The 54,509-nt window shown below is 67.8% G+C and carries 57 protein-coding genes and 1 riboswitch (2 of these 58 only partly in view); of the genes, 32 read left to right on the top strand and 25 right to left on the bottom strand.

Annotated elements, in window-relative coordinates; translation table 11 throughout:
- Nucleotides 1-306, top strand: partial view of an SDR family NAD(P)-dependent oxidoreductase gene (locus tag NUW50_RS00815; protein ID WP_258287152.1) — the 3' end only. 477 nt of this gene lie to the left of the window's left edge; 306 of the gene's 783 nt are visible here — the last part of the coding sequence; its start codon lies off the left edge, out of view; it ends in the stop codon at nucleotides 304-306.
- A 9-nt stretch (nucleotides 307-315) separates the two neighbouring features.
- Here NUW50_RS00815 and NUW50_RS00810 read toward each other — a convergent pair whose 3' ends face one another.
- The gene (locus NUW50_RS00810) at nucleotides 316-726 is read right to left on the bottom strand and encodes a hypothetical protein (RefSeq protein WP_258287151.1); all 411 of its coding nucleotides are present in this window, start codon (nucleotides 724-726) and stop codon (nucleotides 316-318) included.
- Nucleotides 727-1,012: 286 nt separating this feature from the next.
- Here NUW50_RS00810 and rpsA point away from each other — a divergent pair, with 286 nt between their 5' ends.
- The 5 genes from rpsA to NUW50_RS00785 all read left to right on the top strand — a co-directional run bounded on the left by rpsA (nucleotide 1,013) and on the right by NUW50_RS00785 (nucleotide 4,831).
- Complete coding sequence (gene rpsA, locus NUW50_RS00805) at nucleotides 1,013-2,698, top strand: 30S ribosomal protein S1 (RefSeq protein WP_258287150.1); 1,686 nt, start codon at nucleotides 1,013-1,015, stop codon at nucleotides 2,696-2,698.
- Nucleotides 2,699-3,033: 335 nt separating this feature from the next.
- The gene (gene ihfB, locus NUW50_RS00800) at nucleotides 3,034-3,315 is read left to right on the top strand and encodes an integration host factor subunit beta (protein ID WP_258287149.1); all 282 of its coding nucleotides are present in this window, start codon (nucleotides 3,034-3,036) and stop codon (nucleotides 3,313-3,315) included.
- 12 nt (nucleotides 3,316-3,327) lie between these two features.
- Nucleotides 3,328-3,684 carry a LapA family protein gene (locus tag NUW50_RS00795; protein WP_258287148.1) on the top strand — a complete coding sequence of 119 codons (357 nt, stop codon included), beginning with the start codon at nucleotides 3,328-3,330 and terminating at the stop codon, nucleotides 3,682-3,684.
- Nucleotides 3,685-3,749: 65 nt separating this feature from the next.
- The gene (locus tag NUW50_RS00790; protein ID WP_258287147.1) at nucleotides 3,750-4,385 is read left to right on the top strand and encodes a phosphoribosylanthranilate isomerase; all 636 of its coding nucleotides are present in this window, start codon (nucleotides 3,750-3,752) and stop codon (nucleotides 4,383-4,385) included.
- The gene (locus tag NUW50_RS00785) at nucleotides 4,382-4,831 is read left to right on the top strand and encodes a GNAT family N-acetyltransferase (RefSeq protein WP_258287146.1); all 450 of its coding nucleotides are present in this window, start codon (nucleotides 4,382-4,384) and stop codon (nucleotides 4,829-4,831) included. The genes NUW50_RS00790 and NUW50_RS00785 overlap by 4 nt, the downstream gene beginning before the upstream one ends.
- A 53-nt stretch (nucleotides 4,832-4,884) precedes the next feature.
- Here the strand turns inward: NUW50_RS00785 and trmB are convergent, their stop codons facing one another.
- The 9 genes from trmB to miaB all read right to left on the bottom strand — a co-directional run bounded on the left by trmB (nucleotide 4,885) and on the right by miaB (nucleotide 13,543).
- A complete protein-coding gene (gene trmB / locus NUW50_RS00780; RefSeq protein ID WP_258287145.1) occupies nucleotides 4,885-5,577 on the bottom strand; it encodes a tRNA (guanine(46)-N(7))-methyltransferase TrmB in 693 nt (230 codons plus the stop codon).
- An 89-nt stretch (nucleotides 5,578-5,666) separates the two neighbouring features.
- The gene (metK, locus tag NUW50_RS00775) at nucleotides 5,667-6,848 is read right to left on the bottom strand and encodes a methionine adenosyltransferase (protein WP_258287144.1); all 1,182 of its coding nucleotides are present in this window, start codon (nucleotides 6,846-6,848) and stop codon (nucleotides 5,667-5,669) included.
- 4 nt (nucleotides 6,849-6,852) lie between these two features.
- Nucleotides 6,853-6,900: riboswitch (SAM-SAH riboswitch) on the bottom strand.
- A gap of 31 nt (nucleotides 6,901-6,931) precedes the next feature.
- Nucleotides 6,932-8,452, bottom strand: coding sequence for an apolipoprotein N-acyltransferase (gene lnt / locus NUW50_RS00770; RefSeq protein WP_258287143.1), 1,521 nt, complete (start codon nucleotides 8,450-8,452; stop codon nucleotides 6,932-6,934).
- A gap of 45 nt (nucleotides 8,453-8,497) precedes the next feature.
- Complete coding sequence (locus NUW50_RS00765) at nucleotides 8,498-9,385, bottom strand: hemolysin family protein (RefSeq protein ID WP_258287142.1); 888 nt, start codon at nucleotides 9,383-9,385, stop codon at nucleotides 8,498-8,500.
- A gap of 40 nt (nucleotides 9,386-9,425) precedes the next feature.
- Nucleotides 9,426-9,926: an rRNA maturation RNase YbeY gene (ybeY, locus tag NUW50_RS00760; protein WP_258287141.1), complete on the bottom strand. Its 501-nt coding sequence runs from the start codon at nucleotides 9,924-9,926 to the stop codon at nucleotides 9,426-9,428.
- A 5-nt stretch (nucleotides 9,927-9,931) separates the two neighbouring features.
- The gene (locus NUW50_RS00755; RefSeq protein WP_258287140.1) at nucleotides 9,932-10,924 is read right to left on the bottom strand and encodes a PhoH family protein; all 993 of its coding nucleotides are present in this window, start codon (nucleotides 10,922-10,924) and stop codon (nucleotides 9,932-9,934) included.
- A 173-nt stretch (nucleotides 10,925-11,097) separates the two neighbouring features.
- A complete protein-coding gene (locus tag NUW50_RS00750) occupies nucleotides 11,098-11,397 on the bottom strand; it encodes a hypothetical protein (protein ID WP_258287139.1) in 300 nt (99 codons plus the stop codon).
- 12 nt (nucleotides 11,398-11,409) lie between these two features.
- Entirely contained in the window at nucleotides 11,410-11,979 is a 570-nt protein-coding gene (locus NUW50_RS00745) for an OmpA family protein (protein ID WP_258287138.1), read from the bottom strand.
- Nucleotides 11,980-12,220: 241 nt separating this feature from the next.
- Nucleotides 12,221-13,543: a tRNA (N6-isopentenyl adenosine(37)-C2)-methylthiotransferase MiaB gene (miaB, locus tag NUW50_RS00740; RefSeq protein ID WP_258287137.1), complete on the bottom strand. Its 1,323-nt coding sequence runs from the start codon at nucleotides 13,541-13,543 to the stop codon at nucleotides 12,221-12,223.
- Nucleotides 13,544-13,771: 228 nt separating this feature from the next.
- On the opposite strand from miaB, the gene NUW50_RS00735 reads away from it, so the two are divergent.
- Nucleotides 13,772-14,641 (top strand): glycosyltransferase family 2 protein, encoded by an 870-nt coding sequence (locus tag NUW50_RS00735; protein ID WP_258287136.1) that lies wholly within the window; start codon nucleotides 13,772-13,774, stop codon nucleotides 14,639-14,641.
- Here the strand turns inward: NUW50_RS00735 and NUW50_RS00730 are convergent.
- From NUW50_RS00730 to irrA, 3 genes are all read right to left on the bottom strand, one after another.
- Complete coding sequence (locus tag NUW50_RS00730; RefSeq protein ID WP_338001337.1) at nucleotides 14,556-15,068, bottom strand: PACE efflux transporter; 513 nt, start codon at nucleotides 15,066-15,068, stop codon at nucleotides 14,556-14,558. The genes NUW50_RS00735 and NUW50_RS00730 overlap by 86 nt on opposite strands.
- A gap of 116 nt (nucleotides 15,069-15,184) precedes the next feature.
- A complete protein-coding gene (locus NUW50_RS00725) occupies nucleotides 15,185-15,985 on the bottom strand; it encodes a hypothetical protein (RefSeq protein ID WP_258287135.1) in 801 nt (266 codons plus the stop codon).
- Nucleotides 15,986-16,033: 48 nt separating this feature from the next.
- Entirely contained in the window at nucleotides 16,034-16,486 is a 453-nt protein-coding gene (gene irrA, locus NUW50_RS00720; RefSeq protein ID WP_258287134.1) for an iron response transcriptional regulator IrrA, read from the bottom strand.
- A 203-nt stretch (nucleotides 16,487-16,689) separates the two neighbouring features.
- Here irrA and fabA point away from each other — a divergent pair, with 203 nt between their 5' ends.
- The 3 genes from fabA to NUW50_RS00705 are packed head-to-tail and all read left to right on the top strand — an operon-like array spanning nucleotide 16,690 to nucleotide 19,253.
- Nucleotides 16,690-17,199, top strand: a complete 510-nt coding sequence (fabA, locus tag NUW50_RS00715; protein ID WP_258287133.1) for a bifunctional 3-hydroxydecanoyl-ACP dehydratase/trans-2-decenoyl-ACP isomerase — start codon at nucleotides 16,690-16,692, stop codon at nucleotides 17,197-17,199.
- 26 nt (nucleotides 17,200-17,225) lie between these two features.
- Nucleotides 17,226-18,455, top strand: coding sequence for a beta-ketoacyl-ACP synthase I (gene fabB / locus NUW50_RS00710; protein WP_258287132.1), 1,230 nt, complete (start codon nucleotides 17,226-17,228; stop codon nucleotides 18,453-18,455).
- 6 nt (nucleotides 18,456-18,461) lie between these two features.
- Nucleotides 18,462-19,253, top strand: a complete 792-nt coding sequence (locus NUW50_RS00705) for an enoyl-ACP reductase FabI (protein ID WP_258287131.1) — start codon at nucleotides 18,462-18,464, stop codon at nucleotides 19,251-19,253.
- Here the strand turns inward: NUW50_RS00705 and NUW50_RS00700 are convergent.
- Nucleotides 19,192-19,752, bottom strand: coding sequence for a hypothetical protein (locus NUW50_RS00700; RefSeq protein ID WP_258287130.1), 561 nt, complete (start codon nucleotides 19,750-19,752; stop codon nucleotides 19,192-19,194). The two genes, NUW50_RS00705 and NUW50_RS00700, sit on opposite strands and share 62 nt — an antisense overlap.
- A gap of 198 nt (nucleotides 19,753-19,950) precedes the next feature.
- Between NUW50_RS00700 and NUW50_RS00695 the strand changes: the two genes are divergently transcribed.
- From NUW50_RS00695 to NUW50_RS00630, 14 genes are all read left to right on the top strand, one after another.
- Nucleotides 19,951-20,724 (top strand): hypothetical protein, encoded by a 774-nt coding sequence (locus tag NUW50_RS00695; protein ID WP_258287129.1) that lies wholly within the window; start codon nucleotides 19,951-19,953, stop codon nucleotides 20,722-20,724.
- A 117-nt stretch (nucleotides 20,725-20,841) separates the two neighbouring features.
- Nucleotides 20,842-21,528, top strand: coding sequence for a haloacid dehalogenase type II (locus NUW50_RS00690; RefSeq protein ID WP_258287128.1), 687 nt, complete (start codon nucleotides 20,842-20,844; stop codon nucleotides 21,526-21,528).
- The gene (locus tag NUW50_RS00685; protein WP_258287127.1) at nucleotides 21,525-22,352 is read left to right on the top strand and encodes an alpha/beta fold hydrolase; all 828 of its coding nucleotides are present in this window, start codon (nucleotides 21,525-21,527) and stop codon (nucleotides 22,350-22,352) included. Before NUW50_RS00690 ends, NUW50_RS00685 begins: the two co-directional genes overlap by 4 nt.
- Entirely contained in the window at nucleotides 22,349-23,329 is a 981-nt protein-coding gene (locus NUW50_RS00680) for a threonine ammonia-lyase (protein ID WP_258287126.1), read from the top strand. The genes NUW50_RS00685 and NUW50_RS00680 overlap by 4 nt, the downstream gene beginning before the upstream one ends.
- 423 nt (nucleotides 23,330-23,752) lie before the next feature.
- Nucleotides 23,753-24,919: a 4-hydroxybenzoate 3-monooxygenase gene (gene pobA, locus NUW50_RS00675; RefSeq protein WP_258287125.1), complete on the top strand. Its 1,167-nt coding sequence runs from the start codon at nucleotides 23,753-23,755 to the stop codon at nucleotides 24,917-24,919.
- Between the two features lie 10 nt (nucleotides 24,920-24,929).
- Nucleotides 24,930-25,718 carry a 3-oxoadipate enol-lactonase gene (pcaD, locus tag NUW50_RS00670; protein ID WP_258287124.1) on the top strand — a complete coding sequence of 263 codons (789 nt, stop codon included), beginning with the start codon at nucleotides 24,930-24,932 and terminating at the stop codon, nucleotides 25,716-25,718.
- A complete protein-coding gene (pcaC, locus tag NUW50_RS00665) occupies nucleotides 25,711-26,103 on the top strand; it encodes a 4-carboxymuconolactone decarboxylase (RefSeq protein ID WP_258287123.1) in 393 nt (130 codons plus the stop codon). Before pcaD ends, pcaC begins: the two co-directional genes overlap by 8 nt.
- Nucleotides 26,100-26,816, top strand: coding sequence for a protocatechuate 3,4-dioxygenase subunit beta (pcaH, locus tag NUW50_RS00660; RefSeq protein ID WP_258287122.1), 717 nt, complete (start codon nucleotides 26,100-26,102; stop codon nucleotides 26,814-26,816). The genes pcaC and pcaH overlap by 4 nt, the downstream gene beginning before the upstream one ends.
- 1 nt (nucleotide 26,817) lies before the next feature.
- Nucleotides 26,818-27,417 (top strand): protocatechuate 3,4-dioxygenase subunit alpha, encoded by a 600-nt coding sequence (gene pcaG, locus NUW50_RS00655; protein ID WP_258287121.1) that lies wholly within the window; start codon nucleotides 26,818-26,820, stop codon nucleotides 27,415-27,417.
- On the top strand, nucleotides 27,417-28,130 hold the full coding sequence (locus tag NUW50_RS00650; protein ID WP_258287120.1) for an alpha/beta fold hydrolase: 714 nt from the start codon (nucleotides 27,417-27,419) through the stop codon (nucleotides 28,128-28,130). Before pcaG ends, NUW50_RS00650 begins: the two co-directional genes overlap by 1 nt.
- A complete protein-coding gene (locus NUW50_RS00645; RefSeq protein WP_258287119.1) occupies nucleotides 28,127-28,990 on the top strand; it encodes a 3-keto-5-aminohexanoate cleavage protein in 864 nt (287 codons plus the stop codon). The genes NUW50_RS00650 and NUW50_RS00645 overlap by 4 nt, the downstream gene beginning before the upstream one ends.
- 62 nt (nucleotides 28,991-29,052) lie before the next feature.
- Nucleotides 29,053-30,369, top strand: a complete 1,317-nt coding sequence (locus NUW50_RS00640; RefSeq protein WP_258287118.1) for a class-II fumarase/aspartase family protein — start codon at nucleotides 29,053-29,055, stop codon at nucleotides 30,367-30,369.
- 76 nt (nucleotides 30,370-30,445) lie between these two features.
- Nucleotides 30,446-31,681, top strand: a complete 1,236-nt coding sequence (locus tag NUW50_RS00635; RefSeq protein ID WP_258287117.1) for a TCR/Tet family MFS transporter — start codon at nucleotides 30,446-30,448, stop codon at nucleotides 31,679-31,681.
- A gap of 67 nt (nucleotides 31,682-31,748) precedes the next feature.
- A complete protein-coding gene (locus tag NUW50_RS00630) occupies nucleotides 31,749-32,051 on the top strand; it encodes a hypothetical protein (RefSeq protein ID WP_258287116.1) in 303 nt (100 codons plus the stop codon).
- A 117-nt stretch (nucleotides 32,052-32,168) separates the two neighbouring features.
- Here the strand turns inward: NUW50_RS00630 and NUW50_RS00625 are convergent, their stop codons facing one another.
- Genes NUW50_RS00625 through NUW50_RS00610 form a run of 4 tightly spaced genes read right to left on the bottom strand, consistent with a single transcriptional unit; the run spans nucleotide 32,169 to nucleotide 38,897 of the window.
- Nucleotides 32,169-34,247 (bottom strand): hypothetical protein, encoded by a 2,079-nt coding sequence (locus NUW50_RS00625; protein WP_258287115.1) that lies wholly within the window; start codon nucleotides 34,245-34,247, stop codon nucleotides 32,169-32,171.
- Nucleotides 34,244-37,018 carry a DUF4159 domain-containing protein gene (locus tag NUW50_RS00620; protein WP_258287114.1) on the bottom strand — a complete coding sequence of 925 codons (2,775 nt, stop codon included), beginning with the start codon at nucleotides 37,016-37,018 and terminating at the stop codon, nucleotides 34,244-34,246. The genes NUW50_RS00625 and NUW50_RS00620 overlap by 4 nt, the downstream gene beginning before the upstream one ends.
- Nucleotides 37,018-37,893, bottom strand: a complete 876-nt coding sequence (locus NUW50_RS00615) for a DUF58 domain-containing protein (RefSeq protein WP_258287113.1) — start codon at nucleotides 37,891-37,893, stop codon at nucleotides 37,018-37,020. Before NUW50_RS00615 ends, NUW50_RS00620 begins: the two co-directional genes overlap by 1 nt.
- Nucleotides 37,890-38,897 carry an AAA family ATPase gene (locus NUW50_RS00610; protein WP_258287112.1) on the bottom strand — a complete coding sequence of 336 codons (1,008 nt, stop codon included), beginning with the start codon at nucleotides 38,895-38,897 and terminating at the stop codon, nucleotides 37,890-37,892. The genes NUW50_RS00615 and NUW50_RS00610 overlap by 4 nt, the downstream gene beginning before the upstream one ends.
- A 60-nt stretch (nucleotides 38,898-38,957) precedes the next feature.
- On the opposite strand from NUW50_RS00610, the gene NUW50_RS00605 reads away from it, so the two are divergent.
- The 4 genes from NUW50_RS00605 to NUW50_RS00590 all read left to right on the top strand — a co-directional run bounded on the left by NUW50_RS00605 (nucleotide 38,958) and on the right by NUW50_RS00590 (nucleotide 42,192).
- Nucleotides 38,958-39,560 (top strand): DUF1285 domain-containing protein, encoded by a 603-nt coding sequence (locus NUW50_RS00605; RefSeq protein ID WP_258287111.1) that lies wholly within the window; start codon nucleotides 38,958-38,960, stop codon nucleotides 39,558-39,560.
- Entirely contained in the window at nucleotides 39,557-40,252 is a 696-nt protein-coding gene (locus NUW50_RS00600; RefSeq protein ID WP_258287110.1) for an SDR family NAD(P)-dependent oxidoreductase, read from the top strand. Before NUW50_RS00605 ends, NUW50_RS00600 begins: the two co-directional genes overlap by 4 nt.
- Nucleotides 40,253-41,014 (top strand): hydroxypyruvate isomerase family protein, encoded by a 762-nt coding sequence (locus NUW50_RS00595; protein WP_258287109.1) that lies wholly within the window; start codon nucleotides 40,253-40,255, stop codon nucleotides 41,012-41,014.
- Between the two features lie 104 nt (nucleotides 41,015-41,118).
- Entirely contained in the window at nucleotides 41,119-42,192 is a 1,074-nt protein-coding gene (locus tag NUW50_RS00590) for a YHYH protein (RefSeq protein ID WP_258287108.1), read from the top strand.
- A 67-nt stretch (nucleotides 42,193-42,259) separates the two neighbouring features.
- Here the strand turns inward: NUW50_RS00590 and NUW50_RS00585 are convergent, their stop codons facing one another.
- The gene (locus NUW50_RS00585; protein ID WP_258287107.1) at nucleotides 42,260-43,738 is read right to left on the bottom strand and encodes an NAD-dependent succinate-semialdehyde dehydrogenase; all 1,479 of its coding nucleotides are present in this window, start codon (nucleotides 43,736-43,738) and stop codon (nucleotides 42,260-42,262) included.
- 88 nt (nucleotides 43,739-43,826) lie between these two features.
- Between NUW50_RS00585 and NUW50_RS00580 the strand changes: the two genes are divergently transcribed.
- Nucleotides 43,827-44,624 carry an alpha/beta hydrolase gene (locus NUW50_RS00580; protein ID WP_258287106.1) on the top strand — a complete coding sequence of 266 codons (798 nt, stop codon included), beginning with the start codon at nucleotides 43,827-43,829 and terminating at the stop codon, nucleotides 44,622-44,624.
- Nucleotides 44,625-44,641: 17 nt separating this feature from the next.
- Here NUW50_RS00580 and NUW50_RS00575 read toward each other — a convergent pair whose 3' ends face one another.
- Complete coding sequence (locus tag NUW50_RS00575; RefSeq protein WP_258287105.1) at nucleotides 44,642-44,878, bottom strand: hypothetical protein; 237 nt, start codon at nucleotides 44,876-44,878, stop codon at nucleotides 44,642-44,644.
- 148 nt (nucleotides 44,879-45,026) lie between these two features.
- Between NUW50_RS00575 and NUW50_RS00570 the strand changes: the two genes are divergently transcribed.
- Nucleotides 45,027-46,475 carry a TrkH family potassium uptake protein gene (locus NUW50_RS00570; RefSeq protein WP_258287104.1) on the top strand — a complete coding sequence of 483 codons (1,449 nt, stop codon included), beginning with the start codon at nucleotides 45,027-45,029 and terminating at the stop codon, nucleotides 46,473-46,475.
- Nucleotides 46,476-46,676: 201 nt separating this feature from the next.
- Here the strand turns inward: NUW50_RS00570 and NUW50_RS00565 are convergent, their stop codons facing one another.
- The 5 genes from NUW50_RS00565 to NUW50_RS00545 all read right to left on the bottom strand — a co-directional run bounded on the left by NUW50_RS00565 (nucleotide 46,677) and on the right by NUW50_RS00545 (nucleotide 52,429).
- Entirely contained in the window at nucleotides 46,677-46,808 is a 132-nt protein-coding gene (locus NUW50_RS00565; RefSeq protein ID WP_258287103.1) for a hypothetical protein, read from the bottom strand.
- 95 nt (nucleotides 46,809-46,903) lie between these two features.
- A complete protein-coding gene (locus NUW50_RS00560) occupies nucleotides 46,904-48,292 on the bottom strand; it encodes a four-carbon acid sugar kinase family protein (RefSeq protein WP_258287102.1) in 1,389 nt (462 codons plus the stop codon).
- Nucleotides 48,289-49,566 (bottom strand): ribulose-bisphosphate carboxylase large subunit family protein, encoded by a 1,278-nt coding sequence (locus NUW50_RS00555; RefSeq protein ID WP_258287101.1) that lies wholly within the window; start codon nucleotides 49,564-49,566, stop codon nucleotides 48,289-48,291. The genes NUW50_RS00560 and NUW50_RS00555 overlap by 4 nt, the downstream gene beginning before the upstream one ends.
- A complete protein-coding gene (locus tag NUW50_RS00550) occupies nucleotides 49,563-51,509 on the bottom strand; it encodes a hypothetical protein (protein ID WP_258287100.1) in 1,947 nt (648 codons plus the stop codon). The genes NUW50_RS00555 and NUW50_RS00550 overlap by 4 nt, the downstream gene beginning before the upstream one ends.
- Nucleotides 51,506-52,429, bottom strand: a complete 924-nt coding sequence (locus tag NUW50_RS00545) for an SMP-30/gluconolactonase/LRE family protein (protein ID WP_258287099.1) — start codon at nucleotides 52,427-52,429, stop codon at nucleotides 51,506-51,508. Before NUW50_RS00545 ends, NUW50_RS00550 begins: the two co-directional genes overlap by 4 nt.
- A 140-nt stretch (nucleotides 52,430-52,569) precedes the next feature.
- Here NUW50_RS00545 and NUW50_RS00540 point away from each other — a divergent pair, with 140 nt between their 5' ends.
- Together NUW50_RS00540 and NUW50_RS00535 are read left to right on the top strand one after the other, a co-directional pair.
- A complete protein-coding gene (locus tag NUW50_RS00540) occupies nucleotides 52,570-53,628 on the top strand; it encodes an ABC transporter substrate-binding protein (protein WP_258287098.1) in 1,059 nt (352 codons plus the stop codon).
- Between the two features lie 72 nt (nucleotides 53,629-53,700).
- Nucleotides 53,701-54,509, top strand: the 5' portion of a protein-coding gene (locus NUW50_RS00535) for an ATP-binding cassette domain-containing protein (RefSeq protein WP_258287097.1). 655 nt of this gene lie beyond the right edge of the window; 809 of the gene's 1,464 nt are visible here — the first part of the coding sequence; it begins with the start codon at nucleotides 53,701-53,703; its stop codon lies beyond the right edge, outside the window.

Below are 54,509 nucleotides of genomic sequence, written 5' to 3'. Positions count from 1 at the left end.
GGCGGGGCCGGACTCTACGGCTCGTCCAAGGCCTTTGTCGCCAATGTCACCCGCGGCATGGCCAAGGAGCTGGCGCCCTTCGGCATCCGGGTCAACGCGGTGGCGCCCGGCGTGATCGAGACCCCGTTCCAGGATCGGTTCGCGCTGCCCGGACAGCTGGCCGATGTCGCGGCCTCGGTCCCCGCCGGGCGGCTGGGCAGCGCCGAGGACTGCGTCGGCGCCTATCTGTTCCTCGCCTCGCCCGGCCTCTCGGCCTATGTGATCGGCCAGGAACTGCAGGTGAACGGCGGCCAGCTGATGATCTGAGGCGGCGGTTCAGCCGGGCGCCGTCGGGACCATCGGGCCGCGCTCTCCCAGCAGGTAGCGCAGCACATCGGCATAGTCGAAGGCCAGCGAGATCAGGATCGTCGCCAGCGTCACCGCCATGATCCGGCGCGGCAGTTTCGGCAGCCCCGGCCTGCGGAGCCGGGCGAAGAGATAGGCCGCGAGCGGCGTCCAGAAGACCAGATGCGGCAGGCCCAGCAGCCGCACATAGCCCATCCGCTGATACATCAGCGTGACGGCGGCGCCACCGGCCACGGCACCGAGCAGGGTCAGCAGGCCGGCGCGCCGGCTGGGGCGCCAGATCAGCAGCAGGGCGGGCAGCAGGACGACACCGACCAGCATCCAGTTCAGCCAGACCATGACCCAGACCGGGCCCCGGGCGATGGTTTCGAACAGCGTCATGGCGGCCCTCCTCCGCAGCCGCAGCCTGCCCCTCCCCGGCCCGGCGATCAAGCACCCGGCCCGCCGGTCGGCGCAATCGCCTTGCCAGCCAGCGCGTTCCGCCTTATAGAGCGCCCTGTCGAACGGGCCGCGAGAGCCCGTCGTCGGAGAACTCAGGCAGGGTCGGCAGCGTCCGGCCCTTATTGCTTTGGGCAGACCCGACGGCGGCGCGGCAAGGGACCAAACCCAAAGACCGGCGGAGCCAACCGCATGGCCAGTAAACGCATCAAAAGGAACCAACCTACGCATGTGCGCTAAAGCAACCATGGAGGAGTTCGAAGCCCTCCTGAACGAAAGCTTCGAAATCGACACGCCGCAAGAAGGCAGCGTCGTCAAGGGCAAGGTCATCGCCATCGAGGCGGGCCAGGCCATCATCGACGTCGGCTACAAGATGGAAGGCCGCGTCGAGCTCAAGGAATTCGCAAACCCCGGTGAACAGCCCGACATCTCGGTCGGCGACGAGGTCGAGGTCTTCCTGCGCAACGTCGAGAACGCGCGTGGCGAAGCCGTCATCAGCCGCGAGATGGCGCGCCGGGAAGAAGCCTGGGATCGGCTGGAGAAAGCCTACGAGAAGGAAGAGCGGGTCGAAGGCGCGATCTTCGGCCGGGTCAAGGGCGGCTTCACCGTCGATCTCGGCGGCGCCGTGGCCTTCCTGCCCGGGTCGCAGGTCGATGTGCGCCCGGTGCGCGATGCCGGCCCGCTGATGGGTCTGAAGCAGCCGTTCCAGATCCTCAAGATGGACCGTCGCCGCGGCAACATCGTGGTCTCGCGCCGCGCCATCCTGGAAGAGAGCCGCGCCGAACAGCGCGCCGAGGTCATCAGCAACCTGGCCGAGGGTCAGGCGGTGGACGGCGTGGTCAAGAACATCACCGAATACGGCGCCTTCGTCGATCTCGGCGGTGTCGACGGCCTGCTGCACGTCACCGACATGGCCTGGCGCCGGGTCAACCACCCGTCGGAAATCCTGTCGATCGGCGAGACCATCAAGGTTCAGGTCATCAAGATCAACAAGGAAACCCATCGCATCAGCCTCGGCATGAAGCAGCTGCAGGACGATCCCTGGGATTCGGTCGAGAAGAACTATCCGATCGAGTCGGTGCATACCGGCCGGGTCACGAACATCACCGACTACGGTGCCTTCGTGGAACTGGAGCCGGGCGTCGAAGGCCTGGTCCACGTTTCGGAAATGTCCTGGACCAAGAAGAACGTCCATCCCGGCAAGATCGTCTCGACCTCGCAGGAAGTCGAAGTCATGGTGCTGGAGATCGACGGCGCCAAGCGGCGGGTGTCGCTGGGCCTGAAGCAGACCATGCGCAACCCCTGGGAAGTCTTCGCGGAAACGCATCCCGAGGGCACCGAGGTCGAGGGCGAGGTCAAGAACATCACCGAATTCGGTCTGTTCATCGGCCTCAACGGCGACATCGACGGCATGGTCCACCTCAGCGACCTGTCCTGGGACGAGCGCGGCGAGGATGCGATCCAGCACTACCACAAGAACGACGTGGTCAAGGCCGTGGTCACCGAGGTCGATGTCGAGAAGGAACGCATCTCGCTGTCGATCAAGGCCCTGGGCGGCGACAAGTTCGCCGATGCGATCGGCGACGTGAAGCGCGGATCGGTGATCACCGTGACGGTGACCAAGATCGAGGACGGCGGCATCGAGGTCGAATACGAGGGCATGAAGTCCTTCATCCGGCGCTCGGACCTGTCGCGCGACCGTTCCGAGCAGCGGCCGGAGCGGTTCGGCGTCGGCGACCATGTCGATGTCCGGGTCACCAATGTCGATTCCAAGGCCCGCAAGCTGGGCCTGTCGATCAAGGCCCGCGAGATCGCCGAAGAGAAGGAAGCCGTCGAACAGTATGGCTCGTCCGATTCGGGCGCCTCGCTGGGCGACATCCTTGGCGCGGCGTTGAAGGGCGGCGACAAGGACTGATCGCGGCGCGATCGGAAACATCGGGGGCTCGCCGGTCGCAGGACCGGCGGGCCCTTTTCCTGTCCGGCGGGGTCGCGACCGGCACCGATCCGGGGCGAAAAAGACGCTCCGAATCAGCCCGGACCCGCCGCGATTGCTGCTGCGCAGCGACCCCGGATTCCCGCGCAAAGCCGGGTCCCGGCCGGGCCGGAAACGCCTAGACGCTTGCGAAAGCGACAAAAAAGTCGTGATTATCGCCGTGTTAGAACTTTCATGAACGCAATGTTTGCGCCTATAGTCGCCTCGAGGCCCGGCGCTGCCATGATCGGGTGACAAGAGGGATGGGGAGTCGCTGGATGATCCGGTCAGAACTGGTTCAGAAGATCGCCGACGCCAATCCACATCTGTTTCAGCGTGATGTGGAACGAATTGTAAGCACGATATTCGATCAGATCATCGAGGCCATGGCGCGGGGCGACCGCGTCGAACTGCGGGGCTTCGGGGCATTCTCGGTCAAGAAACGCGACGGCCGGATCGGCCGCAATCCGCGCACCGGCGAAAGCGTCCGGGTCGAAGAGAAGCATGTGCCGTTCTTTAAGACCGGCAAGGCATTGCGGGACCAGCTGAACGGCGGGTAGACTGCCCGCATCATGCGATACATCCGTTACGCCTTCCTTCTGGGTCTGGGCCTTGTCCTGGTCACCATCGCCTTCGCCAACCGCGATCCCGTCACCCTGCGGCTGATGCCCGACGACCTGGCCGGGCTGCTGCCCTGGGGCCGGGTGATCGAGCTGCCGCTGTTCCTGGTCATCTTCGGCGCGATCATCGCCGGGGTCGCCATCGGTTTCGTCTGGGAGTGGCTGCGCGAGCACAAATACCGCGCCACCGCCGACCGGAAGAGCCGCGAGGCCGTCAAGCTGAAGCGCGAGGTCGAGCGGATCAAGGGCACCGAGGCGGACAAGGGCGACGAGATCCTGGCCCTGCTGGACGGCCCCGCCAAGACCTGAGCGGGCCTGCGGGAGCGGCCGGAATGGCGCTTGAACCCCGGCGACCGGGGCGCTAGGGCTGCGGCATGGCGACACGGGTCAAAATCTGCGGGCTGCGCGAACCGGCGCATGTCGAGGCGGCGGTACAGGCCGGTGCGGCCTATGTCGGCTTCGTCTTCTTTGCCAGGTCGCCGCGCCACCTGACCCCGGAACAGGCCCAGCTGCTGGCCATCGACGTGCCGCCGGGCATCGCCAAGGTCGCGCTGACCGTCGATGCCGACGACGCGACGCTGGATGCGATCCTCGACCGGGTGCCGCTGGACATGCTGCAACTCCATGGCCGCGAGTCGCCCGAGCGGGTGGCCGAAATCCGGGAGCGCTACGGGCTGCCGGTGATGAAGGCGGTGGGCATCGCCTCCGAGGATGACCTGCCGCTGCTGGACGCGCATCTGAAGGTCGCCGACCAGATCCTGGTCGATGCCAAGCGCCCGAAGGGCGGCGCCCTGCCCGGCGGCAACGGGGTCGCCTTCGACTGGCGGCTGATCTCGGCCCGGCGCTGGCCCCGGCCCTGGATGCTGGCAGGCGGGCTGACGCCCGACAATGTCGCCGAGGCGATCCGGCTGACCGGGGCAAAGCAGGTCGATGTCTCGAGCGGGGTCGAGACCGCGCCGGGGGTCAAGGACGCCGGGCTGATCCGGGCCTTCCTGAGCGCGGCGCGATGACCCTGCGGTTCCGCGATGCCCGCCGCGCCGATGTCCCGGCGGTGGTGGCACTGCTGCGCGACGACGCCCTGGGCGCCGGGCGCGAGACCGCCGGGCCCGAGACCTATCTGGCCGCCTTCGACGAGATGGCCGCCGACCCGCGAAACCGGCTGGTGGTGGGCGAGGACGCGACGGGCCGGATCGTCGCCACCTTCCAGTTCACCGTGATTGCCGGCCTGTCGCTGCGGGCGGCGCGGCGCGCCCAGATCGAGAGCGTCCGGGTCGCCGCCGATCTGCGCGGCCACGGCATCGGCGCGGCGCTGATGGCCGAAGCCGAGGCGCGGGCCCGCGCCGCCGGCTGCAGCCTGCTGCAACTGACCAGCAACGCCAGCCGTGGCCGCGCCCAGGCCTTCTACGAACAGGCCGGCATGGTGCCGTCGCATATCGGCTACAAGAAACCGCTCTGACCCGGCGGCCGGGCCCGCTTCATCTTTCAAATTTCCCGCCGGAGGCTCCGCCCTCAGGGCTTGCGGAAGGTCAGATATTCGGGCGTCCGGCCTTCGCGCAGCGCCTTCTGTTCGTAGCGGGTCGATATCCAGTCCTCCCAGGCGGTGCCCGAGTGGCTTTCGAGCACGAAGCCGGCCTTCGGCACCTCGATCAGCGCCTGCCGGGTGTAATCGGGAATATCGGTGGCGATCCGGAACTCGGCCCCCGGCGCCAGCACCTCGACCAGCGGCGCCAGATGGCTCTGGTTGACGAAGCGGCGCTGATGATGCCGGCGTTTCGGCCAGGGGTCGGGATAGAGCAGGAAGGCCCGCGCCACCGATCCGGCCGGCAGCACGTCGAACAGATCGCGGGCATCGCCGGGATAGACCGCGACATTGCTCACCCCGGCCTTGCGGATCTTGCCCAGCAGCATCGCCACGCCGTTGATGAAGGGCTCGCAGCCGATCACCGCGACCTCGGGGTTGCGGGCCGCCTGGTGAACCATGTGTTCGCCGCCGCCAAAGCCGATCTCGACCCAGACCGGGCGGGGGCCGAAGCGCGCGGCAAGGTCGAGCGGCCGCCGTTCCGGGTTCTCGGCCAGGCTGACGGCGCCGGGCGAGAGCGCGGCGAGGTCTTCGGCCAGATGCGCCTTCTGGGTCGGGCGCAGGGTCTTGCCGGCGCGGCGTCCGTAGAAGTTCCGGTGGGTGTTCTCGGTGGGTTTCATCATCGGCGCTGATGCCTTTCGCGGGCGCCCGGGTCAAGCCGGACCGCGGCCGGAACGGGCAGGCAGGGCCGAAGCCGCCTGCCCGCCCCGGTTCAGATCGCCTTCTTCAGCGCCTCGGCAAGGTCGGTCCGCTCCCAGGAGAAACCGCCGTCGGCCTCGGGCTGGCGGCCGAAATGGCCATAGGCCGCGGTGCGCTGGTAGATCGGCTTGTTCAGTTCCAGATGCTCGCGGATGCCGCGCGGGGTCAGATCCATGACCTTGGGGATCGCGGCCTCGATCGCCGCCGATTCCACGTCGCCGGTGCCGTAGTCATCGACATAGATCGACAGCGGCTTGGCGACGCCGATCGCGTAGGAGACCTGGATCAGGCAACGTCTGGCCAGCCCGGCGGCGACGACGTTCTTGGCCAGATAGCGGGCGGCATAGGCGGCCGAGCGGTCGACCTTGGTGGGGTCCTTGCCCGAGAAGGCGCCGCCGCCATGCGGGGCCGCGCCGCCGTAGGTGTCGACGATGATCTTGCGGCCGGTCAGGCCGGCGTCGCCGTCGGGGCCGCCGATGACGAAGGTGCCGGTCGGGTTCACCCACCATTCGGTGTCGGCGGTCAGCCAGCCCTCGGGCAGCACGTCGCGGATATGCGGCTCGACGATGGCACGGATGTCGGCCGAGCTCTGGCCCTCATGCGCGTGCTGGGTCGAGAGCACGATCGAGCTCACCTCGACCGGCCTGCCGTCGACATAGCGCAGCGAGAGTTGCGACTTGGCGTCCGGGCGCAGGTCCGGTTCCTGGCCCGATTTGCGGACCTCGGCCAGGCGCCGCAGGATCGCATGGGCATACTGGACCGGCGCCGGCATCAGCGCCTCGGTCTCGTCGGTGGCATAGCCGAACATGATCCCCTGGTCGCCGGCGCCCTCGTCCTTGTTGCCCGAGGCGTTGACGCCCTGGGCGATATGCGCCGACTGTTCGTGCAGCAGGTTGGTCACCTCGACGGTGTTCCAGTGGAACTTGTCCTGCTCGTAGCCGATGTCGCGGATGCAGTCGCGGGCGATCTGGTCGATCCGGCCCATGTAGTCGTGCAGCTTGTCCTGGTCGGACAGGCCGACCTCGCCGCCGATCACCACGCGGTTGGTGGTGGCGAAGGTTTCGCAGGCGACACGTGCCTCGGGCTCTTCGGTCAGCAAGGCGTCCAGCACCGCGTCGGAAATCCGATCGCACACCTTGTCGGGATGCCCCTCCGAGACGCTCTCGGAGGTGAAAATGTAGTTCGCTCGAGACATGAATCGCTCCGTTGATACCTCTCGCCACGCCAGGAAGCCGTTGTGACGATGTCCGGACTGGGTAAATGCCGCCCGGGGCAGGGTCAATCGGATAATCGGCGCCGGGTCAGGCCCAGCCCCGCCAGGGCCAGCAAGACAAGGACCGCCAGCGGCCAGTCCCCGGTCCGGGCATAGGGCGTCGGGGGCAGCGGCGCCGGCAGCGGCGCGTCGAGATGGCCGCGCCGGCCGAGCGGCAGGCTGGCGCGGATGCCGCCATGCGCGTCGATCACCGCCGAGACCCCGGTATTGGCGACCCGGATCAGCGGCAGGCCGAACTCCACCGCCCGCAGCCGGGCCTGGGCCAGGTGCTGATAGGGGCCCGAGAAGGTGCCGAACCAGGCGTCATTGGTGATCTGCAACAGCCAGTCGGGCCGTTCGGGGGCCGAGAGGATGTCCTGCGGAAAGATCGCCTCGTAGCAGATCAGCGGCAGCATCCGGCCCAGCTTGCCGAGGTCCAGCACCCGCGCGCCGGGGCCGGGCGTATAGCCGAAGCCTTCCTGCGCGGTCATCGCGGAGAGACCGACCCAGCCCAGCACGAAGTCGAGCGGCACATATTCCCCGAAGGGCACCAGATGGTGCTTGTCGTAGATCGCGCCCGGCACACCGCCCGGCTCGATCTCGACCAGCGAGTTGAAGCCCCGCGAGCCCTCGACCCGGATCGCGCCGATCAGCAGGCGGGCATCACCCGAGGCCCCCCGGGCCTGCTCCAGAAGCGGCCCGGCGCCGTCGAGCAGATAGGGCAAGGCGGTTTCCGGCCAGATCACCACATCCGGCGGCGGCGCCGAGGAGTCGGCCGGGGCCGCGGTCAGGGCCAGCAGGGTGTCGAAGGTATTGGCGGCGGTCTCGGCGTCCCATTTCAGCGACTGGGGGATGTCGGGCTGCACCAGCCGCACCACCGGGCCGGCATCGGGGGGCAGCGGCTGGGCCTGGCGCCAGAAGCCCAAGCCGGTGACGCCGCCCGCCAGCGCCAGTGCCGCGACGAGGCCGGGAAGCCGGGCCGAGGCGGCCAGCGCCGCCACGCTGAGGGCCAGCAGGCTGAGCCCCCCTGCCCCGACCCAGGCGGCGGCCTGCATCCCCGGCCAGCCGATCCAGACATGGCCGATCGTCGCCCAGGGGAAGCCGGTGAAGATGTAGCCGCGCAGGAGTTCGGACCCGGTCAGGGCCAGGACCAGCGCCCAGCGGCGGCGCGGCCGGCTGTCGCCGCCCAGCCACCAGGCCAGCACCGCCGCCAGCCCCCAGAACAGCGCCAGACCGCCGGCCATGAACACGATGGCGAAAGGCGCCATCCAGCCATGCCGGGCCGGATCGACGAAGAAGGGCTGCACGATCCAGCTGAGCGCCAGGCCGAAATATCCCAGCCCGACCCACCAGAGCGTCCAGCCGGCCCGCCGCGGCGTCGCGGCGCGATCGAACAGCCAGACGGCCAGCGCCAGCCCCGGCAGCGCCGCCCAGAGCGCCGAGAACGGCGGGTGGCCCAGGGCCGCCAGCAGCCCGGCGCCAAGCGCAAGGGCCACCCTGCGGCGCGGGCCCGCGGGCCGCGGGCCTACGGCGCTCTCTGCCGTCATTGCCGCGCCCGTGCCGGGCGCCGGGCACAACCGGCCGGCACCGCGCTACTGGATCGCATTGTCCGGCGTCTTCATCCGCACCCGAAGCCGCTTGATCCGGCGCGGATCGGCCTCGACCACCTCGAACTCATGCCCGTCGGGATGCAGCACCACCTCGCCCCGTGCCGGAACATGGCCGGCCAGCATGAAGACCAGGCCGCCCAATGTGTCGATCTCTTCCTCGTCCTCGGCATCGGCCAGCTTGCGCCCGACCTCGAGTTCGAATTCGTCCAGCGGGGTCGTCGATTTGGCGAAATAGACGCCCGGCTTTTCCTGAACGAACGAGGGGTCCTCGGCCACGTCGTGTTCGTCCTCGATCTCTCCCACCACCTGCTCGATCAGATCCTCGATCGTCACCAGACCGTCAACGCCGCCATATTCGTCGATCACCAGCGCCATGTGCATCCGCTCGGCCTGCATCTTCTGCAGCAGGACGCCCAGCGGCATCGACGGCGGCACGAAGAGCAGCGGTCGCAGCATCTCCTTCAGCGCGAAGGCGGGCCGGGCGCGGCCGGTGAAGCCGTGCATCAGGGCGAAATCCTTGAGGTGGATCAGCCCGACCGGGGTGTCGAGCGTGCCTTCGTAGACCGGCAGCCGGGTCAGGCCGCTGTCCGAGAAGACCTTGACCAGGGCGTCTTTCTTGACGTCCAGGGGGACCGAGACGATCTCGGCCTTCGGGATCATCACGTCCTCGACACGCAAACGGCGCAGATTGCCCAGTCCCGGCAGGGACAGAGGCGCAGCGTGATTGCCGTTCACGGCCGGGGCCGCGACTGTCTCGTTGTCTTGAGGGCTGAGGGCACCGATGATCCGGCTCAAAAAGCCGCGCTGCCCGGTTCTTCGCTGGTCGTCCGGGCTTTCGCCTTCAGACGACCCTTCTTCGGCGTCTCCCATGGGTCCTTTCCAAGGTACGGGCCCGAAATCCGGCCCGGCTCTAATATGGGTCCTCGAACCCCATTCGGGCAAGGGCCTGCACTTCGATTCCTTCCATCAGTTCCGCATCTGCATCGTGCTGATGGTCATATCCCAGCAAATGCAGCACCGCGTGCACGACCAGATGGCTCAGATGTTCCGGCAGCGGCTTGCCGGCCTCGGCGGCTTCGCGCGCACAGGTTTCCCAGGCCAGCGCGATGTCGCCCAGCTCTTCCGGATCGTCGGCGGGCCCGGGTTCGGGCAGGTCCGGGCGCTCTCCCGGGGCGGCGCCGCGCTCTTCCGAGGGCCAGGACAGCACATTGGTCGGCTGCGGTTTGCCACGGAAATCGGCGTTCAACGCGGCGATGCGGGCATCGTCGGCGGCGAGCAGCGCGATCAGGAAACCTTCGGGCGGAAGCCCCAGTTCGGCCAGCGCCGCGCGCGCGGCCCTCTCTGCCAGAGCCGGGAGGTCCAGCCCGGCCCAGCGGTCGTCCTCGACCACCAGTTCGACGAGATCGGCCATGCCCGTCAGGCGCCGCCGGCGTCGTAGGCTTCGATGATCCGCGCCACCAGCGGGTGCCGGACCACATCCTTCGACGTGAAGTAGTTGAAGCTGATCGCGTCGATCCCGTCGAGCAGCCGCTCGGCCTCGCTGAGGCCCGAGGCGATGCCCTTGGGCAGATCGACCTGGCTGCGGTCGCCGGTGATGACCATGCGGCTGCCCTCTCCCAGACGGGTCAGGAACATCTTCATCTGCATCGCGGTGGCGTTCTGCGCCTCGTCCAGCACCACGAAGGCGTTCGACAGGGTGCGGCCGCGCATGAAGGCCAGGGGCGCGATCTCGATCTGCTTGTCTTCCATCAGTTTCTGCATCTGCTTGCCGGGCAGGAAGTCGCTCAGCGCGTCGTAGAGCGGCTGCATGTAGGGATCGACCTTGTCCTTCATGTCGCCGGGCAGGAAGCCCAGCCGCTCACCCGCCTCGACCGCCGGACGGCTGAGGATGATCTTGTCGACATGGCCGCCGAGGAACATCGTCACCCCGACCGCCACCGCCAGATAGGTCTTGCCGGTGCCCGCCGGGCCGATGCCGAAGCTCAGGTCATGGGTGAAAAGATTGCCGACATAGGCCTTCTGCGCCTCGGTCCTGGGTTCGACATGCTTCTTGCGGGTGCGCAGTTCGAACCTGCCGCCGGGAAACATCTGCAACTGGTCGGCGGTGGTTTCCTCGCCCATGCGGATATGACCCTCGATGTCGCCGGCATCCAGCTCGCGCCCGGCTTCCAGCCGCGCATAGAGCGACTGCAGCAGGGACACGGCCCGCGACCGGTCGCCGCGCGCGCCCATCACCGCAAGCTGGTTGCCGCGGCGGATGATCTGCACCGACAGGCGCTGTTCGATCTGGGCGAGGTTGCGATCATGCTCTCCGCAGAGGCCGATCAGCAGGCGATTGTCGGGGAACTCCAGAAGCGTCTCGTGGGCAGCATCCGGTGCGGGCGGTGATGTGAACGCGCTTAATCCCAACAATCTCTCCGTCAGAAGGTGGCCGTGACTGGTCTCATGGTCCGATGCTGACGCCTGCCGGGCGGCAGCGCAAGCACCGCTTTTGTGAAACTTCCGCAACAGAAGCGCCTGCCGCAACGCAAACGGCCGCCAGAGGGCATCCGGCGGCCGTGCGATGGAAATTCAGGCGTCACTCAGACCGGGTCCGAAACCGATGTGCCGGACCGGTAGGGGCCGACCGCTGTCGAGGGCGGGGCGACGCCCGAGCAGACCGGCTTGCCATAAGGGTCGAGCCGCTGCGACAGATAGCCCTCGGCGCCATCGTCGATGATCCAGTGATCGCAGCCGGTGGGATCGACCCAGATTCCGGCCTTGAGCTGGCTGAGATGTTTCTTGTCGACCCAGTTGTCGACGGTCTTGTCCTGTTTCGGGATGTCGCAGGCGGCAAGCCCTGCGGCAACGGCGATCAGGGCGATTGTCTTGGTCAGTGTCATGAACCTGCCCCCTTACTTGATGCAGACGATTTCGACGCGGCGATTCTGCTGCATCCCGGCGGCGGTGGCGTTGCTGGCGCGCGGCTCACGCTCGCCCATGCCCCGGACTCCGACGATCCTGGCGCCGACCGACTGGCCGACCGCGGCGACCGCATTGGCGCGGTTCTGGCTGAGGCGCATGTTGTAGGCATCGCTGGCGCGGCTGTCGGTATGCCCGATCACCAGGAAGCCATAGGCCTGCGCCGATTTGAAGAACTGCTGCAGCGCCGCGCGGCCCGAAGCCGAGATCGAGTACTTGTCGGTGGCGAAGAGCTGGTCGGTGCTCATCACGCCGCAGACTTCCGAACGGTGGCAGACCGGCTTTCCGTCGCGGGTCAGGCGGATGTCCATATAGCCCTCCCAGCCATCGTCCATCACCCAGTGCTCGCAGCCATCGGGATCGATCCAGATGGTCGGAACATATTTCTGCCCCTTGACGGCCTGGCCGTCATCCGCGGCGGCCGGCACGACCGAAACCACCAACGCGGCCACCAGCGCCAGCCCGCCGGCCATCAGCGCGCGTCCGGCCTTGCGCAAGATCATGCCTACCACGGCTTGCCCTTTCTCATCCTTGCAGGACTCCTGACGCGGCAATCCACCGCAGCCCCCTCACAGCATGGGGCGAATGCTACCAAGTTTCAGGGGATTTGAAAGCGACAATTACCAGATATTGTGTCCGTCGGAGCATCAGTGCCAAGACCGTCCCCGGATTGTCCAGATTATGCCACAATTCGGACAGAATTCCCGGGCGGCGCGCCGGCTGTCTTTCGCGCGAGCGGCCCGGTCAGATCAGCTGGCCCTGCAGCGAATTGGCGCCGGAGGCGATGATTCTGACCCGGGCAAGATCACCGATCCTGGCGTCGGGGCCGGCGACATGGACGGCGTGGAGATGGTCCGACTTGCCGACCAACTGCCCGGCCTGGCGGCCCGGCTTTTCGAACAGCACCCCGACCTCGCGGCCCACCATCGCCTCTTGCGCGGCGCGTTGCTGGCGGGCGATCAGGGCCTGAAGCCGGTGCAGCCGATCCTCGGCCTCGGGCTTGGGCACCGGCGGTTTCTCGGCCGCAGGCGTGCCCGGCCGGGCCGAATAGCGGAAGGTGAAGGCGGTGCCGAAACCGACCGCCTCGACAAGGTCCATCGTGGCCTGGAAATCCGCCTCGGTCTCGCCCGGGAAACCGGTGATGAAATCGGAGGTCAGCAGGATGTCGGGCCGGGCGGCGCGGATCCGCTCGACCAGCGCCAGATAGTCGGCGGCGGTGTGGCGCCGGTTCATCGCCTTGAGGATACGGTCCGATCCCGATTGCACCGGCAGATGCAGATAGGGCATCAGCTTCGGTTCGTCGCCATGCGCGGCGATCAGGTCGTCGTCCATGTCGTTGGGATGCGAGGTGGTATAGCGCAGCCGCTCCAGCCCGTCGATCCGGGCAAGCTCGCGGATCAGCCGGGCAAGGCCCCAGTCTCCGCCCTCGCCATCCCCGTGGTAGGCGTTGACGTTCTGTCCCAGCAGGGTGATCTCGCGCACCCCGCGGTCCACCAGATCGCGGGCCTCGGCCAGGATGCGTTCGACCGGACGCGAGACCTCGGCACCTCGCGTATAGGGCACGACGCAGAAGGCGCAGAACTTGTCGCAGCCTTCCTGCACGGTCAGAAAGGCGGTCGGGCCGCGTTGCGCCTTCGGCCGCTGCGGCAGGCGGTCGAACTTGTCCTCTTCGGGGAACTCGGTCTCGACCGCGATGCCGCGGGCCAGCATTTCGGGTAGCCGGTGATAGCTTTGCGGGCCGACCACCAGATCGACCAGCGGCTGGCGGGCGATGATCTCGGCACCTTCTGCCTGGGCCACACAGCCGGTCACGCCGATCCTGAGGTCGGGCCGCTCCTCCTTCAGCGGGCGCAGACGGCCAAGCTCGTGATAGGTCTTTTCGGCGGCCTTCTCGCGGATATGGCAGGTGTTGAGCAGGATCATGTCGGCCTCGTCGGCCTGATCCGTGGTGACATAGCCCGAGGGCGCCAGCGCCTCGGCCATCCGCTCGCTGTCATAGACGTTCATCTGACAGCCGTAGGTCTTGATGTAGAGCTTCTTGGGATCTGGCGTCTTGGGATCGGACATCGCGCGGCCTCCGGGCAAGTCTGCGACTTAGCCGAAAGCCCGGGGTCGGGCAACCGTGCCGCCGGCGCCCGGCGGACGGCAAGACCGGCCGATCCGGCCGCCGGCCCTTGCCTTCCGGTCCGGCCTTGCGGCATCCTTGGGCGCTGGCCCGAGAGTGATCGTTCCGGATGCCCGGCGGCGCCCTGGCCAGACCGCCATGCGCCTGCATGGCCCCGAACGGGAGAACCGATGCGCTACAACAGCCTCGAGACCTTCCTGAAGACCGGCAAGGCCGCGCTGGCCAGGGGGCCGGTGGCGATGGTCTTTGTCGAGGACCTAGTCGAGGTCGATACCACGATCCGGCATCACCGCAGGCTGGGGTTCCGGCAGATGCTGGTCTTTGCCCCGGTCGAGCTGGAACTGCCGGACAAGCTGGACGCCGAGATTCACCGGATCGACTATGACATGGCCCGCGAACAGGCCCTGGAAACGGCGGTCAACGCGGTGATCGCGGCGGCCCCGGGGCTGTGGCTCTATTACTGCTACAACGCCGAATACCTGTTCTACCCGTTCTCGGAGACCCGGACCATCGGCGAGATGCTGACCTTCCAGACCGAAGAGCGGCGCGATTCGGTGCTGACCTATGTGATCGACCTCTATGCCGACGATCTGGAGGAGTATCCGAATGCCGTCAGCCTGGAGGACGCACATCTGGACCGGTCGGGCTATTACGCGCTGGCCCGGCCCGATCCGGACAATCACAACCACCCCAAGGAACGGCAACTGAACTTCTACGGCGGGCTGCGCTGGCGGTTCGAGGAACATATCCCCGAGCCGCGCCGCAAGATCGACCGGATCTCGATCTTCCGCGCCAAGCCGGGGCTGAAGCTGCGCGACGATCACACGTTCAACGACGAGGAATACAACACCTACGCCTGCCCCTGGCATCACAACATCACCGTGGCGATCGGCAGTTTCCGCACCGCCAAGGCGCTGAAGACCAATGCCGGATCGACCTTCGACATCCAGACCTTCACCTGGCACAATTCGACCGATTTCGAATGGCATTCGCAGCAGTTGCTGGATCTCGGTCTGATGGAGCCGGGGCAGTGGTTCTGAACGACCGGGGCGCGGGATCGGGCACCGGAAACAGCCGGTCATAGGCCCAGGTGAAGAGGAAGGCGTAGACCAGGTAGAAGCCCGCGAAGGCGAGGTCCATCACCAGCGCCTCGATCAGGCCGACGCCCAGCCACCAGGCGATGATCGGCATCATCGCCAGCAGAAGCCCGGCCTCGAATGCCAGCGCATGGACCACCCGCAGCGGCAGCGTCTTCCTTGTGCTGCGCCGGGTCCGCAGCAGCAGGTGATCGAAGCCGAGGTTGTAGAGGTAGTTCCACAGCATCGCCAGGGTCGCGCCGATGACGGCGATGCCGCCGAGTTCCGCCGCGCCATGGTCGAAGACGGCGGCGCCGAGCGTGGTGACGAGGATCAGGCCGATCAGCTCGAAGCTGACGGCCTGGCGAATTCGGTCGAAGGGGCTGCGCATGCAAGGCTCCGCGAGAATGGGCGCGGGTCGTCCCGGCTGCTGGCACCCGCTGGGCGGGTCGAGGTCGTCCTCGGCGGAGAGGATAGGCAGCGGCGCGGCGGGCGGCAAGCCGCGGGTCAGCGCGGGAAGACCTCGGCCAGCCGGTCCCGGTAGTCGGCCCAACTCATCCCGGCGCGGTTTCCGGCGATGCCGTGATAGACCGACCGGCCGTCCGGGGCCGGAAGCCCGGCCCAGATCGTCGCCACATTGGTCATGAAGCGGTCGCGGTCCAGGGTGCCGGCCAGGAACTCGGCCAGCCCGGCATCGGCCAGAAGCGCATCGGCGAAGCGATCCTGCAGGGCCGGGGAATAGACCGCGGTTTCGGGGACATTCAGCCGGGCGGTCAGCATCCGCAGGGTCTTGGGCACCACCTGATAGCGACCGATGGCGTGATGCTGACCGGGCGTGTCGGCGATCCATTGCCGGATTTCGGCAATGGTCATCCGGCTGGGTCTCTTGGCCGGCAGCCGCGTCGCCGCATGGTGAATCGCGTCATAGCCCGCCCGGCCCGATTCGACGCTGGCGATCAGGTCGCGCAGGCCGGAGATGCCCAGGGCGCGGAAGGCGGCGGCGTCATCCGGACGTTCGGGCAGCGGACGGCTCCGGCGGTAGCGCAGTACCTCGGCATCGAAGGCGGCGCCCAGCGACAGGCGCATGGCGGCGGCATCGGTGCGATCCTGCCCGCCTGCGCCCCGGGTCAGCGCAGCACCGGAGACGGGCAACAGCGCCGCGCCTGTCACGGGGGGCGCGGTGGCGGCGGCAGGATCGGGGGCCGGCGCGACCAGCCAGCCGAGCGTCACCCCGCCCCGCTCGGACCGGACAGGCAGGGCGCTGGCAAGCAGCAGGGTCAGGAAGACGGCGGGATATGCGCGAAACATGGCGGGCGGCCCTTCTGGCAGCGGCCCGCGCAGGGTTGCGCAGTTTGCTTAAGAAGAGGTTTCCGGCCCCTGCCCGCGACCGGCAGCGCTGCGGCGCAGGCGGATCACGATGTCGAGCTTGGCAATCTCGGTCCCCGGCGGCGGCTCCGGCAGCCGTGCGACCCGCAGGTCGGCGGCCGGGGCATCGGTCAGCTCGCCGGTCTCTTCCCAGTAGAAATGCGGGTGATCGTCGGTGCGGGTGTCGAAATAGCTCTTCGACCCGTCCACGGTGATCTCCTGCACCAGCCCGACCTGACAGAAGGCCCGGAGCGTGTTGTAGACGGTCGCCAGCGACACACTGTGCCCGGCGCCGCGGGCCGCCTCGAACAGGCTTTCCGCCGAAACATGCCGGTCACGCCCGTCGCCGACCAGCAACGTCGCCAGCGTCACGCGCTGCCGGGTCGGGCGCAGGCCCGCCCCCGCCAGCCATGCCACACCCCGAGTGACTGCGGATTGCTCCATTGGTCTCCGTCCCTGCTTCCATTGCCACTCTACGGCTGAATTCACCGGAAATTCAATCGTTCCGGCCATCACGGCTGCGCGGGGTCCATCGGCCCCGCCCGAGAGCCGCGCCCTTGCGCGGCCGGTTTCACGGATGTTACAGGGTTGGAAACAAATGCGGAGCCGGCTCTGGTCGCGCCGCAGCTTTGGGGAGCATCGGGTTTATGGCGGAATATCCGCGTCAGTTTGACAAGGAGGGCCTGCTGAAATGCGCCCGCGGCGAGTTGTTCGGCCCCGGCAATGCGCAGTTGCCCGAACCTCCGATGCTGATGATGGACCGGATCACCGACATCAGCGGTGACGAGGGCGAACACGGCAAGGGCCATGTGGTGGCCGAGTTCGATATCCATCCCGACCTGTGGTTCTTCAAGTGCCATTTCCCCGGCAACCCGATCATGCCCGGCTGCCTGGGACTGGACGGGCTATGGCAGCTCACCGGTTTCAACCTGGGCTGGCGCGGCTGGCAGGGGCGCGGCTATGCTCTGGGGGTGGGCGAGGTCAAGCTGACCGGCATGGTCCGGCCCGAGCGCAAGCGGATCACCTATTTCGTCGATTTCACCAAGGCCATCCAGACCCGCCGCCTGACCATGGGCGTCGCGGACGGACGGGTCGAAGCCGACGGCGAAACCATCTATCTCGTCAAAGACATGAAGGTCGCCCTGTCGGAAAGCTGATCCGAAGGGCAGGTTAGGAGTGCGCCATGCGCCGCGTCGTCATCACCGGGCTGGGGATCGTTTCGTCGATCGGCAACAACGTCGACGAGGTCCTGGAATCGCTCAAGGCCGGAAGATCCGGCATCACCGCCAATGCCGACATGGCCGAACGCGGGTTCCGCAGCCAGGTCGCCGGCGATCTGAAGCTGGACGTGACCGACCATGTCGAGAAGCGCACCCTGCGCTTCATGGGCCCCGGTGCGGCCTATGGCTATATCGCGATGACCCAGGCGATCGCCGACGCCGGGCTGGAAGAGAGCGACATCGTCAACCCGCGCACCGGGCTTGTGGCCGGGTCGGGCGGGCCTTCGACCAGCGCCATGTTCGCGGCACATCAGACGGTGCTGAACTCGGGCGGGACCAAGCGGATCGGGCCCTTCGCAGTGCCGAAATGCATGTCCTCGACGATCTCGGCCAACCTCGCCACCGCCTTCAGGATCAAGGGCATCAACTATTCGATCACCTCGGCCTGCTCGACCAGCCTGCATTGCATCGGCAACGCGGCCGAACAGATCATGCTGGGCAAGCAGGACGTGATGTTTGCCGGTGGCGCGGAAGAGCTGGACTGGACCCTGTCCTGCCTGTTCGACGCGATGGGCGCGATGTCGTCGAAATACAATGACACGCCGGAGAAGGCCTCGCGCGCCTTCGACGCCGACCGCGACGGTTTCGTGATCGGCGGCGGCGGCGGGATCGTGGTTCTGGAAGAGCTGGAACATGCCAAGGCCCGCGGCGCCAAAATCTATGCCGAGGTCACCGGCTATGCCGCCACCTCGGACGGGCATGACATGGTCGCGCCGTCGGGCGAAGGCGGCGAGCGGGCGATGCGGCTGGCCCTGGCCACCCTGCCCGAGGACCGCAAGGTCGGCTACATCAACGCACATGGCACCTCGACCCCGGTCGGCGATGTCGGCGAGATCGAGGCGGTGCGCCGGGTCTTCGGCCGGGGCACTACGCCGCCGGTCTCTTCCACCAAGTCGATGACCGGCCACAGCCAGGGTGCCACCGGTGCGCAGGAGGCGATTTACTGCCTGCTGATGCTGCAACATGATTTCATTGCCCCCTCGATCAATGTCGAGACGCTCGACCCGGCCATCGACCCCGGCGAGATCGCCACGACCCGTGTCGACTCGGCGGGGCTCGACACCGTGATGACCAACAGTTTCGGTTTCGGCGGCACCAACGGCTCGATGCTGCTGTCCAGATATCGGGAGTGATCCGACATGGCTGAATTGATGCGGGGCAAGCGCGGGCTGGTGATGGGGGTGGCAAACGACCACTCGATCGCCTGGGGCATCGCCAAGTCCCTGTCCGCCGAGGGCGCCGAACTGGCGTTCTCCTACCAGGGCGAAGCCTTCGAAAGGCGGGTCCGGCCGCTGGCCGAAAGCCTGGGCACTCCGCTGCTGCTGGACATGGACGTGACCGACGAAGCCTCGCTCGATACCGGGTTCCAGACCCTGAAGGACGAATGGGGCACGCTGGATTTCCTGATCCACGCGATTGCCTGGTCGGACAAGAGCGAGCTGTCGGGCCGTTTCATCAACACCAGCCTCGAGAACTTCAAGACCTCGATGGCGATCTCCTGCTATTCGCTGATCGACCTGTCGCGGCGGGCCGCGCAGCTGATGCCGCAGGGCGGCTCGATCCTGACCCTGACCTTCCAGGGGTCGCAGCAGGTCATGCCCTATTACAACGTGATGGGGGTGGCGAAGGCAGGGCTCGAAGCGGCGGTGCGCTATCTGGCGAACGATCTGGGGCCGGACCGGATCCGGGTCAACGCGATCTCGCCGGGGCCGATGCGGACCCTGGCCGGCGCGGCGATCGGCGGCGCCCGCAAGACCTTCAAGGCGACCGAGATGAACGCCCCGCTGCGCGCCAATCCGACGCTGGAGGATGTCGGCGGCGCGGCGGTCTGGCTGTGCTCGGACTATTCAGCCTCGACCAGCGGCGACATCATTCACGTGGACGGCGGCTATCACGTCCTGGGAATGCTGCAGCCCGAGAATCTGGGCTGACCGAGGCCACCCGGGCCCCGGGCGCCGCGGCGTCGGGGCCGCAGCTGTCGCAATCCTCACAGGCCCGCGCCTTGTCGCGCATGTCGAACCAGTTGTTCAGGAAATCCTCTCCCTCGCCATAGGGCAGGAAATCCTTCTGGAACCGATGCGCGTCCTTCGGCATCCGGGCATGTTTGACCGGGCACCAGTAGTGCTCGGTCCTGGCCGCGACCTCCTGCACATAGGGCAGCACGCCGTTGCAGTAGCCGCAGTAGACACACCAGAGCTTGCGCATGAAATGCAGGTAGCTCAGCCGGTGCCGGTCGATGACGATGTAGTCGCGGCGCCGCACAACCGGGATGCCGTAGAGCGGGAAACTGAAGCGTTGATAAATCGTTACCGCCAGGTCGAGAAAGACGAAGGGAATGATCATCGCGAAGATGAAGGGAATGGTGATCGCCTCCCAGGGCCGGCGGCGTCGGACGAAGCCGGAAAGCGAAAATCTGTTGCTGGCGGCCATGCGCCCTCCGTTCTCTGACGCCCGAAATTGACGTCCGGCCAGTCTAGAGGTTTTTGCGGCGCTGTCAGCCGAACACGCGGGTTTTCGCCGGCCCGCGAAACAAAGAATTTCCGCCCCAATTCTGCCGGTATTGCCCAGATTTTGCCACAATTGCCCCCTAGCCACAGAGCCAGCCTATGTCCGGGGGGACATGTCCGAATGTTGTTGATTCTCTGCGCAGCCTTGCTGTGCCTGCTGTCCATTGTCGGGCTCCGGCAGGGTTTTGTGTCGGGCGGCCGTGTCGCCCTGGAAGGGTTCGACGGGCTGGGTGTGCTGACCGGATTCGTGCTGAGCTGCGGTGCGGCGCTGCTGTTCGGCCCGATCAACGGCTTGTCGGTCATACTGGCGTTGCTGCTGCATGAGGCCGGGCATTGGCTGGCGCTCAGGATCATCGGCCGCGGGGATGCGACATTCCGGCTATTCCCGGCGCTGAATCCCGAAATTCACGACAGTTTCGACCATGACGGCGAGGCGACCTTTCACGCGCTGATGGGGCCCGGGCTGGCGGTGGCGCCGATGGTGCTGACCCTGGCGCTGACCCTGGCACTGCAGGATCTGGCCCCCGGTGCGGCCGACTTCCTGGCGGCGCTGACCTTCAGCCTGTGCCTGCTGAACGTGCTGAACCTGCTGCCGTTCCGGCTGCTGGACGGTGGCCGGACAATCGAGGCGGTGGCGCGGGTGCTGTCGCCCTCGGTGCATTATCTGGCGGTCGCCTCGGCGGTGGCCGGACTGGGCCTGGCCGGACTCTCGACCGGGCTTCCCTGGACCTATTTCGTCGCCGCACTGGGCATTCTGGGCCTGCTTCTGCGGCCCAGCCGGCCCCGCACCCATGCGATGTCGGCCCGCGAGGCGGGGCTGGCCTTTGCCGCCTGGTGCGCGCTGCTGGCCACCCATGTTTCGGGCGGCGCGCTGATCGTGACCGCGACTCTCTAGCCCCCCGCCACGGTTGCCGAGCCGGTTCCGGCCCCGCTGCGCGGATTTGTGACGGGCAATCGCCCTTGCACCTGCCCCGAGGCCGCGCCAGTCTCTGCCACGAAAGGGGCCCTACCCATGACCATTCGCGCCTGCGTCTTCGACGCCTACGGTACCCTGTTCGATGTCGCAGCCGCCGCCCGCCTGGCCGCGGCCGAGCCGGGACAGGACCAACTGGCCGAGCTCTGGCCGCGCCTGGCCGCCGACTGGCGGGCCAAGCAGCTGGGCTATTCCTGGCTGCGCGCCGCCGCCGGGCAGCATTGCGACTTCTGGCAGGTGACACAGGACGCGCTGGACTGGTCGATGGAGGCCGCCGGCCTGAACGATCCTGCCCTGCGGGCGCGGTTGCTGGCACTCTACTGGGAGCTTCCGGCCTATCCGGAAGTGCCCGCGATGCTGACCGCGCTGAAGGCCGCCGGCTACGGCACCGGCATCCTGTCGAACGGCTCGCCCGAGATGCTGGAGGGCGCCGTCGCCTCGGCCGGCATCGGCGCCAGTCTCGACCATGTGCTCTCGGTCGAAAGCACCCGGGTCTTCAAGCCGCATCCCTCGGTCTATGCCCTGGTGCCCGAAGCCTTCGGCTGCACAGCGCCCGAAGTCCTGTTCGTCTCGTCGAACGGCTGGGACGTGGCCTTCGGTGCCGGGTTCGGCTTTGCCAGCGTCTGGGTCAATCGCGCCGGAGAGCCGGTTGACCGCCTGCCCGCCCGGCCCGGCCACCAGCTGCGCGACCTGACCGGCATTCCCGACCTCGTGGAGACCCTATGAGCCTGAAATATTTCGACGCCGCCGACGGCACCCGTCTTGCATATCGGGACGAAGGGGCCGGGTTGCCGCTGCTGTGCCTGGCCGGGCTGACCCGGGACGGGCGCGATTTCGATTACCTGGTGCCGCATCTTCCGCCCCTGCGGCTGATCCGGCCCGATTATCGGGGCCGCGGCAGCTCGGCCCATGCCGATCCCGCGACCTATACCCCCCCGGTCGAGGCGAAGGACGCGCTGGCCTTGCTGGATCATCTGGGCATCGACAAGGCCGCGGTGCTGGGCACTTCGCGCGGCGGGCTGATCGCCATGGGGCTGGCCGGCTTTGCCAAGGACCGGCTGCTGGGTGTCTGCCTGAACGATGTCGGCCCGGTGATCGAAAAGGGCGGGCTGGACAAGATCAAGGCCTATATCGGCCGGGCGCCCAAGTTCCGCAGCCAGGCCGAGATGGCAGCGGCGATGCCGGGGCTGTTTCCCGAGTTCGTTGGTGTTCCGGCTTCACGCTGGGCCGAGGAAGTCTCGCATCACACGGTGCAGACCGGGACAGGCCTGGGCCTGACCTATGATCCGCGCCTGCGCGAGGCGGTGCTGGCGGCCTTCGAAGGCCCGCAGCCCGATCTCTGGCCGCTGTTCGACGCGTTCGAGGGCCTGCCGCTGGCCCTGCTGCGGGGCGCGAACTCGGACCTTCTGGGCCGCGAGACCGCCGCCGAGATGCGCCGCCGCCGGCCCGACATGATCTTTGCCGAGGTGCCGGACCGCGGCCATATCCCCTTTCTGGACGAGCCGGAGTCTCTGGCCGCAATCACCGCCTGGCTGGAGTTGATGCCATGAATATCGAAATGATCCGCGCCGCTGCCGAACGGCTCAGGGGACGGGCCCGCGAAACCCCGATGCTGAGCTCGCCCTTTCTGGACGCGGCGGCCGGGCGGCGGGTGCTGGTCAAGGCGGAATGCCTGCAGGAGACCGGCAGTTTCAAGTTTCGCGGCGCCTGGTCGGCGCTGAGCGCGCTGGACCCCGAGGTGCGGGCCCGCGGGGTGATCGCCTTTTCCTCGGGCAACCATGCGCAGGGCGTGGCGCGCGCGGCGGCGCTGTCCGGGGTTTCGGCGGTGATCGTGATGCCGCGCGACGCGCCGGCGCTGAAGATCGCGAATACCAGGGCCCTGGGCGCCGAGGTCGTGCTTTACGACCGCGCCAGCGAGGATCGGGATGCCTTGGGCGCGGCGCTGGCCGAGGAACGCGGGCTGACCCTGATCAAGCCCTTCGACAATCCGCAGGTGATCGCGGGACAGGGCACGGCGGGGCTGGAAATCGCGACCCAGGCTGCGGCGCTTGGCGTCACCAAGGCGGACGTGCTGGTGCCCTGCGGGGGCGGCGGGCTGACCTCGGGAATCGCGCTGGCGCTGGCCGCCGACGCGCCCGGGCTGCGGGTTCGCCCGGCCGAGCCGCAGGGCTTCGACGATGTCAAACGCTCGCTGGCCGCCGGGGAAATCCGGCGCAACGAGCGGCTGACCGGGTCGATCCAGGACGCGATCATCACCCCGCAGCCGGGCGATCTGACCTTTCCGATCCTGAAGGCCCATTGCGGCCCCGGGCTGAGCGTCAGCGATGACGAGGCCCTGCAGGCGATGGCGGCGGCGCTGGTGCGGCTGAAGATCGGGGTCGAGCCGGGCGGCGCGGCGGCGCTGGCGGCGGCACTGTTCCGCGCCGACGAGATCGAGGGCGACGCGGTGATCGTGGTGGCCTCGGGCGGCAACGCGGACCCCGAAATGCTGGCCGAGGCGCTGACCCGGTTCGGCAGCGGGGTCTGAGCGGCGCCGGAATGCGGCCGCGGCGCGATTCAACCCCCGGCGGGGTATGGTTTCCCGGACTGGGGCCGCGGCGCCGCTGCGGCTAGAGTGCGCTCAGTTACAGACGATTGCATTGCAGACGACCGCGCCCGGTATTTCGGCGACAGGCTCCGACGGGGGGCCGCGCGTGACGTATTCTCGGCACCAGACGACTGTTTGGAAGACTCCATTTCGACATCTGGTTACGGCGGCCCGCACTCATTATGCGGGCCGCCGTAACTTTTCCGCACCGCTGGCATCCCGCGAGTTGTCCCGATCCGTGCGAGAGCATCTGCGCCGGTGGCCGGCGGCAGGGTGGGGCTTGCGGCCCGAGGCGGCATCCGGCCTCACTTAGTTGACACTGCAAACTACAATTGGCACTCTGGGCGCCCAGGGAGGGCGTTCGTGCGCACGCAGATCTGCATCATCGGCGGTGGACCATCCGGGCTGCTTCTGGCGCAGCTGTTGCATCGGGTCGGCATCGCCTCGGTGGTGCTGGAACGCAGGAGCCGCGCCCATGTGCTGGGCCGGATCCGTGCCGGGGTGCTGGAATGGGGCAGCGTCGAACTGCTGCGCCTGGCCGGAGTCGGGGCAAGGATGGATGCGCAGGGCCATGTTCACGAAGGCATCTACCTGGCCTCCCGGAACAAGGGATTCCGGATCGATTTCAAGAAACTGACGGGCAAGTCGGTGATGGTCTGGGGACAGACCGAGGTGACCCGCGACCTCTACGAGGCCCGCGATGCGGCCGGCGATCCGGTGATCTGCGGGGTCGAGGGCGTCGCGCCGCATGATCTCGACAGCGATGCGCCCTATGTCACCTATACCCTGGACGGCGCCGAACATCGGATCGACTGCGATTTTGTTGCCGGCTGCGACGGGTTCCACGGCCCCTCGCGCCAGGCGATTCCGGCCGAGGTTCTGCGCGAATACGAACGGGTCTATCCGTTCGGCTGGCTCGGCATCCTCTCCGAGACCCCGCCGGTCTCGGACGAGTTGATCTATGCCAATCACGAACGTGGTTTCGCGCTCTGCTCGATGCGGTCCGACCAGCTGTCGCGCCACTATCTGCAGGTGCCGCTCGGGGATCGGGTCGAGGCCTGGACGGACAGCGCCTTCTGGGAGGAACTGCGCCGCCGGATCCCGACCGAATCGGCCGAGGCGCTGGTCACCGGCCCTTCGGTCGAGAAGAGCATTGCGCCGCTGCGCAGCTTCGTCGCCGAGCCGATGCGATGGGGCCGGCTGTTCCTGGTCGGCGACGCGGCGCATATCGTGCCGCCGACCGGCGCCAAGGGGCTGAACCTGGCATTCTCGGACGTGCATTACCTGCATGACGGCCTGACCCGGCACTATCAGGGCGACTCGCGGGCACTGGACAGCTATTCCGAACGCGCCCTGGCACGGGTCTGGAAATCCGAGCGCTTCTCCTGGTCAATGACGACGATGCTGCACCGGTTCCCCGATGGCGGCGGCTTCGCACAGAAGATGCAGGACAGCGAGCTGGCCTATCTCGAACAGTCCACCGCCGCACAGACCGCGCTGGCGGAAAACTACGTAGGTCTACCGTTCTAGGGAGAAAATCATGCAGGTCGCCGTTCTCGATGGACTCTGCGTCCATTACACTGATACCGGGCCCGCCTCCGGGCCGCCGGTGGTCTTTGCCAATTCGCTCGGCACCGATCTGCGGCTCTGGGACAAGGTGCTGCCGCTCCTGCCCGCCTCTTGCCGCTACATCCGTTACGACATGCGCGGCCACGGGCTGACCAGCGCGCCGAAACAGCCCTATCGGATGGGACAGCTGGTCGGCGATGCCGAACGGCTGATGGATTTCCTCGAGATCAAGGATGCGGTCTTTGTCGGTCTGTCGATCGGCGGGCTGATCGCGCAGGGGCTGGCGGTGAAGCGGCTGGACCTGGTGCGGGCGCTGGTTCTGTCGAACACCGCCACCAAGATCGGCACCGCCGAGATCTGGGACCGGCGGATTGCCGAGGTCAATGCCGAGGGCATCGCGAGCCTGTCGAAGGAAGTCATGGTGCGCTGGTTCTCGCGCGCCTTCCGCGACAAGCCCGAGATGATGCTGTGGAAGAACATGCTGGAACGCCAGCCGGTCGATGGCTATGCCGGCTGCTCGGCGGCAATCCAGGGCACCGATTTCTACAGCACCACCGCGGCGCTGACCCTGCCGACCCTGGCGATTGCCGGGTCGGAAGACGGCTCGACCCCGCCCGATCTGGTGCGCGAGACGGCCGAGTTGATCAAGGGCAGCCGCTTTCGCCTGATCCGCGGCGCCGGGCACCTGCCCTGCGTGGAGAAGCCCGAGGATTATGCCGAGTTGCTGAGCGTCTTCCTGCAGGAGATCGGCCATGTCTGACGCGACCTCGCCGCAGCGCAAGGCCGGGGACGCGACCCGGCGCCGGGTGCTGGGCGATGCCCATGTCGATCGCTCGCGCGCCGATCCCGACGCCTGGGAGGCGCCCTTCATCGACCTGATCACCGACGCCGCCTGGGGCCATACCTGGTCGCGCGGCACGCTGCCGCTGCGCGAGCGCTCGCTGATCACCCTGGCGCTGCTGGCCGGGCTGGGCAATTTCGAGGAATTCGAACTGCACCTACGGGCCACCGCCAACACCGGGGCCACGCGCGAGGACGTCCTGGACGTGCTCCTGCATGTCGCGATCTACGCCGGGGTCCCGCGCGCCAACCATGCCATCAAGCTGGCCAAGACGATCTACGAAGAAATGGAGGCAAAGACATGAGCTTGATCCCCCGTGACCGCAGCGCGCATCCGCCCGCCCTAGATCCGGGCTACAAGACGAGCGTCACCCGCTCGCCGAACCTGCCGTTGCTGGCGCTGGACTCGAGCATCACCGAAGAGACCGGCCCGACCTTCGGGCACGGGCTGATCGGCCCCCTGGACAACAATCTGATCCTGAACTGGACCCGCGGCGAAAGCCCGGCGATCGGCGAGCGCATCCTGCTTCATGGCCGGGTGCTGGACGAAAACGCCCGGCCGGTGCCGAACACCCTGGTGGAAATCTGGCAGGCCAATGCCGGGGGCCGCTACCGGCATGTGAAGGACAGCTATTTCGCGCCGCTCGATCCGAATTTCGGCGGTTGCGGCCGGACCCTGACCGACGAGCAGGGCTATTACCAGTTCCTGACCATCCGGCCCGGCGCCTATCCCTGGCCGAACCGGGGCAACGACTGGCGGCCGATGCATATCCATATGTCGATCTTCGGCCATGCCTTCGCGCAGCGGCTGATCACCCAGCTCTATTTCGAGGGCGACCCGCTGATCGCGCTCTGCCCGATCGCGGCGACGGTCAAGGATCGCGGCCAGCTCGAGGCGCTGGTGGCGCCGCTGGACATGGCGGCGTCGCGGCCGATGGATTTCCTCGCCTACAAGTTCGACGTGGTGCTGCGCGGCACCCGGCAGACATTCTTCGAAAATCGCAAGGACGGGATGTAAGATGACCCAGCCCCTGAACCGACTGAGAGAAACCGCGTCGCAGACCGGCGGCCCCTATGTGCATATCGGCTGCATCCCCTCCTTCGCCGGGCTGGCGGGGATCTATCCCGAAGACCTCGGCCTGCGCGCCATCGGCGACAATCCGAAGGGCGAGGTGATCGAGATCACCGGCTCGGTCCTTGACGGCACCGGCATGGCCCTGCGCGACGCGATGATCGAAAGCTGGCAGCCGGACGCGGCCGGGGTGTTTCCCGGCCAGCCGGGCGCCGACCCCGAAGTGAACGGGTTCTGCCGCTTTGCCGCCGACGGCGAGACCGGAGAGTTTCGCCTGCGCACCGTCAAGCCGGGCGCGGTTCCCTGGCCCGATGGCCGGATGCAGGCGCCGCATATCGCGCTGTGGATCGTGGCACGCGGCATCAACATCGGCCTGCAGACCCGGATCTATTTCGACGACGAGGACAACGGCGCCGACCCGCTTCTGGGCCGGATCGAGCATCGCGAGCGGGTCGAGACCCTGATCGCGAAACGGACCGGCCCCGGTGCCTATCGCTTCGATATCCGCTTGCAAGGGCCCGGCGAAACCGTCTTTCTCGACATGTGATGACCGATATCCTTCTGGTTCATGGCGCCTGCCACGGCGCCTGGTGCTGGCGCGACCTGGTGCCGCAGCTTCAGGGCCGTGGCCATCGGGTGACGGCACTGGACCTGCCGGCGCATGGCACCGATCCGACACCGCGGGCCGAAGCGACGCTGGCGGCCTATGTCGGGGCCATCCTCGCGGCGGCGCGCGCGGGAAGTCCGCCGCTGCTGGTCGGCCACTCGATGGGCGGGCTCTGGATTTCCGCTGCCGGAGAGGCCGCGCCCGGGGCCTTCGCCGGGCTTGTCTATCTGACCGCCTTCGCCCCGGTCGCCGGGCGCTCGCTGCACGATCTGCGCCGGGCCTCGGTCACCGGGTCGCTGAAGGCGGCCATAGACTTCACCGCGGACGGGCTGGCGACCGAGTTCTCGGAGCCGGCGCTGGAACCGCTGTTCTACCACGACTGCCCGGCCGGAACGACGGCCTATGCCCGCCAGCATCTCTGCCCCGAGCCGATCCGGCCGACGCAGGAACCGCTGGCCCTGACCGACCGCTACCACAGCCTTCCGCGCGACTATGTCCGCTGCCTTGCCGACCGGGTCATCGCGCCCGAGGCGCAGGCCGTGATGTCGCGCGACTGGCCCGCCGAACGGGTCCACGAGATGACCTGCGGCCATTCACCCTTCTTCGCCGACCCGGACGGGTTGGCCCAAGTCCTGAACCGGATCGCCCAGTGACCCAATCCCCACAGACCAAACCACAGACCAAACCCTGCATCATCTGCGTCGCCATCACCGGCTCGGTCGCGACCAAGGAAGACAACCCGGCGGTGCCGGTGACGATCGCCGAACAGATCGAATCGACCCATGAGGCCTTCGAGGCCGGCGCCAGCATCGCGCATTGCCATGTCCGCGACGCCCGGGGCGCACCGACCTCGGACCCCGAGCTGTTCGCGGAGCTGAAGGCGGGAATCGAGAAACACTGCCCCGGGATGATCGTCCAGCTGTCCACCGGCGGCCGCTCGGGCGCGGGACGGGCGCGCGGCGGGATGCTGCCGCTGGCCCCCGACATGGCCTCGCTCACCGTCGGCTCGAACAACTTCCCGACCCGGGTCTACGAGAACCCGCCCGACCTCGTGGACTGGCTGGCCTCGGAAATGCGGGCCTACGGGGTGAAGCCCGAGATCGAGGCCTTCGACCTGTCGCATATCCTGCAGGCGGCGCGGATGCAGCAGGACGGGCGGCTGGCGGGGCCGCTCTATGTGCAGTTCGTCATGGGTGTGAAGAACGCCATGCCGGTAGACCGGCCGGTGTTCGATTTCTACATCGAGACGCTGAACCGGCTGGCCCCCGATGCCGAATGGTGCGCCGCGGGAATCGGTGCGGCACAGATCCGGCTGAACGAATGGTGCATCGCCCTGGGCGGCCATTGCCGCACCGGGCTGGAGGACAATCTGAAACTGGACCGCGAGACGCTGGCGCCCTCCAATGCCGCGCTGGTGCGCCGCACGGTGGAGCTGTGCGACAGGTATCGGCGCCCGGTTGCCACCTGGCAGCAGGCGCGCGACATACTGGGTCTGCGCCCGGTGGCGGCCTGAGAGGGGGCTCTGCCCCCGCCTGCGGCCCCCCGGGATATTTTCAAGGTAAAGAGGAGGCGCCCGTGCCTGCCACCCCGTTCGACAGTGCCATCTACCGCGACCTTCTGGGGGATCCCGAGATCGCCCGGCTGTTCACCGACAGCGCCGAATTGCGGGCGATGATGCTGGTCGAGGGGACCCTTGCGCTGGTCCAGGGCCGGCTCGGCCTGATCCCCGAGACGGCGGGCAGCTTCCTGCACCGGGCGGCGATGGAAATCCAGATCGATCCGGCGGCGCTGGCAGAGGAGACCGGGCGCAGCGCGGTGCCGGTCCCGGCGCTGGTCGAAACGATGCGCAAGGTCCTGCAGGCGCCGGATCATGCCCGCTACCTGCATTGGGGCGTCACCTCGCAGGACATTTCCGAGACCGGCCAGATGCTGCGGCTGCGCCAGGCCCTGGCCATTCTCGAAGGCAGGCTGGTGGCGCTGACCAAGGCCCTGGGCCGGATGGCGGCGGATCATGCCGAGATGCCGATGGCGGCGCGGACCTATGGCCAGATCGCGACGCCGACCTCCTTCGGCGCGGTGGTGGCCGGCTGGGGGGCGCCGCTGCTGCGGCATCTGGAACGGCTGGAAGGGCTGCGCGGGCGGCTGCTCTGCGTCTCGCTCTCGGGCGCGGCCGGCACCCTGTCGGCGATGGGGCCCGAGGGGCCGAAGGTCCGCGCCGCGCTGGCCGCCGAACTGGGGCTGAGCGACCCCGGCGCCAGCTGGCACGCCGGGCGCGACCGGATCGGCGAGCTGGCGGGCTGGCTGGCGCTGGTGCTGGGAAGCCTGGGCAAGCTGGGCGAGGATGCGCTGACCATGACCCAGTCCGGCATCGGCGAGCTGCGGCTGAGCCTGGGCGGCGGCTCCTCGACCATGCCGCAGAAGGTCAATCCGGTGCTGCCCTCGGTGCTGGTGGCGCTGGCCCGTTACGGGCTGGGACTGGCGGCGACGCTGCAGGGCGGCGCCCTGCACCGGCAGCAGAGGGACGGCGCCGCCTGGATCACCGAATGGCTGAGCCTGCCGGGCCTGCTGCTGGCCACCGGGCGGGCCACCAGCGCGGCGCTGGAACTGACCGAGACCGCGCGCCCCGACCCGGACCGGATGGCGGCGCTGCTCGACGACGGCTCGGGCCTGATCCATGCCGAGGCGCTGAGCTTCGCCCTGGCGGCGCGGATGCCCCGCCCCGAGGCGCAGGCGGCGGTCAAGGCGCTGGTCGCGGAGATCGCCGGCAGCTCCCGGCATCTGGTCGCCGAGGCGCGGGCCCGCTGGCCCGATCTGGTCTTCCCCGAGGCGGCGCAGCTGGGCCAGGCCCCGGCCGAGGCGCGGGCCTTTGCCCGGGCGGCGGCGGCGCTGTAGCCAGGAAACGCTTTTCTCTGCACCGGGGCACGGGTAAGAGCGCCGGACGGGCGCGCTGCCCGCGGAGCCCCGACCGATGCCCCTTGCCCTGGTGTTCATCCTGCTGACCGTCGCGCTGGACGCGATCGGGATCGGGCTGATCTTCCCGGTGATGCCGGACCTGATGCGCGATGTGCTGCACGAGGGGCTGGCCAATGCGGCGGTCTGGGGCGGGGTGCTGGCAGCGGCCTTCTCGGTGATGCAATTCGTCTTCGGCCCGGTGATCGGCAATCTGTCGGATCGCTACGGGCGGCGGCCGATCATGCTGATCGCGCTGGCGACAATGGCACTGGACTATGCGGTCATGGCCCTGGCGCAGAGCGTCTGGTTGCTGCTGGCCGGACGGATCATCGCCGGGATCACCGCCGCCACCGCCGCCACGGCGACGGCCTATGTGGCCGATGTCTCGGCCCCGGAAGCGCGGGCACGCAACTTCGGCCTGATCGGCGCCGCCTTCGGCATCGGCTTTGTCCTCGGGCCGATGATCGGCGGGGCCGCCTCGGTGATCGACATCAGGGCGCCGTTCGCGATTGCCGCCGCGCTGGCCGGGGTCAATTTCGTCTTTGGCTGCCTGGCCCTGCCCGAAAGCCTTGCACCCGGCAAGCGTCGGGCCTTCTCCTGGCGCCGCGCCAATCCGCTGGCGGCCTTCCGGGCGATCGGCCGGCTGCCGGGGCTGAGACGCTATCTCGTGCTGATCTTCCTGTTCACCCTGGCGATGACCTCCTACCCCGCGATCTGGTCCTATTACGGCGCCGCCCGCTTTGGCTGGGACGGCTGGTGGATCGGGATCTCGCTGACCATCTTCGGGCTGAGCATGGCCCTGACCCAGGCCTTTCTGGTCGCCCCGGCGATCCGGGCCTGGGGCGAGACCAGGACCGGAATCTACGGCATGATGCTGGATACGGTGGTCTTTGTCCTGCTCGGCCTGATCCGCTCGGGCAGCTGGGCGCTGGCGCTGACTCCGGTTTCGGCCCTGTCGGGGGTGGCGGGACCGGCGATCCAGGGGCTGATGGCCAATGCCACGCCGGACGACCAGCAGGGCGAGTTGCAGGGGGTGCTCGGTTCCGTCTCGGCGGTGGCGATGGCCCTGGCGCCGCTGATCCTGACCCCGGTGTTCTGGGCCTTCACCCGCGAGGGGGCGCCGATCTACGCCCCCGGTGCGCCCTTCCTGCTGTCGGCGGGGCTGATGGTGATCTGCGTGGCGATCCTGGCCGGCAGCCCGACGCCACGGGTCGGCGCGGCGGCACCGGTATCGCCAAAGCCCGAGGCGTGAGCCCGCGCGCGGCGACGGAACTGCCGGGCCGGCGCGTTCTTTCTGGGCATTGCGACGGGAGGACAACATGACCCGCATGGCCACGATGACGTTTGTTCTGACCCTGGGAGCGACCGGGGCGGCCCTTGCCCAGGCGCAGCTGCGCAACGATCCGAACCGGCCGACCGAGCTGATCGCCGCCGATCTCGGGGTGTCGCAGGACCAGTTCATCGCCTGCTTCTACAACGTCGAACCGGACCCGGATTTCAAACCAACCAGGGCGCAGGAAGAGGCCAACAAGGCGGTGCTTCTGCCCTGCCTGCAGGCCGCCAACCCCGAGATCACCAATGACGGGCTGGACGCGGTGATGGACCGCTATCGTCCGGGCTGAGGTCTGTGAGACAAAGGCCGGCGGCTGCCGCCGACGGCACCGATTCCGGGGGATCGCCGCGGCGCGGGCCGGGGAGACGGCCCCCGGCTGCGGCATGGGAGCAGCACAGCCGGCAGGTCAGGCGCTGCGCCGGCCTTCGTAGAGCCAGGCACCGACGATCAGAAGCCCCGAGAGCAGCAGCAGCAGCCAGGCCCGGATCAGCGGCGTCACCGTCACGTCGGCGGTCAGATAGGCCCCACGCGGGGTGATGCCGATCCAGCCGCGCCCCGCCGCCGGGCGTCCGGCCGAGACCCGGCGCAGCGAGGGCATCCCGTCCTCCAGCGCCGCCACGCCGCCACGCACGGTTTCGATCAGCGGCGCCAGCTTGTCGCCGCTGGCAATGGTCTCCTCGAACTCCTTCGGCGCCGAGGGGCCGAGCGCCACCACCGCCTCCTGATCGTCATCCCTGAGCCGGTAGAGCCCGATGTCCGGCCCCAGGTAGCGCGCCTCGTAGCGGCCCGGCGAGACCTCGACCATCGGCAGCTCGACCTCGGCGCCGTCAGGGCCGGTGACGGTAACGCTGCGCGGGCCCTCGGTGAGGGTGCGGCGGGTGATGACCATGTTCTGGCCCTTCGCCGTGGCGGTCAGCGCCTCTTCCTCCAGTTCCGGTTCCTTCATCATCCAATGCGCCAGCCGCCGCAGCAGTTCCAGCTGCGGGCCGCCGCCTTCATAGCCCCGGGTCCAGAGCCAGGCCTGATCCGAGGCCAGCAACGCCACCCGCCCCTCGCCGACCCGGGCCAGGGTCAACAGCGGCTCGCCCTCGGCGCTCATCACCGTCTCGCCGCCATAGGGCTCGACCTCGATCCGGCGGAACCAGCGGCCCCAGCCGGGGCCCTCGTCATCGGCGGGACGCGGGGCAAAGGCCTCCAGCCCCTCGGTCACCGGATGGCGCTGGCCGAGATCGGTGATCTTCGGGCGGAACGGCCGCTCGACCACCAGGCCGGTCGGCCCGGCGGGAAGGATGGCGCCCAGCGGCGAGCGGAACAGGCTTTCGGCACTGGCATATTCCGGCCCCGCCGCGACAAGCACCGCGCCGCCCTTCTCGACGTAGTTCCGCACGTTCTCGAGATAGATCGAGGGCAGGATGCCGCGCAGCCGGTAGCGGTCGAAGATGATAAGGTCGAATTCGTCGATCTTGTCGAGGAACAGTTCGCGGGTCGGAAAGGCGATCAGCGAGAGCTCTGTGACCGGCACCCCGTCCTGCTTCTCCGGCGGCCGCAGGATGGTGAAATGCACCAGATCGACAGAGCTGTCGGACTTCAGCAGGTTGCGCCAGGTGCGTTCGCCGGCATGCGGCTCGCCCGAGACCAGCAACACCCGCAGCCGGTCGCGCACCGCGTTGATCTGGATCACGGCGGCATTGTTGCGGTCGGTGATCTCGCCCTCCGTCAGCTCGACCTGGGCCTGCACCACGTTCATGCCGCCATGCGGCAGCACCAGCGGCAGTTCCAGGTCCTCGCCCACCGGCACTTCGAAGACCTGCGGCGTCGCGCCGTCGACCGCGATCGACAGCCGTGCCCGGCCCGAGACGGCGGGCGGCACCGCGCCCTGATCCTCGATGGCGAGGGTCAGCGTCACCGGCTCGCCCAGGATCGCGAAGGCGGGGGCGTTCTTGACCACCAGGCGGCGGTCCCAGTCGCTGGCATGGCCGGTCAGCAGCAGATGCAGCGGCGCCGGCAGATCGGGGGCGCGGTCGATGTCGTGCAACTGGCCGTCCGAGAGCAGGATCGCCCCGGCGATCCGGGCCCGCGGCTCCTCGGCCATCGCCTCAGCCAGCCGGGTCATCAGCAGCGTGCCTTCGTCATCCTCGGCATCGGCCAGATGCACCACCCGCAACTCGGTATTGGGCAGCGCCGCCACCGCCGCCTCGACCTGCGCCGTGGCCCGCGCAACCTGGGCCGGGCGGTCCGAGATCTTCTGGCTGGCGCTGTCGTCAACCACCAGAATCACGATGTCGCTCAGCGCCTCGCGGTCCTCTTTCTGGAACGAGGGATTGGCCAGCGCCAGCAGCAGCAGCGCCGCGGCCAGGGCACGAAACGGCCAGCCGGAAAGGCCGCGCCAGAGCGCCAGCGCCACCACCAGCACCATCAGCGCCGCCGCGGCCCAGACCAGCGGCCAGGGCAGCAGCGGGTCGAAGATCACCTGCGCGGCGCTCATTGGCCCAGCCTTTCCAGCAGCGCCGGGACATGGACCTGATCGGACTTATAGTTGCCGGTCAGCACATGCATGATCAGGTTGACACCGAACCGTTTGGCCATCTCGCGCTGCCGCTCGCCCGCGAAGCCGCGCCCGATCGGCACCAGCGGTGCGCCGCGCGAATCCACCGCCCAGGCCGAGGCCCAGTCATTGCCGCCGATCACCACCGGCGTCACCCCGTCGTTGAGGTTGCGGAACGGCATGCCCTCGACCTGCTCGGCATCGGGCGGCGCCGCCTCGACCCAGACATCGCGGCTCTGGAACCGGCCCGGAAAGTCCTGCAGCAGGTAGAAGGTGCGGGTCAGCACGTGGTCGGCCGGGATCGGCTCCAGCGGCGGAATGTCCAGCGGCGCGGCCAGGACCTTCAGCTTGCGGCCCTCGGGGGTGCTGCTGCCGAAACCCGCCACGTCGCCGTCGCGGGTGTCGAACAGGATCATCCCGCCGGCCCGCAGATAGCGGTTCAGCTTGGCATAGGCCTCGGAAGAGGGCGTCTTCTGGTCCGGCGAGATCGGCCAGTAGAGGAAGGGGAAGAAGGACAGTTCGTCGGTCTCCAGATCGACCCCGATCGGCAGGCCCGGCTCGACCGAAGTGCGGGCGAACAACGTCTCGCTCAGCCCGAGCAGCCCGGCCTGGGCCAGATCGTCCAGCTTCTTGTCGCCGGTGATGACATGGGCAAGCACCACGCGCGAGGTCGCCTCGATCGCAAAGGCGTCCGCCGCCGCGTCCTGGGCCCGCGCCGGACCGGCCAGACCCGGCAGCAGCAGGCCCAGCATCAGCGCCGTCGTCAACCCGCGGGCGCCGCGCAGCCGGCCGCCCAGGGCCAGCGAGGCCACCGCGTCAAGCGCCAGCAGCGCCAGCGCCAGCGCCAGCAACCAGCCCTTCAGCGGCAGGGTCCGCGCCACTGCCAGCCCCTCGACCACGATCCGCGCCGGCCAGGCCGTCGGGGTCAGCTCGATCCCGGCCCCGGCCACGTTCAGCGCAAGCCGCCGGTCCTCTCCGGCATAGAGCCCGGGCGGCGTCGCCGGGCCCGCCTCGGCGACCGCCAGCTCCTCGCCCGGAATCCCCGGCAACGTCCCGGCGTCCTTGATCCGCCCGAAAGCGTCGATCACCTCCTCGGGCACCCAGGTGGTGCCCGCCAGTTCCTCGGACGAAGGCCGTTGCGGCCGGCTCGACACCGCCAGCCGTTCCAGCATCTGCACGAAGAGCCCCGACAGGGGCAGCGTGGACCATTCGGCATTGGCGGTGACATGGAACAGCACCACCTGGCCCAGACCGACCTCTTTCCGGGTCACCAGCGGCGTGCCGTCGGCCAGCTCGGCGATCACCCGCGAGGACAGCTGCGGATCGGGCTGCGCCATGACCTGCGAGGTCACGGTCACGTCCTCGGGCACCGGCAGCCCGGCAAAGGGGCTGTTCTCGGGAAACGGCGCCAGCGCCTTGGGTTCGCCCCAGCTCATCGCACCGCCGACCGAGCGCCCCCCGACCCGCAGTCGCACCGGCATCAGCGGATCCTCGGTTTCGCGCGAGACACTGCTGGCGGCCAGCCGCGGCCCGGCAAAGCGGATCAGAAGCCCGCCCCTTTCGACCCAGTCCAGCAGCGGCCCGGCCTCGCCTTCGGCCAGCGTCGCCACATCGGCCAGGATGATCGCATCCGGATTGGCCAGTATGACATCGCCCAGCGTGCCATGGATCAGATCGGCGGTCGGGGCAAGGGCCTGTTCGAGGTAGTGCGTCGGCGACAGCAGCTCCAGCCCCTCGCGGTCCTCGCTGCCGGCGATCAGCGCCACCTCGCGGCGTTTCAGCGTGTCGTCGGTCAGGCTGACGGCCCCGGCCGAGCGCAGCCCGACGATCTCGAACCGGGTGATCCGGTTGCGCAGTTCCGGAGGCAGCGACAGGTCGATGCTGGCCTCGGACTTGCCATCCTCGAAGCCGAAGGTGACGCGCGACAGCTCGGCCTCGACCCCGTTCGGGCCGGGACCCTGGGCCGATACCGTCACCTCGGCGGCACCCGCCGTGCGGCTGCGGCGCGCGGTCAGGGCGATGGCGCCATCCTTGAACAGCGGCGGCAGCAGCACCGCCACCGGGCGCGGGCTTTCGAAGACCCGCACCGTGCCGCGCGCTTCCAGCGCCGCCAGCAGGTCCTCGCGCCCGGGGTGCGCCAGCCCGTCGGACAGCCAGAGGCTGTCGAAACTTCCCGGCTCCCATCCCTTGATCCAGGCGGCCAGCGCCTCGGGCGAGGGCGCCCAGGGGTGCGGCGTCAGGCCCGGCAGGCGCTGCGTCCAGGCCTCGGCGGCCTGAAACGGCAGCGGCCCCTCGGGCAGGTCGGTCAGGCTGACCACCGCCGCCGGACGCCCGGCCCTTGCCGCCTCGTCCAGCGCCACGCCGATCCGCTCGATCCGGCGCTGCCAGTCGGCGGCATCGGCCCAGGTCCCGTCGGCAAGGATCAGCAGCGGCCCCTGCCCTTCCTGCGTGCGGTCCGGATTCAGCACCGGCCCGGCAAAGCCGACGATCACCGCCGCCACCGCCAGCATCCGCAACAAGAGCAGCCACCAAGGGGTCTTGTCGGCCTCGTGCTCCTCGTCCTTCAGGCCGAACAGCAGCACGACCCCCGGGAACAGCCGCCGCACCGGCGCCGGCGGCACCGCGCGCAGCAGCAGCCAGAGGACCGGCAACACGATCAGCCCCAGAAGCAGCCAGGGCGCTGTAAAACCGATCGGACCCAGCATCCACATCAGACCCGCCCTCCGATGGCGCCATGCAGCCAGAGCAGCGCGCCTTGCGCAGGGCTGTCGGTGTGATGCACCGAGAATTGCCAGCCGGTCCGCGCCGCCAGGCGTGCCAGCAGATCCTTGCGTTCGGCCAGCCGCTCCAGGTAACGGTCCTTCAGGTCGCGGGCCTTCTGGGTCTCGTAGCGCATCGTGTGGCCCATGCTTTCAAAGACCGTCCGGCCGTCAAAGGGAAAGGCCTCTTCCTGCGGGTCGAGCACCATCAGCAGGGTGCCTTTCACGCCGCGATCGGCCGCCTTGGTCAGGGCTTGCGACAGGGCTTCGGGGTCGCCCAGAAAATCCGAAAGGAACAGGGCGCGGGCGTGGGCCGGCAGGCCGCGCAGGCTGGGGGCGGCATATTCCGCCGCCTCGCCGGCACCCGACAGCGACTCGGCAATTCTCAGCAATTGCAGCTCTCCCGAACGCGGCGGCGTGCCCAGGCGGGTCAGCCCGACCCGCTCGCCACCGCGGATCAGCAGAACCGCCGAGGCCATGGCCAGCAGTGCCGCACGGTCGGCCTTCTGCGGCAGGCCCTTTTCCGAGGCAAACCGCATCGACTGGCCGCCATCGGCCCAGATCATCACCGATTGCGCAGCCTGCCATTCACGCTCGCGCACGAACTGGGTGTCGGACCGCGCCGAACGCCGCCAGTCGATCAGCCGCGCCTCGTCGCCGCCATGGGCCGGGCGATACTGCCAGAACTCGCTGCCGACCCCGGCCCGCCGCCGCCCGTGCTCTCCGAGCAGGACGGTCGAGGCCAGTTGCTGCGCCTCGGCCAGCAGCGGCGGCAAGCCGCCCGCCAGCGCCTCGGCGCCGGAACGCAGGTCGGCAGATGGGCTCACGCCGCGGCCTCGGTCCGGGTGACCTCGGCGGCGATCCGGTCGATCAGCGGACCAAGCGCCTCACCCCGCGCACGCGCCGCATAGGTCAGTGCCATCCGATGGGTCAGCACCGGGCGGGCCAGCGCCACGACATCCTCGGTCGAGGGCGCCAGACGGCCCTGAAGCAGCGCCCGCGCCCGCACCGTCATCATCAGCGCCTGCGCGGCGCGCGGACCCGGGCCCCAGCCGACGGCATCCCGGACCGTCTCGCCGGCTTCCTCGGCCTCGGGACGGAAGGCGCGGACCAGATCGAGGATGGTCTCGATCACCGCCTCGCCGACCGGCATCCGCCGCACCAGCTCCTGCGCCGCCATCAGGCTGTCGGGGGTAAAGACCGCGTGGGCTTCCTCCTCGGCAATCCCGGTGGTCGCCATCAGGATGTCGCGCTCGGTCTGGCGATCCGGATAGGGCACGTCGATCTGCACCAGGAACCGGTCGAGCTGCGCCTCGGGCAGCGGATAGGTGCCCTCCTGCTCGATCGGGTTCTGGGTCGCCAGCACGTGGAACGGCCGCGGCAGGTCATGCGGCTGCCCGGCGATGGTCACCGAACGCTCCTGCATCGCCTGCAGCAGCGCCGACTGGGTCCGGGGCGAGGCCCGGTTGATCTCGTCCGCCATCAGAAGCTGGCAGAACACCGGCCCTTCGACGAAGCGGAACGCCCGGCTGCCGTCGGCGGCGGTTTCCAGCACTTCCGAGCCGAGGATATCGGCCGGCATCAGGTCGGGGGTGAACTGCACCCGGGCGCCGTCCAGCCCCATGACGGTCGAAAGCGTCTCGACCAGCCGGGTCTTGCCCAGCCCCGGCAGACCGATCAGCAGCCCGTGGCCGCCGCACAGAAGCGTCGACAGGACGAGGTCCACGACCTGCTCCTGCCCGATGAAGCGGCGGGTGATCGAGGCCCTGGCTTCGGCCAGGACGCCCCCCAGTGCTTCGATCTCGGCAACCAGGTTTTCGGGCTCGGCCATGGCATGGCTCCTCTTTGCGGTATATCTTGGCATTATCGGGGGTAAACCGGGCATGGACAAATGGCAAAGTCGATACAGCCACAAAAGATCGTGACTCCCAGTGCCGAAAGCCTCGCGGCTTCGGCATCGCGGGCCGCGAAAGGGAAGGGTCTGCCGCCTGTGCACCTTTGGAATCCGGAGTTCTGCGGCGATATCGACATGCGGATCGCCCGCGACGGCACCTGGTACTACCTCGGCACACCGATCGGCCGGGCGCCGATGGTGCGGCTGTTTTCGACCATCCTCAAGCGCGAAGGCGACTCGTATTTCCTCGTCACCCCGGTCGAGAAGGTGGGAATCACCGTCGATGACGCGCCCTTCGTGGCGGTGGATTTCAGCGCCAGCGGCGACGGGTGCGACCAGTCGCTGACCTTCACCACCAATGTCGGCGACACGGCCACCGCCGGGCCCGAACATCCGATTCGGGTCGAGCGCGACCCCGAGACCGGCGAACCCTCGCCCTATGTGCTGATCCGCAGCAACCTCGAAGCCCTGATCGACCGGAAGAGCTTCTACCGGCTCGTCGATCTGGGCAGTCACGAGAAACACGACGGGCAGAACTGGTTCGGGCTCTGGTCCGGCGGCGCGTTCTTTCCGATCATCCCCTCGGAAGAGCTGCCGTGAGCGGCCCCGGCGCGGCGCTGATCGTCGGCGCGGGGGCGGGGCTCTCGGCGGCGCTGGCCCGGCTGCTGGCAGGCGAAGGCCATGCCATCCATCTGGTCGCCCGCAATACCGGCAAGCTGGCCGGGCTGGCGACCGAGACCGGCGCCACGCTGCATGCCGCAGATGCGCAGGATGCCGCGGCGATGGCCGGGATCGTGGCGGCGATTCCCGGCCGGCTGGCGGTGGCCGTCTACAACCCCTCGGCGCGGGTCCGCGGCCCGATCACCGAGGTCGATCCGGAAGCCGTCCGGCAGGCCATGGACGTCACCGCCTTCGGGGCCTTCCTCATGGGGCAGGCCGCCGCCCGCCGGATGCTGGCGCAAGAGCCGGTCTCCGGATGTCGCGGCACCATCCTGTTCACCGGCGCCTCGGCGGGGGTGAAGGGCTTTGCCCGCTCGGCCGGTTTCGCGATGGGAAAGTTCGCCCAACGCGGCCTGGCGCAATCCATGGCACGCGAGTTGCATCCGCAGGGCATCCATGTCGCCTGGATCAACATCGACGGCCGGATCCGCGCGCCCGGTCGGGACGAACCCGGGCCGGACGCCAACCTGGACCCGGACGCCATCGCCCGCAGCTACCTGTCGCTGATCCGCCAGGACCGTTCGGCCTGGTCCGAGGAACTGTCGCTGCGCCCCTGGGTCGAAAGGTTCTGAATGCCCCGTTTCGCCGCCAACCTGACGATGCTCTACCCGGAGTTTCCCTTCCTCGAACGGTTCGACGAGGCCAGGGCGGACGGGTTCGAGGCCGTCGAGATCCTGTTTCCCTATGACGATCCGGTCAAGGAGATCACCGAACGGCTGACCCGGCTGGGTCTGCCGCTGGTGTTGATCAACGCGCCGCCGCCGAACTGGGCCGGGGGCGAGCGCGGTTTCGCGGCAGTGCCGGGACGCGAAGAGCGGTTCCGCTCGGATTTCCGCCGCGCCCTGCGCTTTGCCCGGGCGATGAAGCCGCAGCATATCCACATCATGGCCGGTGTCGCAGAAGGGCCCGCGGCGCGCGCGACCTTCGCCGACAACCTCGCCTGGGCCGCTGCCGAGGCGCCCCGGCAGTCGCTGACCATCGAGCCGCTGAACCCGATCGACATGCCCGGCTACTTCCTGAACGATTTCGGGCAGGCCGCCGACCTGCTGGACGAGATCGACGCGCCCAACCTGGGGTTGCAGTTCGACGCCTATCATGCCCGGATCATCACCGGGGACGTGCCCGCCGCCTGGGACCGATGGGGCCGGCTGGCACGTCATGTCCAGATCGCGGGCACGCCCGGCCGGCACGAGCCGGTGAAGGGAGAGATCGACTATCCGGCCTTCTTCGACCGGCTCGATTCGGATGGCTACACGGGCTGGGTCTCGGCCGAATACCGGCCCGCGAAACGCACCTCGGAAGGGCTTGGCTGGCTGAAACCCTTTCGGCGCTGAAGCGGCCGCAGCGACGGACCCCCGGCGCGCGGCCGTTCAATTCCCGTCGCCGACGGCACGATATCGTCCCGGCGCCTGCATTGTCCTGCACGGAAGGAACCAGAATGACCCGCATCGCCCCCCTCTGCCATGGCCTTGGCCTGACCCTCGGCCTGACGCTGTCCGGCGCCGCCCCGGCCCTGGCCCATACGCTGGATGAAGAGATCGCCGATTGCGCCTGCGACGCGGCCTGTTTCACCGACGAGGTGCAGGGGCTGGGCTGCACGACCGCCCGCTTCAGCTTCGAAAGCATCGGCCTGCCCGATGCCAGCCATACGTTGATGACCGGGATGACCGCGCATAACCAGCAGTTCCCGCGGCCGCACAGCTATCACTTCACCCTGCCCCGCGACCCGGAACTGGCCAGCCACCCCAGCGAGACCCGCCCCGGCGCGATCGGCGTCGCGGTCAACGGCGTGCCGATCTTCAGCCCCGATACCCAGGGCCCGGTCCAGGCCTCGGGCCGCCCGGTCAGCGCCGCCGAGGCCGGCGAGCTGGACAGCTGCGGCGGCCATGCCGGGCGCGGCGACGACTATCATTACCACCGGGCGCCGAACTGCCTGATCGAGGAACTTGGCGCCGAGGCGGTCGAACAGCAGCTGCAACCGATCGGCTATGCCGCCGACGGCTTCCCGATCCTGGCGCTCGGCTGGTTCGATCCGGACCATGACATCGAGGACAAGCTCGACGCCTGCCGGGGGGCCACCGATGCCGCCGGGCGGTATTTCTACAACGTCGAACATGACGGCGACCAGGCCGTGCTCGACTGCTTCTCGGGCCGCGAGCAGCGTATCAGCCGCGACGGCTGGAGCCCCCGCAAGGATGCCGATGGCCGCGACATCGTCGGCATTCCGGTGCCGATGGCCGTCACCGCCTACAGCCAGCAGGGCAGTTGCCAGATCATGAGCGGCACGCTGCGCGACGAACAGCTTGCAAGGCCCGATGGCTCGATCGCGCACCCGGCCACGGTGGACGGCGCGATCTTCTGGTGCTCGTCCAGCTGCTACGGCCATTTCATCGAGACCCGGGCCGCCGCGCCGGGCCGGACCCTGACCTTCACCGCCGCCACCGCAGGCTGCGCCGAGGACTTTGCTCCGGCCCATGACAACGGCTTTCTGGCCTATCGCAGCGCGCCCTAGAGGGGTTCTTTGGAATACACGTGTATTTTCAATGACTTGCAAGGCGTCCCCATGGGGACGCCCCGATTCACACCGACAGGCAGACGTATTTCATCTCGGTGAACTCGTCGATTCCGTGCCGCGACCCCTCGCGCCCCAGCCCGGATTGCTTGACCCCGCCGAACGGCGCCACCTCGGTCGAGATCAGCCCGGTGTTGACCCCGACCATGCCGTATTCCAGCGCCTCGGCGACCTTCCAGACCCGGCTCAGGTCCTTGGCGTAGAAATAGGACGCCAGCCCGAAGATCGTGTCATTGGCCAGCTCGATCACCTCGTCGACGGTCTCGAACCTGAACAGCGGCGCCAGCGGACCGAAGGTCTCTTCCTCGGCAAAGGCCATCTCGCGGGTGGCGCCGGTGACGATGGTCGGCTCGAAGAAGGTGCCGCCCAGATTGCTGCGCTTGCCGCCGGTCAGCACCTTGCCGCCCTTGGCGGTGGCGTCGGCCAGATGCTCCTCGACCTTGGCGACCGCGTCGGCATTGATCAGCGGTCCCAGCGTGGTCCCCTGCTCCAGCCCGTCGCCGATCTTCTGCTTCTTCAGTGCCGCCGCCAGCTTCTCGGCAAAGGCGTCATAGACCCCGGCCTGCACGTAGATCCGGTTGGCGCAGACGCAGGTCTGGCCGTTGTTGCGGAACTTGCAGATGATCGCGCCTTCGACGGCGGCATCCAGATCGGCGTCGTCGAAGACGATGAACGGCGCATTGCCGCCCAGCTCCATCGAGCATTTCATCACCTGATCGGCCGCCTGCCGCAGCAGGATGCGGCCCACTTCGGTCGAGCCGGTGAAGGTCAGCTTCCGCACCTTGGGATTCTCGCAAAACTCCTTGCCGATCTCGCTGGAGCGTTTCGACGGCAGGAAGGACAGCACGCCCTTCGGGATCCCGGCCCGGTCCGCCAGCACCCCGAGCGCCAGCGCCGAGAGCGGGGTCTCGGCCGCCGGGCGCGAGACGAAGGCGCAGCCCGCCGCCAGCGCCGGTGCGGCCTTGCGGGTGATCATCGCATTGGGGAAGTTCCAGGGCGTGATGCTGGCCGCGACGCCGATCGGCTGCTTGATGACCATGATCCGCTTGTCGCGCTGGTGGCCCGGCACGGTTTCGCCGTAGAGCCGCTTGGCCTCTTCGGCAAACCACTCCACGAAGGAAGCGCCATAGAGGATCTCGCCCCGCGCCTCGGCAAAGGGTTTGCCCTGTTCGGCGGTCAGGATACGGCCCAGGTCATCGGCATGTTCGACCATCAGGTCGAACCATTTGCGCAGCACCGCCGCGCGTTCCTTGCCGGTCCAGCCGGCCCAGTCCTTCTGCGCCGCATGGGCCAGGTCGATCGCCCGGGCGACCTCGGCCCGGCTCAGGTCCGCCACCTCGGCGATGACATCGCCGCGGGCCGGGTTGGTGACCGGGAAGGTCGAACCGTCGGCCGCATCGCACCACTCGCCGCCCAGATAGGCGCGGGTGGCAAGAAGCCCGGGGTCGTTCAGCAGGCTTGCAAGATTGGTGGTCTGGTCGGGCATGGCGGGCCTCATCATTTCCTGCCGCCCCCAATGGCGGCGCGTCGCTCACAGATATAGCCTGCCCGTCACCAGATGCGAGGGGCGCCAAGTGCCACAGAACGACGAAGCCTATGCCAACAGCGATTTCATCCCGGGCGGTGCCGCCTATCCCGACCACTGGGCCCGGGCCGCCGCCGCCTTCCGGTCCGAGGCCCTGTCCCGCGACCGCGCCCGGCTGGGGCTGCGCTACGGGCCGAAGCCGCGCAACGCCTTCGACCTGTTCCTGCCCGAGGCGGACCCCACCGGGCTGGTGGTGCTGATTCACGGCGGCTACTGGGTCGGTTTCGGGTGCGAGGATTTCTCGCATCTGGCGCGGGGCTGCACCGGGGCGGGCCGGGCCGTGGCGCTGCCCTCCTACACGCTGGCGCCCGAAGCGACGATCCCGCAGATCACCGCCGAGATCGCCCGGGCCGTCACCGCCGCCGCAGGGCTGGTCGCCGGCCCGGTATCGGTCACCGGCCATTCGGCGGGCGGCCATCTGGCGGCGCGGATGCTCTGCACCGATGTGCCGCTGCCGGTGCGCGACCGGCTGAGCGCCTGCGTCCCGGTCTCGCCGCTCTCGGACCTGCGCCCGCTGATCGAGACCTCGATGAACGTCGATCTGCGGCTGGTTGCCGAAACCGCCGGCGCGGAAAGCCCGGCCCTGGCGGCAGAGGTGGCGCCGGTTCCGACCACGGTCCGGGTCGGCAGCGCCGAGCGGCCGGCCTTCCTGGAGCAGGCCAGGGCTCTGGTCGCGGCCTGGCCGCAGGCGCGGCTGCAGGTCGCCGAGGCGCGGCACCATTTCGACGTGATCGAGGCCTATGAGGAGTCCGGCAGCAGCCTGGTCGCGGCCCTGACCGGCGGCTGATCTCGCTGCGGCCCGTCTCAGGCGGCGCTCGGATCGCGCCAGATGCGGTGGTTTCGCTTGCCGCGGCAGTCCGGGCAGACCAGCAGCATGCCGGGCTGACCGGCCGACTTCCAGCGCAGCCCGCCATGGTCCCAGATCGACTGTTCATGGCCGCAGGACCGGCAGGTGGCCATCCATTGGCGCGATTCCCGTTGCGCCTCGGCCCGCCACCTGGGGGGCATCACGGTCAGAATCACGCTGCGCAGTCTCGGCATATCGTCTCCAGCAGGCTTTGCGACCGGCAGGAATGGCCGGCCCCGGGGCCCAGACTGACCGCAAACCGTGCAGCGCTTGCGGCGACAGGATGGCCATGCCATGGCTTTCCCGGTAGTCTGGGCCCCCGCCCGCCGCGCTGGAATGCCGATGTTCGATCTCCGCCCGCCATTCTACATCGTCGGGCTTCTGTTGATCGCCACCGGGGCCGCGATGCTGATCCCGGCGCTGACCGAACTGGCGGCAGGGAACGACAACTGGGACGCCTTCACCGAAAGCGCGCTGTTCACCGTCTTCGCCGGCGCGATGATGGCGCTGGCCTGCCGCAACGGGATGACCCCGACGCTGTCGATCCGGCAGGCGTTCCTGATGACCGCCGCCGTCTGGATACTGGTGCCGCTGTTCGGCGCCCTGCCGCTGATCGAGGGCGATCCCTATCTCTCCTTCACCGACGCCTATTTCGAATCGGTCTCGGGGATCACCACGACCGGATCGACGGTGATCGACCATCTCGAGACCCTGACCCCCGGCGCCAACCTCTGGCGCGGCTTGCTGAACTGGATGGGCGGGCTGGGGTTCTCCTTCGTCGCCATGGTGTTCCTGCCGTTCCTGCGGGTCGGCGGGATGATGTTCTTCCAGACCCAGGGCTTCGACACGCTGGGCAAGGTCCTGCCGCGGGCCAGCGACATCGCCGGGGCGCTGCTGCGGTTCTACCTGCTGCTGAGCCTGGTGGTCTTCGTCACCTATTTCAGCTTCGGGATGAGCCTGCTGGACGCCGCGGTGCACACATTCGCCACCGTCTCCTGCGGCGGGTTCTCGACCACCGACGATTCCTTCGGCCGCTATCACGGGCTGATCGAATATGCCGGGGCGCTGTTCATGTTCCTGGCCAGCCTGCCCTTCATCCGGTTCGTGCAGCTGCTGCAGGGGGTGCCCCGCCCGATGCTGCACGACCGCCAGGTGCGGGCCTATCTGACCTGGACCGCCGCCGCCGTGGGCGCCGTCGTGCTGTGGCGCCTGGCCACCACCGAGGACGGGTTCGAGCCGATCCTGCGCACATCGCTGTTCAACATGATCTCGATCTTCTCGGGCACCGGCTTCGGCACCGCGGATGTCGCCTCATGGGGGGCCTTCGCGGTGGCGGTGGCCTTCCTGGTCGGGATGATCGGCGGGTGCACGTCCTCGACCTCGGCCTCGATCTCGATCTTCCGCTGGCAGATCCTGCTGGCCGCGATCAGGCTCCAGGTCCGCAAGCTGCATTCGCCGTCGCGTGTCGAGGCGCTGAAATATGAAGGCCGGGTGGTCGAGGACGAGGTGCTGAACCCGACCATCGCCTTCTTCACCGCCTTCGTCCTGTGCTTCGGCATCATGAGCGTGATGCTCTGCTTCTCGGGCATCGACACGATGTCGGCGATCTTCGCGGTCTGGACCTCGCTGGGCAACATCGGCTACGGCTTCGGCGCCATCGTCAGCCGGACCGGCACGATGATCGACGTGCCGACCTCCGACAAATGGGTGCTGATCACCGCCATGCTGATGGGCCGGCTGGGGATGATGCCGATGATCGTGCTGCTGCTGCCGAGGTTCTGGCGCAGCTAGGCGGGCCCGCGCCGTGGTCGCCCGCACGAAGACACTGGCGAGGGTGAGAAAGTCACCTCGCGGTTGTTCCATTTCCCGCTGCGAAAACCCAATGAGATCAGTGCGCTCGATTTCGGTTCGCGCAGTGGTCTGTCCATTTCTGCCGCAAACCCTGCCCGGGATCAGACGAAGAACACCGTCCCGAGGGCCGGTGCGGGTGTTTCAGAGGACGTCGAGCACTTCGCGGCGATAGATGAGGTGGGCATTCTTGCCGAGCCGAATGTACATCATCACGGACAAGCGGCTGATTTCGGGGCTGGTCTTGAGCTTCCCGAAAGGGCCGAATCTGGTCATCCGGCGACGCCAAGTGCCCGCCCTGCCCGGCTCAAGCCAGGTTCCACTGGCAGAGCCGGCACGGACCCATCGCTGAAGTCCGAGGAATGTGCCGTCTACGCTGGTAGGCTCTGCGCCGCCTGACGGCCGTCTCGGACAAGAGAGAACAGATCTCTTCCTCCCATCTGACCGCCCTTCAGGACGACTTCCAGGCCATCCAGCGGCCCGTCCGGTGCCTGGACACGGCAAAGCGGGGCACCGGCGGTGACTTGCGCGATGGCGGAAATCGAACGCACGCCCATCTGGACCATCGCGTGGCCAGACGTATCGCCGCCGGCCACGACGATCCTGGTCAGTTTGGTGGCCTGCACGACGTTGCGCGCCAATCGTCCCAGGCCGACGCTGATCCGCTCATTCACCTCGGCCTTCGACTGTCCCGAGGCCTCTGTCGCGTCCGCCACCCGCGCCAGGGCCGGATCGTCCGGCCCGCGCGCCGTGGCGGCGATGACGCTCTGTCCGGAGGAAAGTTCGGACAGGATCTGCGCATGGGCCATGTCGAGATGAGCGTTCCAGGCCTTCTGATCCACGGCCAGAGACGCCTCGAGATCCAGCACCGCAAATCCATTGGACTGGGCGTGCCGGATCTGTGCCGAGGTGATCGCCGAACACGAGCCTGACACGGCAAAGATCTGCTTGGCAGGCTTTGGAAATGGCGCGGGGCTCGCCGGCCCGAGAAGTCCGGTTTCCCGCCAATAGGCAACCAGGGCGTATTCGACCCCCTGGGAGCCGACGGCAAAGACCTTGCCGCGCCGCGCCTCCCAGATCAGGCGGCCCGCTTCGCGCATGGTCTCGTCGTCCATTGCATCGAGCGCAATGATTTCGGCACCTTCCTCTAGGTTGCGGTCGAGTGCGCCTTTCGCCTGCCCGGCCTTCATCTGCGCAAGATCGACCAAGCCGATCGCCCGATCGGTTTGTCGCGCAAGATGTCGGCCCAGATCCGCTTCGTCCATGGGTGTCACGGGGTGACGCCGCATCACCGGGTAACGATCGAGGCGATACACGCCGTCGTCGGTTCCGGCAAAAAGCGTCCCGAAGACCTGGTATCGCCGGAGTTCCGGACAACCCACGACAAGGGGATGCCACCTGCCGCCGAGAATTGGCGCCGCGATATCTATGGCTCGGCCGATGGAGCCGACCTCCGGTGAGGAATCGAAGGTGGAGCACACCTTGTAGTGGGTGACATGGGCCCCGAGACCATCCAGCGCGCGAAAGACTTCGGGCAGGTTCGCGTCCATCCAGGCGGGATCACGGGACCGGGCGAGACCGGCGATTCCGATCGCCGCTCCGCTCTGGCCACGTTCGCGAAGGGCTGCAAGCTCCGCCGCGCTCGGGGGCGCAAGGAACAGGGTTGTCGGGACGCCCGCGAACTCCAGCACCTCCATCACGGCGGAGGACCCCGTGAAATCGTCGCCATAGAAGGCGACCAGTGGCCGACCGTCCTTCATCGGGACACCGGATAGGCCTGCAGGGCCGCCCGCAAGGCGGGCCGGTCGGCGGCATATGTTTCCAGCGGAACATCCTTCATGGCCGCGTCCCAGGCATCGCGCAGGGCAGCGGCACCCGCGCCCGGGCCACCGGGATGCGCCATCACGCCGCCACCTGCGGTAAAGATCAGGTCCGGTGTCCGCAGGGCCTTCCAGGTGCCCTCGGCCTGATGGATCGTCTGCCCCGAGGAAAAGACCGGCACCGCGCGCATGGGCGTCGACTCGAACAGCGGCTCCGCCAGCGAACGTGCAGAGGCGACGACGCTGTCGTCACTTTCGGAGAACTTGTTCTGCAATCCGTTGACATGCATGTGGTCGCAGCCGGCAAGCCGCCACAGCTTGGACCAGGCTGGATAGGACCAACCCAGAAGTGGCGCGCGTGTCAGCGCACCCCAACCAGAGCGGTGGGCGTGGATCGGCACTTCGGAATGGCGTGCAAGCTCGATCACGCCTGCATGTCCGACGGCAAGAAGATTGACCATCACGCAGGTGCCGCCCTGACTGACGACGAAATCGTGCCGGCGTCGCATCTCGTCGACTTCACCGGTCAGATTGAAGGCAACCATGGTCTTCTTGCCTGTTCGATCTGCCTCACGATTGACGGCAGCCATGACGGCCTTCACGCGCGCCTCGAACGGACAGGACGGGCCGTCCATCTGCAATTCGTCGTCCTTTACGAAGTCGATTCCACCCGCGGCCAATTCGCCCACCAGAGTGCCCGTGTCCTGGGCCGACAGACCGATACTCGGTTTGATGATCGTTCCGATCAGCGGCCGGCCCTCGACCCCGGCCAGCCTGCGGGTTCCTTCCACCCCGAATTTCGGCCCCGGATACCGGGCAGCGAATTCGGAGGGCAGACGCAGATCCAAGAGCCGCAGCCCTGAAAAGGGCTTCAGCTCGAAGAGATTGCCAGAGATCGTCGTGACCAGCGCGGGCAGCGAAACGCCGATATTGTTCAATGGCCAGGACAATGTGGCGCGCGCCCTGACGATCCTGCCCCCGTCCCGTGGCGGTGTGGCACCGGAAAGAGTTGCCTCCTGCACCTCCTCAAGAACCTCCAGCCGCTCCACGCGCGCGGCGGATCGTTCCTTGAGTTCCGCAGTCTCGCCGGGCACGGACAGGAAGGTGCCCGACGATTGTTCACCCGCCATGATCTCGGCGGCGCGCTCCGGATCCTGCGCAGTCTCGAACAGGTAGTCCGCTTCGATCCGATCAGGGTCGTGCTGCGTGGTCATCCGGTTGCCCCTTTTCTATAGCGCCCAAAGATCACGCTCCTCGGAGCCATGGGGACCTGTGTTTCCGCAATCTCCGAAAAGGCGCGATCAAGCCAGGCGGGATCGCAGACTGCCGTGGAGAAGGTCGCGCAATCCAGGCTGGCGATCTGTCCGCCCCCGGGCAACGAAAGCGCCACCGGTGCGGCTCCATTGTTGGCAACCATCAGACGGGTCTCACCGTTGACCTCGAACGCCACCGCATGCAGTCCTGCCGGGACGCCTTCAATCTCGCATCGCGCACCGCCGGGCGCCGCGAACCTCAGAACGTGGTAGAGCGGATAGACCACGGCCTGGGGCATATCGGCATACCACGGCCTTTCGACGGCAGAGGGAACGGACAGGACGCCAAACGGGCCGCACGGAGCCGCCAGCGCCATGGCCTCGATCCCGAACGTGTCCGTCTGGGCCAGAACTCCGACGGACCACGCCGCTCCGAAGAGCGCGCGGGCACGGGGGTCCCAATCGGTCATGGTGCGCCGCACTTGCTCTGGATTTGGCGACAGGGCGCCGCCATAGGGGTTTGTCCGCATTCCGATAGAGGTCAGCCCAAGGCGATAGGCACGGCCCGCGCCGATTTCCGCCGCGGTTCTGAAGATGTCAGGCAGCGACTCCAGGGTCTGGGAAACGCTGTCGTCGTCTGCTGCATGGACGGTCGCGCTATTGCCGTGAGTGATGTAGTCGGACCCGCTCTTTTCAGGTCGGCAGCGATTGAACTCGGTGAAATTGGTCAACATGCCTGCGCCGATCTTCGCACGGGGAAACGCGGTGGCGGCGGCCGCGACGGATTCTTCGGATGACAGACCGGACGGCCATTCTCCGGTCGGCTGGTAGCTGTCCAGATAGGCGGCGGGCAAGGCAATGACATGCGTCGGATCAAGGCCCGCGTTCCGGCACTGCTCCGCCACCGTCTCCAGTTGCGGCAGCGCCGGCTGTGAATCCTCCAGAACGATCTCCAGATTCAAAGGCGCCTGCAGCGGGGCGAGCCAAGGCCCCAGAACCGGCAATTCCGACGGGGCCTGCGCGGCATGCAGCCGATAGAGGATGCCGCCCCCGGCGATGGATGCCAGCGCTGGAATGGCCCTTTCGACCTCTGGCAACCAGTCATGCTGCGCCGCAAGCAGCAATGTCGGCAGCCTTTCGGCCTTTGCCGGCCCGATGGAGAGCGGGCGATGCCCGGCGACAGCAGCGGCCGCTGGCTCACCCGACATGGTCAGCACAATCTCCTGAGCCTCGGTCTCCCCGGCGCGCAGGCGGTACGGAAACGGCATGGCAAGCGGGCGCGAATAGGTCTTGAAGGAAGCGTCGGTCCAGTTGCGCTGGTCCTCCATCTCGAACACGTCCCCGGACAAGCGGATATCGAGATCGACCCCGTCGATCCGGAACCGCATGCCCGCGATGTCCAGCATGGGTTGCCCGGGCGAGATCAGCGCGGGCATGGTGTGTTGCCGCTCGGCGCCGTCGGAATGGCTGACCCACACCGGCCGACCCGCCACACCCGCCAAGGGATGCAACAGCGTGAAACCGGTCCGATTGGTCTCGAAGTCGCGGTTCGCCCTGGCAACGCCACGTGCCACAAGCGTGTCGTCGTCGCGCAGGGCGTAGGTCACGGTGCAACTCAGCGCGCCATCGGACACGTCGAAGGATCGCGAGTAGAGCGTCTCTTCTGCCCTTTCGGAAATCGACTCCGTCACGTTCTCCGGCGGAAGCGTGGCCCAGTTGACGTCGCGGACAGGGAAGTCGATCTGGCGCAGCACCTCGACTCCGCCGAACCTCAGGGAACGTAGGGCTCCGGAGGATATGCTGGCGGTCATCTGTCCGCGCCTGACCGTCAGCGGCTCGGGCTGGACCTCGGCCGTACCCGATTCAATCAGGCGGATGTCTGTCGCTGGGCCGTCGTTCGTCATCCGATCGCCACGCCCCTTGTGAAGACATATACGGAATAGAGCGAGGTCGTGCCGCAGATGAACAGCCGGTTTCGCTTGGGCCCGCCGAAGGTGAGATTGCCGACAATCTCCGGAATCCGAATCTTGCCGATCAAGTCACCATTGGGTTCATAGCAGTGGACTCCGTCGAAGGCGCTGGTCCAGATACGTCCTTCCTGATCGAGCCGGAAACCGTCGAAAATGCCGGTCTGGCACTCCGCAATGATCTCTCCGCCCCGCAAGGTTCCGTCGGCCTGCACTTCGAAACGCCGGATATGGGCCGGTCCTTCGGGATCATGGGTCGCGCCCGAGTCGGAAATGTAGAGTGCGTCCTCACTGGGCGAAAAGGCCAGCCCGTTGGGTTTGACGAAGTCGTCCGTCACCTGGGTCAGGTCGCCGCTATTGCTGAGGCGATAGACGTGACACCCGGCCAGCTCCGGCTCGGCCTTGTCGCCCTCATAGTCGGTCAGGATTCCATAGGTGGGGTCGGTAAACCAGATCGAGCCATCGGAGTGCACGACGACATCGTTGGGCGAGTTCAGTCGCCGCCCCTCGAACCTTTCCGCCAGGACCGAGATCGAACCGTCATGTTCCGTGCGGGTCACGCGGCGGGTCCCCTGCTCGCAGGTGATCAGGCGCCCCTGCCGATCCACCGTGTTGCCATTGGCATTGTTGGACGGCGATCTGAACACGGAAACCGAACCGTCGGTCTCGTCCCAACGCATCATTCGGTTGTTGGGAATGTCGCTCCACACGAGATAACGGCCGGCGGCAAACCACGCCGGGCCCTCGCACCAACGCGCGCCGGTCCAGAGCCTCTCTACATGGATATGCGGCGCAAAAAGTGCCTGGAATCTGGGGCTTAGCGTTTCAAAGCAGGCTTCGCTTGCTGAAAGATTCATTGCTCCAAGCCTTCCTGCTCATCGGACCTGTTGTCTTGCCAAGAATATTTTTTCTTGCTTGAGAATGCAACTGGTATAACAAGGTGATGACCAACTTGCCGATGACGGCATCTTCAAATTGGTCGTTAGGGAGGAAAGAAATGAACAAATTCGTCTCGTCGACCGCCCTCAGTGCGGCACTTGTGACCGCTGCATTGCTGGCGCCGCCGGTTCATGCACAGGAGGCGCCATCCGTCGCGCTGAGCAACGCCTTCCTGGGGAATGCCTGGCGCCGATCCATGATCACGGCCTTTGAAGAGGCAGCCAAGCTGGCGCAGGAACAAGGGCAGATATCCTCGTTCCAAATCCTGAATGCCCCGGGCGAGAACTCGGCCACCGAGCAGATCGCACAGCTTCGGGCACTTCTTCTCGATCAGCCCGATATTCTGCTGGTCAACCCGGCTTCGCCCACGGCGCTCAACCCGACACTTCAGCAGGCTTGCGACCTTGGCATCATCGTGGTCGTGTTCGACAGTTCGACCGACGTCGAATGCGTGCACATCGTCACCAACAGCTTCGGCGACTGGGCGCGGCTCTCGACCCAGGCTGTGATCGACGCGATTGGCGGTGAAGGAAACGTCATTCTGGCGCGCGGCGTGCAGGGCTCGCCGCCCGAGATCGAAATGTATGACGTGCAAACGGAAATCCTGGCGGAGTACCCGGACGTCAACGTCGTGAGCGAGATCTTCACCTTCTGTGACAGCGCCCGCGCACAAGAGGCCATCCTTGGCATCCTTGCGAGCCTTCCGGAGGTGGACGGTGTGATCGGTTGCGGCGAGGGGCTTGGGGTCGTCCAGGCATTCCAGACCGCTGGTCGCGATGTCCCTGTCGTCGCATTTGCTCCGAGTGGCCGGGCGCTGACCTTCTGGGGCGAAGGCAACGGCGCACCCGGGTCGGTCGCAGTGATGTCTGACCCCGGTCAAGGGGTTGCCGCGATGTTCACCGCGATCAAGATCTACAATGGCGCGGAAATCCCGCGGACCACCTATTTTCCGCCGGTGGTCGTGAGCGATGACGCGCGAGATGCCTGGATCGCGGCTGTCGACGATGACGAAATCGCGTCCTGGCAGTGGACCCAGGAACTCGTCGATGTGCAACTCGCGGCGAATATCGCCGGCGACGTTGCCGGCGCGCCCTTGCCGCCCGTTCCGGTCAGGTAAACGGCCAAGGCTCCGCGCCGCAGCCGCGGCGCGGAGCACCCCCAATCTCTCGATGATCTGAGCTTGCATCCCATGCAGACCGACCTCACGCACGGCGCGCCAGTTGCTTCGGCGCGCAATGTCTCCAAGCGGTATGGCGCCACGCAGGCCCTGGCCGCAGTGAGCCTTGATGTCTTTCCCGGAGAGGTGCTCGGGATCGTCGGTCACAACGGCGCAGGCAAGAGCACGCTGATGCGCGTGCTCAGCGGCATGGAGCGTATCGACGACGGCACGCTCAGCATATGCGGCAGATCCGATCCGGACCGGCACGGGTATCCGGGCGTGCGGATGTCCTTTCAGGAAGGCTCTCTCGCTGCGGAACTCTGTGTCTTCGAAAACGTGTTTCTGTCCAGCAGACAGGATATCGACGCGAAGCGCTGGCGTACCATGGCATCGCGAATGGTCGAAACGCGGCTGACGGAAATCTTCCCCGATCACGGAATCGATCCGTCGGATTACGTGGACGACCTGACCCTGTCGGAACGGCAGATGGTCGAGATTGCGCGCGCCAGCCTGTCCGAGGACCTGGCGCTTCTGATCCTCGACGAGCCTACGGAGTCGCTCGGCGGCAAGGATGTCGAGACTTTCTACGATTATGTCCGCGCCCTGTGCCGCTCCGGCAAGGCCATCATCCTGGTCTCGCACCGCCTGACCGAGGTCCTCGCTGTCAGCGACCGGATCGGGGTGATGAAAGAAGGCAGGATCGTCTCGATGCACAAGGCGCGGAACGAGAGCGAGACCAGCCTGCTGCGCGCGATGGGCGGCGAAGTATTGCAAGAGACCAAGCGCGCCGGCAACGCGGCGGCGACAAAGGAGATGCGGCCCATCGTGCTCGAGGTGCC

The sequence above is a fragment of the Frigidibacter sp. ROC022 genome (genome assembly GCF_024723735.1).
GTDB lineage: Bacteria > Pseudomonadota > Alphaproteobacteria > Rhodobacterales > Rhodobacteraceae > SLM-1.
Note: the sequence above shows the minus strand (reverse complement) of the source record. Positions and strands in the feature narration are given on the sequence as shown.

Bases quoted from the DNA above. Each gene is read 5' to 3' on its own strand.
- NUW50_RS00810 (WP_258287151.1), bottom strand. From the start codon at position 726: ATGACGCTGTTCGAAACCATCGCCCGGGGCCCGGTCTGGGTCATGGTC.
- rpsA (WP_258287150.1), top strand. From the start codon at position 1,013: ATGTGCGCTAAAGCAACCATGGAGGAGTTCGAAGCCCTCCTGAACGAA.
- ihfB (WP_258287149.1), top strand. From the start codon at position 3,034: ATGATCCGGTCAGAACTGGTTCAGAAGATCGCCGACGCCAATCCACAT.
- NUW50_RS00795 (WP_258287148.1), top strand. From the start codon at position 3,328: ATGCGATACATCCGTTACGCCTTCCTTCTGGGTCTGGGCCTTGTCCTG.
- NUW50_RS00790 (WP_258287147.1), top strand. From the start codon at position 3,750: ATGGCGACACGGGTCAAAATCTGCGGGCTGCGCGAACCGGCGCATGTC.
- NUW50_RS00785 (WP_258287146.1), top strand. From the start codon at position 4,382: ATGACCCTGCGGTTCCGCGATGCCCGCCGCGCCGATGTCCCGGCGGTG.
- trmB (WP_258287145.1), bottom strand. From the start codon at position 5,577: ATGATGAAACCCACCGAGAACACCCACCGGAACTTCTACGGACGCCGC.
- metK (WP_258287144.1), bottom strand. From the start codon at position 6,848: ATGTCTCGAGCGAACTACATTTTCACCTCCGAGAGCGTCTCGGAGGGG.
- lnt (WP_258287143.1), bottom strand. From the start codon at position 8,452: ATGACGGCAGAGAGCGCCGTAGGCCCGCGGCCCGCGGGCCCGCGCCGC.
- NUW50_RS00765 (WP_258287142.1), bottom strand. From the start codon at position 9,385: ATGGGAGACGCCGAAGAAGGGTCGTCTGAAGGCGAAAGCCCGGACGAC.
- ybeY (WP_258287141.1), bottom strand. From the start codon at position 9,926: ATGGCCGATCTCGTCGAACTGGTGGTCGAGGACGACCGCTGGGCCGGG.
- NUW50_RS00750 (WP_258287139.1), bottom strand. From the start codon at position 11,397: ATGACACTGACCAAGACAATCGCCCTGATCGCCGTTGCCGCAGGGCTT.
- NUW50_RS00745 (WP_258287138.1), bottom strand. From the start codon at position 11,979: ATGATCTTGCGCAAGGCCGGACGCGCGCTGATGGCCGGCGGGCTGGCG.
- miaB (WP_258287137.1), bottom strand. From the start codon at position 13,543: ATGTCCGATCCCAAGACGCCAGATCCCAAGAAGCTCTACATCAAGACC.
- NUW50_RS00735 (WP_258287136.1), top strand. From the start codon at position 13,772: ATGCGCTACAACAGCCTCGAGACCTTCCTGAAGACCGGCAAGGCCGCG.
- NUW50_RS00730 (WP_338001337.1), bottom strand. From the start codon at position 15,068: ATGCGCAGCCCCTTCGACCGAATTCGCCAGGCCGTCAGCTTCGAGCTG.
- NUW50_RS00725 (WP_258287135.1), bottom strand. From the start codon at position 15,985: ATGTTTCGCGCATATCCCGCCGTCTTCCTGACCCTGCTGCTTGCCAGC.
- irrA (WP_258287134.1), bottom strand. From the start codon at position 16,486: ATGGAGCAATCCGCAGTCACTCGGGGTGTGGCATGGCTGGCGGGGGCG.
- fabA (WP_258287133.1), top strand. From the start codon at position 16,690: ATGGCGGAATATCCGCGTCAGTTTGACAAGGAGGGCCTGCTGAAATGC.
- fabB (WP_258287132.1), top strand. From the start codon at position 17,226: ATGCGCCGCGTCGTCATCACCGGGCTGGGGATCGTTTCGTCGATCGGC.
- NUW50_RS00705 (WP_258287131.1), top strand. From the start codon at position 18,462: ATGGCTGAATTGATGCGGGGCAAGCGCGGGCTGGTGATGGGGGTGGCA.
- NUW50_RS00700 (WP_258287130.1), bottom strand. From the start codon at position 19,752: ATGGCCGCCAGCAACAGATTTTCGCTTTCCGGCTTCGTCCGACGCCGC.
- NUW50_RS00695 (WP_258287129.1), top strand. From the start codon at position 19,951: ATGTTGTTGATTCTCTGCGCAGCCTTGCTGTGCCTGCTGTCCATTGTC.
- NUW50_RS00690 (WP_258287128.1), top strand. From the start codon at position 20,842: ATGACCATTCGCGCCTGCGTCTTCGACGCCTACGGTACCCTGTTCGAT.
- NUW50_RS00685 (WP_258287127.1), top strand. From the start codon at position 21,525: ATGAGCCTGAAATATTTCGACGCCGCCGACGGCACCCGTCTTGCATAT.
- NUW50_RS00680 (WP_258287126.1), top strand. From the start codon at position 22,349: ATGAATATCGAAATGATCCGCGCCGCTGCCGAACGGCTCAGGGGACGG.
- pcaD (WP_258287124.1), top strand. From the start codon at position 24,930: ATGCAGGTCGCCGTTCTCGATGGACTCTGCGTCCATTACACTGATACC.
- pcaC (WP_258287123.1), top strand. From the start codon at position 25,711: ATGTCTGACGCGACCTCGCCGCAGCGCAAGGCCGGGGACGCGACCCGG.
- pcaH (WP_258287122.1), top strand. From the start codon at position 26,100: ATGAGCTTGATCCCCCGTGACCGCAGCGCGCATCCGCCCGCCCTAGAT.
- pcaG (WP_258287121.1), top strand. From the start codon at position 26,818: ATGACCCAGCCCCTGAACCGACTGAGAGAAACCGCGTCGCAGACCGGC.
- NUW50_RS00650 (WP_258287120.1), top strand. From the start codon at position 27,417: ATGACCGATATCCTTCTGGTTCATGGCGCCTGCCACGGCGCCTGGTGC.
- NUW50_RS00635 (WP_258287117.1), top strand. From the start codon at position 30,446: ATGCCCCTTGCCCTGGTGTTCATCCTGCTGACCGTCGCGCTGGACGCG.
- NUW50_RS00630 (WP_258287116.1), top strand. From the start codon at position 31,749: ATGACCCGCATGGCCACGATGACGTTTGTTCTGACCCTGGGAGCGACC.
- NUW50_RS00625 (WP_258287115.1), bottom strand. From the start codon at position 34,247: ATGAGCGCCGCGCAGGTGATCTTCGACCCGCTGCTGCCCTGGCCGCTG.
- NUW50_RS00620 (WP_258287114.1), bottom strand. From the start codon at position 37,018: ATGTGGATGCTGGGTCCGATCGGTTTTACAGCGCCCTGGCTGCTTCTG.
- NUW50_RS00610 (WP_258287112.1), bottom strand. From the start codon at position 38,897: ATGGCCGAGCCCGAAAACCTGGTTGCCGAGATCGAAGCACTGGGGGGC.
- NUW50_RS00605 (WP_258287111.1), top strand. From the start codon at position 38,958: ATGGCAAAGTCGATACAGCCACAAAAGATCGTGACTCCCAGTGCCGAA.
- NUW50_RS00595 (WP_258287109.1), top strand. From the start codon at position 40,253: ATGCCCCGTTTCGCCGCCAACCTGACGATGCTCTACCCGGAGTTTCCC.
- NUW50_RS00590 (WP_258287108.1), top strand. From the start codon at position 41,119: ATGACCCGCATCGCCCCCCTCTGCCATGGCCTTGGCCTGACCCTCGGC.
- NUW50_RS00585 (WP_258287107.1), bottom strand. From the start codon at position 43,738: ATGCCCGACCAGACCACCAATCTTGCAAGCCTGCTGAACGACCCCGGG.
- NUW50_RS00575 (WP_258287105.1), bottom strand. From the start codon at position 44,878: ATGCCGAGACTGCGCAGCGTGATTCTGACCGTGATGCCCCCCAGGTGG.
- NUW50_RS00570 (WP_258287104.1), top strand. From the start codon at position 45,027: ATGTTCGATCTCCGCCCGCCATTCTACATCGTCGGGCTTCTGTTGATC.
- NUW50_RS00565 (WP_258287103.1), bottom strand. From the start codon at position 46,808: ATGACCAGATTCGGCCCTTTCGGGAAGCTCAAGACCAGCCCCGAAATC.
- NUW50_RS00560 (WP_258287102.1), bottom strand. From the start codon at position 48,292: ATGAAGGACGGTCGGCCACTGGTCGCCTTCTATGGCGACGATTTCACG.
- NUW50_RS00555 (WP_258287101.1), bottom strand. From the start codon at position 49,566: ATGACCACGCAGCACGACCCTGATCGGATCGAAGCGGACTACCTGTTC.
- NUW50_RS00550 (WP_258287100.1), bottom strand. From the start codon at position 51,509: ATGACGAACGACGGCCCAGCGACAGACATCCGCCTGATTGAATCGGGT.
- NUW50_RS00545 (WP_258287099.1), bottom strand. From the start codon at position 52,429: ATGAATCTTTCAGCAAGCGAAGCCTGCTTTGAAACGCTAAGCCCCAGA.
- NUW50_RS00540 (WP_258287098.1), top strand. From the start codon at position 52,570: ATGAACAAATTCGTCTCGTCGACCGCCCTCAGTGCGGCACTTGTGACC.